Raw genomic sequence first — 57,671 nt, forward strand, 5'->3', positions numbered from 1 at the left:
CGCCGGCACAGCGTCGAGTAGTCCGGCACCGACCAGTCGAGCCCCATGAGCTTCAACAGGCTCGCCACGAAGCCCGTTGTCTGGCGAAGCGGCAGGCCGAACAGCACCTTGATGGTCAGGCACGCTTGGATCGCCGCGTCCGAGAAGGTTTGCTGCCGCCCCTGCTTGCCCGAAGGCGCCGCGTGCCAAGCCATGCCCGGGTCGAACCAGACCGTCAGAGACCCGCGCTCACGCAGCGACGCGTTGTAACTCGACCAGTTCAGGGTGCGGCAACGGGTGGGCGCAGGCTTGGACATGCCGGACAGCTATGTCGCTGGACTCACGATGTGAATCCCACGCAGGCTTTCTGCAACAAGGCCGCCCGTCGGAACAACAAGAACAGTTTTTACAATCTCACCCGCACTTGGAGTAACCACAGGCCGAGCACGTCATGCACCCCTCGGCCATGTGAAGCTCGAAGCTACCGCAGGATGGACAGGCGCGGGCGGGCGTGCCGGCGAGGGCGACGATCCGGGCTTCGGGATCGGATTTCAGGCCCATTCCCTCGCTCGCGATGAAGCCCGTCGAGAGCAGGTGCCGCTCGATCACGCCGCCGATCGCGGCCAGGATCGAGGGAATGTACTTACCCTGCAGCCAGGCACCGCCGCGGGGGTCGAAGACGGCCTTCAGCTCCTCGACCACGAACGACACGTCGCCGCCGCGCCGGAACACCGCGGAGATCATCCGGGTGAGCGCCACGGTCCAAGCAAAATGCTCCATGTTCTTCGAATTGACGAAGATCTCGAACGGCCGGCGATGGCCGTTCTGCACGAGGTCGTTGATCGTGATGTAGAGCGCATGCTCGCTGTCGGGCCATTTCAGCTTGTAGGTCTGTCCCTCGAGCGATTGCGGGCGTTCGAGGGGTTCGGACATGTAGATCACGTCCGCCTCGGCTGCGATTGGCGGGGCCGCGGACGATGGGTCTTTCGAGGGGGTGGGACCGTCGCCCGTCAGGAGCCAGTCCGCCGTGACATCCAGGCCGCCTGCAAGCCGCGCAGCCAAGTCCTCGGTGACAGGGGCCTCCTCCGCGACGAGCGCGCGCAGGAGGCTGCGTTCCAGTCCCAGTGCCGCCGCCGCGTCGTCCGGCGTGGCGTGGCCCTTCCGCGATATCGCTGCCCCAAGTCGCTCGCCCCACCCTTTCGCGGCGACGGCGGCATCGGTTGCCGTGACGGCGAGGACGCTTCCCGTGACGGCGTTCGGGCGGTAGGTCGTGCACCCCTTGCAGCCACTTTCGTAGGCCGCCTCGTAGACGTCGCGAAACGCCTCGAACGAGATGTCCTCGGGGCAGTTGATCGTCTTCGAGATGGAGGAATCGACCCATTTCTGCGCCGCCGCCTGCATCCGGACGTGATCGAGCGGGGCGAGCGACTGCGCGGTGACGAAATGATCCGGCAGGTCCGCGTCGCCGTTGCGCTCCCGCCAGAGGGCGACGGCATAATCGACGACCTCCTCCTCGCGCCTCGATCCATCCTTCTGCAGCACCTTGCGGGTATAGGCATGGGCAAAGACCGGCTCGATCCCCGATGAGACGTTGCCCGCATAAAGGCTGATCGTACCCGTAGGCGCGATGGAGGTGAGGAGCGCATTGCGGATCCCGTCCCGCGCGATGGCGTCCCGGACATCGGCATCCATCCCGGCAAGGGTTCCGGAGGCCAAGTATTTTTCCGCGTCGAAGAGCGGGAAAGCCCCCTTCTCCGCTGCCAACCGCGATGACGCGAGGTACGCGGCGCGGGCGATCCGGTGCAACCAGCCCTCCGTCAGACGCGCCGCCTCCTCGGAGCCGTAGCGCTGGTTCGTCATGGCGAGCGCATCGGCGAGCCCCGTCACGCCGAGGCCGATACGGCGCTTCGCGGCCGCCTCCCGCGCCTGCGCCTCGAGCGGAAAGCGGCTCGCGTCGACCACGTTGTCCATCATCCGCACCGCGGTGGCGACGAGATCGTCAAGCGCCTCCTCATCGAGCCGGGCCTCGCCGGTGAACGGCGAGAGTACCAATCTTGCGAGATTGACGGAGCCGAGGAGGCACGCGCCATAGGGCGGCAGCGGCTGCTCTCCGCACGGGTTGGTCGCCGCAATCGTTTCGCAATAAGCGAGATTGTTCATCTCGTTGATGCGGTCGATGAAGATCACGCCCGGCTCCGCGTAATCATAAGTCGACCGCATGATCCGGTTCCAGAGATCGCGCGCCGAGATCGTGGAGAAAACCCGCCCGTCGAAGACGAGATCCCAGGATGCGTCGGCCTTTACGGCCTCCATGAAGGCGTCGGTGACGAGCACGCTCACGTTGAAGTTCCTGAGCCGGGCCGGATCGGACTTCGCGGTGACGAACTCCTCGATGTCGGGATGATCGCAGCGCATCGTCGCCATCATCGCGCCGCGCCGTGCACCCGCCGACATGATCGTGCGGCACATCGCGTCCCAAACATCCATGAACGAAAGCGGCCCCGACGCATCCGCCGCCACTCCTTTCACGTCCGCGCCCTTCGGCCGGATCGTGGAGAAGTCGTAGCCGATCCCGCCCCCCTGCTGCATCGTCAGCGCCGCCTCGCGCAGATGCTCGAAGATGCCGCCCATCGAATCCGGCACGGTGCCCATGACGAAGCAATTGAAGAGCGTGACAGAGCGATCCGTCCCCGCGCCCGCGGTGATCCGTCCGGCAGGCAGGAACTTGAAGCCATCGAGCGCGGCGTAGAACCGATCCTCCCAGAGATCGGGATCCGCCTCCACCGCCGCCGTGGCACGCGCGATCCGCCGCCAGGTCTCCTCGACGCTCCGGTCGATCGGCGATCCGTCCGCCGCCTTCAGGCGGTACTTCATGTCCCAGATCTGTTCGGATATGGGAGCGGCAAAGCTGCTCATGGCGTGGCACTTTCCTGCGGGTGGGAGCGTTCACGCTAGGGATCCGGTGGGGCCGGGTCAACGCCGGGCGCATGATCCGGGGGATCATGGTGTCGCGACGGCCACGGAGTGTAGGAGATCGGGGGAAAGTGATGTCGGGTGCTCTGAACATGCTGAAGCTCAGCGTGGGGACGGAGAGTGTCGCGGGGCTCGAGCGGTTCCAGAGCCAGCGCGCGGCGGAGCGTGGCGGGCGTCGCTTCCACGTGACCCGGATGTGGCCGAAACGGGCGGAGGAGATCCTCGATGGCGGATCGATCTACTGGGTGATCCAGCGCGTGATCCTCGCACGTCAGGCGATCACGGGCTTCGAGGAGATCACAAGCGAGGACGGCATCCGGCGCTGCGCCATCCAGCTCGATGCGAGGATCGTCCGGACCGAAGCGGTTCCGAAACGTCCGTTCCAGGGCTGGCGCTATCTCCCGCAGGCGGACGCGCCGGCCGATCTGGGCGAAACGCGCGAGGGCGAGACGGATCTGCCGCCGCGCCTGATGGCCGCCCTCGCGGAAATCGGCGTCCGCTAAGAAGAGAGCTTCGTTTCGAGAAGCTCGCTCCGGGCGTGGCGCCCGATATCGGAGAGGAGGCGCGAGAGCCGGTCGCGGCTCGGCCCGTCCCATTCCGCGTTCCGCGCGCGGAAGAGCGTGGCCTGGCTCGCATGAATCGGACCGTCGGTGAGGATCTTGAGGTGGTTGGCGCGCAGCGTCTCGCCTGTCGAGGTGATGTCCGCAATGGCCTCCGCAGTCTCGTTGCGGACCGTCCCTTCGGTCGCCCCCTGGCTGTCGACGAGCTGGTAATCGGCGACGCCATGCGCGCGCAGGTATTCCCGCACGAGGCGGTGATACTTCGTGGCGATCCTGAGCCGGAAGCCGTGGCGGCGGCGGAAGGCGGCGGCGGCGGCGTCGAGATCCTCGAGCGTGTCGACATCGACCCAGAAACGCGGGACGGCGAGAACGAGGTCGGCATGGCCGAAACCCATCGGCGCCAGCACCTCCACCTTGTCGTCCCAACCGGCGAGCGTGTCGCGCACGAGATCCGATCCGGTCACGCCGAGATGGATGCGGCCCGCGGCGAGTTCGCGCGGAATTTCGCCCGCGCTCAGCATGACGAGTTCCACATCGTCATGCTCCACCAGCCCCGCATATTCGCGCTCCGAGCCCCCGCGCCCCATCGCGAGGCCGCGTTCGCCGAACCAGTCGAAGGTCTTTTCCATCAGACGGCCCTTGGACGGCACACCGAGCTTCAGCATGGAGATGTCCCCGCAAGGCAGATTGCCGGCCGGATCACCCCGCCCACCGCCGGGACGGACCGCCCCGCCCCGATGACGCGGGTGAGCGCGTCGTAGCGTCCGCCGGTGGCGATGGGGGCGAGGTCCGGCCGACCGCGAAGGGTGAAGGCGAAGACGAACCCGTCGTAATATTCCATCGAGCTGCGGCCGAGGCTCGCCTCGAAGGGGATACGGTCCGCCGGTATCCCCCGATCCCCGAGGGCCGCGAGGCGACGTTCGAAGCGGTGAACGGCAGCGCGGATCGCGGGCAGGTCCACCTCGATATCGCGCAGGCGTTCGAGGGCGTCGGCGGAGTTGGAGGCGATCGCGAGGATGTCGTCGATGGAAGCCACGGCGGAAGCGGCGATCGGCGGCTCCTCCGCATCGGCCCGGAGCGCCTCGATCCGCTCCAGCACCTCCGCCCGCCCGCGCAGCCCGATCTCGGGTCCCGCCTCGGCCATCGGATCGGCGGCGGCGAGCAGGGCCGTCCGCGTTGCGGGCGGCTTCGTGCGCCCGGCGAAACGGTCGAGAAGCGCGCGGAACCGCTTCGGGCGCCAGATATGACGCAGGAGCGCCGCCCGTCGCCGCTCCGAACAGGGAAGGCCGCGTACGGCAGCCGTGATGAGGCCGATATCGCCGATGGCGATCGAGGGCCGGAGCGGCGCGAGGGCGTCGTGGAAAAGCGCGAAAACCTCCGCATCCGCCGCCGCGGGATCGTCGCCGCCGAAAAGCTCGAAGCCCACCTGCATGTATTCGGCGGGACGCTCCGGCGCGTGTTCCTGCCGCCGGAAAACCTCGCCCGCATAGGCGTAGCGCGCGGGATCGCCCCCCTCCTCCATGTGCCGACGCACGAGGGGCACGGTGAAGTCGGGACGCAGCATCAGCTCCCCCCCGTCGGGTCCCGCCGTCGTGAAGGCGCGCGCCCGGATGTCTTCCCCGTAGAGGTCGAGGAGCCCGCCCGCGGGTTGCAGGATGTCGGTCTCGGTCCGCACGCCGCCCGCGTCCTCGAAGACCGAGAGAAGCCGCATGGCCTCCGCCCGCTCCGCGGCCCTGTCCGCAGGAGAGGTCATCGCAGCCGCGCTTCGATCTCTTCGACGAGGCGGTCGCGCGGGCACTCGACCTGGGCGGGCTGCGCCCGCCATTCCTCGTGGCTCACTTCTTCCGCGAGCCTGGCGCCGAGCACGAGGTCCTTGATCTGCACGACGCCCCGCGCGCGTTCGTCCTCGCCCTGGATGATGGCGAGAGGCGCGCGTCGCTTGTCGGCATATTTGAGCTGGTTGCCGAAATTCTTCGGATTGCCGAGATAGACCTCCGCACGGATACCGGCCCGGCGCAGATCGGACGCGATCTTCTGGTACTCGTCCATGGCCGAGCGATCCATGACGGTCACGATCACCGGCCCGTCCGCCTCGGCCACGTCCGCGTTCCGCGCGGCGAGCGCCGCAAGGAGCCGGTCGACACCGACCGACACGCCCGTCGCGGGCACTTCCTGCCCGGTGAACCGCTTCACGAGATCGTCGTAGCGCCCGCCCCCCGCGACGGAGCCGAATTGCCGCGGCTGCCCCTTCTCGTCCGTGACCTCGAAGGTCAACTCCGCCTCGTAGACGGGACCGGTGTAGTAGCCGAGGCCCCGCACGACGGAGGGGTCGATGACGATGCGGTCGGCACCGTAGCCTTGAGCATCGACCAGATCGGCGATCTCGCGGAGTTCCGCGACCCCCGCGCACCCGGTCGCACTGTCAGCGACGAGGTCGCCGAGCCGATCCAGTGTCGATGCGTTCGTTTCGCACCGCGCGCCGACGAAGCTCAGCACGGCATCGGACGAGGACGCCGAGAGCCCAGCCCCCTTCGTGAAGTCCCCGCTTTCGTCGCGGCGGCCTTCCCCCAGGAGGGCACGGACGCCGTCCTCGCCCAACCGGTCGAGCTTGTCGATGGCGCGCAGCACGATGCCGCGTTCCGCCTCGTGCTCCGGGCCACCGATCCCCGCGACGTCCATCACGCCGTTCAGGACCTTGCGATTGTTGATCCGCACGACGTAATCGCCCCGCGCGATCCCGACCGCCTCCAGCACGTCGCAGAGCATCGCGCAAATCTCCGCATCGGCAGCCATCGAAGCGGAGCCGACCGTGTCCGCGTCGCATTGATAGAATTGCCGGAACCGTCCGGGCCCCGGCTTCTCGTTGCGCCAGACGGGACCGACCTGAAAGCGGCGGTAGGGCTGCGGCAGCTCCTGGCGGTACTGCGCGGCGACCCGCGCGAGGGGCGCGGTCAAGTCGTAGCGTAGCGCGAGCCAGCCCTCGTCCTCCTCCCAGGCGAAGACGCCCTCGTTCGGACGGTCGACGTCTGGCAGGAACTTGCCCAGCGCCTCCACCGTCTCCACGGCCGAGGTCTCGAGCGCGTCGAAGCCGTAGAGGTGATAGATCCGCTTGATCGACGCGAGCATCTCGTCGCGGCGCGTGACCTCCGCCCCGCGATAGTCGCGGAACCCCTTCGGCGTCTGTGCCTTGGGGCGGGGTTGCTTCTTCTGCTTCGCCATGAATGGTCCCCGCTTGCGGATCGCCGGTCGTCTAGCCCAGAGGGGAACTCATCGCAAGCAAGCCCGGCGGGGCCTTGATAGGAGAACGGAATGGAACGGGATGCGATCGAGGAACGGCTGGCCCATCTCATCCGTACGACGGACGAGCTGTCCGACGTGGTCGCGGCCCAGGCCGACCGCATCGACCTTCTCGAGCGGCGGGTGGAAATGCTGATGGCGCGGGAGGCCGAGCGCGAGGCCGCCGGGGGCGGCGGCGTGGTCCTGGGCGACGAGCGCCCGCCGCACTGGTAGCTCAGCCGGACCCCGTCGCCACGATCCGCCCCCCGTCGATCAGCAGGATGACGAGCCCCGTCGTCGCACCGAAGGTCGGGTAGATCGTGACGAATGTCGTCCGCCGTTCGAGCGCGTCGATCCGGCCCGCCGGACAGGGAACGCCCGCACCGACGCCGCAGACCCGCCCCTTCACCTGCTCATAGGCCCTGTCGAGATCGGAGTAGGGCACCCGGTTCGACGGGTCGTAGCGCAGGGTCTCGTGCACGAGCGGGCTGCCGAAGAGGAGGAGGGCGGCGGTCACCTGTCGCGCGCAATTGTCGGTGAACCCCGTCACGTACTGCGTGCGCGGCGCCGTCGATCCCGGCGCGGTATCGTGGATCCGCCAGCGGGTGCGGCCGGTCTCTGGCGCCGCCGCAACCTCGACGCCCCGCGCGGTACGCGACAGCCCGCAAGCCGTCCCGACCTCGCCCGGAGCGAGCGGACCGGAGGAGGTGACCATCGGGCCCGATCCCGGCGGCACGCAGGCCGCGAGGAGCAGACAGAGTGCTGTCGCGCGGATGCCGCTCATACGTCCTCGACCGCCAGCACCCCGCCGAGCGACTTGAGCGCGCCCTTGATCTGCGGCGTGACGGGGAAATCGGCGCCCAGCGCCACCTCCACCTCGCCCGGCAGGTCCGGATCCATGAGACAAAGGCTCACCGGCCCGCTTCCGCGGATGCGGCCCTCATTGCGCGCCCGGTCGAGGACGGAGGCCACGAGCGCCACCGCATCCGCCTCCTCGACATAGATCCGCAATCCAGACCCGCCCGCATTCGCCACGGCGACGTCGATCGGGGCGACGGAACGGGCGAGGAGCTTCAACTGCTCCGCCTCCATGGTCGCCTCGACCTGAACGACGACGTTCGACCCGGTCTCCAGATGCTCGCGGGCGGCCTCGAGCGTATCGGAGAAGATCGTAACCTCGTAGAGCCCGGTCGGATCGGACAGCTGGACGAAGGCGAAACGGTTGCCGCGCGCGGATTTGCGCTCCTGCCGCGCGGACACGGCGCCCGCGAGTTTCGCGACGCAGGGCCCCTGCAGGGCCCGTTCCGTCAGCGCCTCGAGCGTCAAGATGCCCTTGCGCTTCAGCGGCGCCATGTAATCGTCGAGCGGGTGGCCCGAGAGGTAGAAGCCGATCGCCGCATGTTCCTCCGTCAGCCGCTCCGTCGGCAGCCAGTCGTCGACGGGAGAGAGCCGCGGCTCCGGCAGATCGTCTCCGGCTTCCCCGAAGAGGGAGACCTGGGAGGAGGTCTTCTGCTCGAAGATGGCGGCGGAATAGGCCACGAGCGCGTCGAGGCTCTGCAGGACCCGCCGCCGGTTGCCGTCGAGCGCGTCGAACGCGCCGGCGCGGGCCAGCATCTCGAGTGGGCGCTTGCCCACCCGCTTCAGATCCACCCTCCGGGCAAGGTCGTAGAGCGTGGCGAAGGGCCGGTCGCGCCCCACGCACTGCTGCGCTGTCATCGCCGCTAGCGAGGGTTCCGCAACTCCCATCGCGCCATGGGCTTGACCCGGGGCTTCACCCCCTGGGACCGCGAGATCCCGGCTCGAGCCCGCGACGCCATCGGCCTGATCGCGACGGCCCGCCACGATGAGACCCATCGCCTCGAGCCCCACCCCCTTGAGCGCGCCGAGACCATAGACGATCTTTCCGTCATCGACGGAGAAGGCGGCTTCGGAGCGGTTCACGCAAGGCGGAACGATCTCGATCCCGAGCCCGCGACGCACCTCCTCGGCATAAATGGCGAGCTTGTCGGTCAGGTGGATGTCGCAGTTCATGACGCCCGCCATGAACTCGACCGGGTGGTTCGCCTTCAGCCAGGCGGTCTGATAGCTCACCACCGCATAGGCCGCGGCGTGGGACTTGTTGAAGCCGTAATTGGCGAACTTGTCGAGGAGGTTCCAGACCTCCAGCGCCTTCTTCTCCGGCACGCCCTTCGCCTTCGCGCCCGCCAGGAACTTCGGCCGCTCGGCATCCATCGCGGCCTGGATCTTCTTGCCCATCGCGCGGCGCAGCATGTCGGCGCCACCGAGCGAGTAGCCGGCCATTTCCTGCGCGATCTGCATCACCTGTTCTTGGTAGACGATGATGCCCTGCGTCTCGTCGAGGATATGGTCGACGAGCGGATGCAGCGTGTCGCGGGCGGAAAGCCCGTTCTTGACCTCGCAATATTTCGGGATGTTCTCCATCGGGCCGGGCCGGTAGAGCGCGACGAGCGCCACAATGTCCTCGATGCACGTTGGCTTCATGCGCCGCAGCGCATCCATCATGCCCGAGCTTTCCACCTGGAACACCGCGACCGTCTTGGCTCCGGCATAGAGGCGGTAGGATTTCTCGTCGTCGAGCGGGATGAGGGCGATCTGGTTCTCCGTGCCTTCGGGGGGATCGTAGAGCGTGACGCCATCCGGCGCGACATGAAGCGAACGCGTCGCGGTGATGAGGTCGACCGCGTTCTGGATCACCGTCAGCGTCTTCAGGCCCAGGAAGTCGAACTTCACGAGCCCGGCCTGCTCCACCCATTTCATGTTGAACTGCGTAGCCGGCATGTCGGAGCGCGGATCGCGGTAGAGCGGCACGAGCTCGTCGAGCGGCCGGTCCCCGATCACCACGCCCGCCGCGTGGGTGGAGGCGTTGCGCAGGAGGCCCTCGACCTGCTGGCCATAGGTGAGAAGCCGGTTCACCACCTCCTCGTTCTTCGCCTCCTCCCTGAGACGCGGCTCGTCGGCGAGCGCCTTCTCGATGGAGACGGGTTTCACCCCCTCGACGGGGATCATCTTCGAAAGCCGGTCCACCTGCCCGTAGGGCATCTGCAGCACCCGGCCCACATCGCGCACGGCGGCCTTCGACAGGAGCGCGCCGAAGGTGATGATCTGCCCGACCCGGTCGCGCCCGTAGCGCTCCTGCACGTAGCGGATCACCTCGTCGCGGCGATCCATACAGAAGTCGATGTCGAAGTCGGGCATCGACACCCGTTCGGGGTTGAGGAACCGCTCGAAGAGAAGCGAGTAGCGCAGCGGATCGAGGTCGGTGATCGTCAGCGCGTAGGCCACGAGCGAACCCGCGCCCGATCCGCGGCCGGGGCCCACCGGGATCTCCCGATCTTTCGACCACTTGATGAAGTCGGCGACGATGAGGAAATAGCCGGGGAACCCCATCCCCTCGATGATGCCAAGCTCGAATTCGAGCCGCGCCTCGTATTCCGCGACCTCCGCCGCATGGGGGATGACGGCGAGGCGCTCGGCGAGCCCGGCCTTCGCCTGGCGCCTCAGTTCCTCGACCTCGTCGTCGGCGAAGCGCGGCAGGATCGGGTCGCGGCGGGAGACGGCGAAGGCGCAGCGGCGCGCGATCTCCACCGTGTTCTCCAGCGCCTCCGGCAGATCCGCGAAGAGCGTCGCCATCTCCGCGGGCGACTTGAGGTAATGCTGCGCGGTCAGTCTGCGGCGTGGCTCGTTCTGGTCGACATAGGCGCCTTCGGCGATACAGATCAGCGCGTCGTGCGCCTCGTACATCTCCGCCTTCGGGAAATAGACGTCGTTCGTCGCGACGAGCGGCAGGTCCATCGCATAGGCCATCTCGACATGGCCGCGTTCGGTAAGCCGCTCGATCTCCGCGAGCGCCCCGCCCTCGCCCGGATGGCGTTGCAGCTCGACGTAGAGACGGTTCGGAAAGATCGCGGCGAGCCGTGCGAGAAGCGCCTCCGCCTTCGGCCTCTGGTTCTGCGACAGGAGCCGTCCCACGGGGCCATCCGGCCCGCCCGACAGACAGATGATCCCCTCGCCATGCGCGGCGAGATCGTCGGGCGTGACATGGGGATCGGACGCCTCCCCGCGCAGATAGAGGGCGGAATTGAGCTTCATGAGGTTCGCGTAGCCCTGCGCGTTCTGCGCGAGGAGAACGAGCGGCGCGGGCGGCGCGGCCTGCCGGCCCTGCGCCACCTCGCCGTATCCCGACACGCCGATCTGGCATCCGACGATGGGCTGCACGCCCGCATCCATCGCGCCCACGGAGAATTCGAGGGCGGCGAACATGTTGTTCGTGTCGGTGACGGCGACGGCCGGCATCCCCATTCCGGCGACGAGCCCCGGCAGCTTCTTCAGCCGCACCGCCCCCTCGAGGAGCGAATATTCGGTATGGAGACGGAGGTGGATGAAACGCGGTTCTTTTCCCATGTCCGGAGGGTATCGTGCGGCCGCGGGGCAAGCCAGATCGGAATCGGCCGTAGATCGGCGATCTTGGCTTCGCCGGCCCGACCTCCTAGATTGCCGCCGACAGGAAAGGGGATCGGACCATGCGCAACATTCTGGGGCTCGCCCTCGTCATCATCGTGGTCATCGCGATCCTCGTCTATGCGGGAGTGCTGAACCTCACGCCGGATGGCGAGCGGGCGCTAGAGGACGCGCAGCGCAATGTCGGCGAGGCCGTCGAGGATGCCGGACGCGCGATCCAGGGGTCCGGGAACTGACGAAAGGCCTTCGCGACACTGTCGCGTCACGCTCGGGCACAGCTTCACGACGCCCGGGCAATCGTGGCTCTTGCAATACGGCGGCTCGCTTGCTTTGATCCTCGACGAATGACGCGCCGTCTACGCCGCATCGGCGGCGCGTTCCGAGTATCGGCCAACCGGTAACGCGGCGGAACCATTCATGCATGTCTCGTTCCTCCTCAACGGCGAGAGGATCTCTGTTGAGGCCGCGCCCACGACAACGCTTCTCGACTGGCTGCGGGAGGAGCGCGGGCTCACCGGCACCAAGGAGGGCTGCAACGAGGGCGATTGCGGCGCCTGCACCGTGATGGTGACCGATGCCGAAGGCGCGCGTGCGCTCAACGCATGCATCCTCTTCATGGGGCAGATCGACGGGCGCGCGATCCGGACCGTCGAAGGGATCGCCGGGCCGGACGGGACGCTCCATCCGGTGCAGCAGGCGATGATCGACCATCACGGCTCGCAATGCGGCTTCTGCACGCCGGGCTTCGTCGTGGCGATGGCCGCCGCGCATCTCAGCGGCGCGCGCGACCATGACAATCAGATCGCCGGCAATCTCTGCCGCTGCACCGGCTACGCCCCCATCATCCGCGCGGCGGAGGCGGCGGCGGAAGCGCCCGTCCCGGACTGGATGCGCGACACCCCGCCAAAGCCATCGGCGGGACCGGCTCCGGCCGCAGCTGGTCGCGATCCGAACCCTGCGGAGATCGGCGCCGATTGGGGACAGACCGATCCGCTCGCCGGAACCGGCGCTTCTGCCGCCGGCGATCCGGGCCGAACGGGCGAGGCCGTGCGGCCCGCCACGGTGGACGCGCTCGCCCGCTGGTATCTCGACCATCCCGACGCCACCCTCGTCGGCGGGGCCACCGATGTCGGGCTTTGGGTCACGAAGGGCCTGCGCGACCTCGGGACCGTCGCGTTCCTGAATGGCATTGAGGAGATGCGCCGGATCGAGGTCGGCGCGGACCGGATCCGGATCGGCGCGGGCGTGACGCTCTCCGCGCTCGGAGCCTTCATGTCCGACCGCCATCCGACCTTCGCGGAACTCATCCGCCGCTACGGATCGGTGCAGGTCCGCAACGCCGCGACTATCGGCGGCAACATCGCCAACGGCTCGCCCATCGGCGACGGGCCGCCTGCGCTGATCGCGCTCGACGCAACACTGCATCTGCGAAAGGGAGACGCGGAGCGCTCCCTGCCACTCGAGGATTACTTCATCGACTACGGCAGGCAGGACCGGCAGCCCGGCGAATTCGTGGAGGCGATCTCGATCCCCGTCCAGCCCGACCGCCTCCGCTGTGCGAAGATCTCGAAGCGCTTCGACCAGGACATCTCCGCACTCTGCGCCTGCGCCGCGATCGAGATGCAGGAGGGCGTCATCGTCTCTGCCCGCGTGGCCTTCGGCGGCATGGCGGGGATCCCCAAACGCGCCCGCTCCGTGGAAGGGGCGCTCGTCGGACGCTCTCCCGCCGAAGCCCTCGCCCCGGCCCGCGACGCGCTTTCCGAGGATTTCACGCCGCTTTCGGACATGCGCGCCTCCGCCGCCTACCGGATGGCGGCGGCGCGGGGCGTACTCGCGCGGTTCCTCGGGCAGGACACGGCCCACGTGCTCGACGTCGTCGCATGAGTGTCGCGCGCCCCCTGCCCCATGACAGCGCCGCGCTCCACGTCACCGGGACCGCGCGTTACGTCGACGACATCCCCGTGCCGCGCGACTGCCTGCACCTCGCCTTCGGATTGTCGGATGTGGCAGCAGGCACGATCGACGCGATGGATTTGTCGGCAGTACGCGCCGCGCCCGGTGTCGTGGCCGTTCTGACGGCCGAAGATCTGCCCTTTGCAAACGACGTCGCCCCCGCCGCACATGACGAGCCGCTCCTGGCCGAGGGCCGCGTGCACTACATGGGCCAGCCCCTCTTCGTCGTTGCCGCAACCTCGCATCTCGCGGCGCGAAAGACCGTCCGGCAGGCGCGGGTGGAGATCGCGGAAGCGGCCGCCCTCCTGACCATCGACGACGCGCTCGCGGCCGGAAGCCGGTTCGAGGAGGGCCCCCGCACCTATGGCAAGGGTGATCCGCGCGCCGCACTCGATGCGGCGCCTCGCCGGCTCGCGGGACGGATCGAGATCGGCGGGCAGGAGCATTTCTACCTCGAGGGACAGGCGGCCCTCGCCTTGCCTCAGGAGGGGGGCGAGATGATCGTCCATTCCTCTTCCCAACATCCGACGGAGATCCAGCACAAGGTCGCGGAGGCGTTGGGCCTGCCGATGAACGCCGTCCGGATCGAGGTGCGCCGCATGGGCGGCGGGTTCGGGGGCAAGGAAAGCCAGGGCAATGCGCTGGCAGTCGCCTGCGCGGTCGTCGCCGCGCGGACCGGGCGACCCACAAAGATGCGCTACGACCGCGACGACGACATGGTCATCACCGGCAAGCGCCATGATTTCCGCATCGAGTACGAGGTGGGCTTCGACGAGGCGGGCCGGATCCGGGGGCTTCTCTTCACGCACTACGCCCGGTGCGGCTGGAGCCAGGACCTGTCGCTGCCCGTGGCCGACCGCGCGATGCTCCATGCCGACAATGCCTATCACCTGAACGACGTGGAAATCGTCTCCCACCGGCTCAGGACGAACACGCAATCCGCCACCGCCTTTCGCGGTTTCGGCGGGCCGCAGGGCATGGTCGGGATCGAGCGGGTGATGGACGAGATCGCCCATGCGACGGGTCGCGACCCGCTCGAGGTCCGGCGCGCGAACTACTATGCCGAGGCCACCGACGCCGCGCCCCCGCCCTCGTCTGAGGCGCGGGCCGCCGACGACACCGCGACGCGGGTGAAGGGCGAGCGCATCGCGCCCGGCGACGGCGACGTGGCAAGCCGCGGCGCGCTGCGCGAGCTGGCCGAGCCGGTGGCACCGATACCCGCCAATCCCCGCGGCGCGCAGACGACGCCCTACCACATGCCGGTCACCGACTTCATCCTCCACGCCATCACCGACCGCCTGGCGGAAACGTCGGACTATACCGCGCGGCGCGCCGCCGTGGCGGAGTGGAACGCGGCGCATGACCACCTGAAGCGCGGGATCGCGCTGACCCCGGTGAAGTTCGGCATCTCGTTCACGCTCACCCATCTCAACCAGGCGGGCGCCCTCGTGCACGTCTACCAGGACGGATCCGTGCACATGAACCACGGCGGCACGGAGATGGGACAGGGCCTGCACCGCAAGGTCGCGCAGGTCGCGGCCGAACGGTTCGGGATCGACGCGGGCGCGGTCCGGATCACCGCCACCGATACCGGAAAGGTGCCGAACACCTCGGCCACCGCCGCCTCCTCCGGGGCCGACCTGAACGGGATGGCGGTCGCGGCCGCCTGCGACACGATCCGCGACCGTATCGCGGCCTTTCTCGCCGAGGAGCATCAGGCCAGACCAGAGGCCGTGACCTTCGAAGGCGGCGAGGTTCGGGTGGGCGGGGAGAGCTATACGTTTGTCGAAGCCGTGCAGCGCGCCTATCAGGGCCGCGTGAGCCTGTCCGCCACGGGGTTCTACAAGACACCCGACATCGCCTGGGACCGGATCCGGGGACGCGGCCGGCCGTTCTTCTACTTCGCCTACGGCGCCGCGGTGACGGAGGTGGTGGTCGACACGCGCACCGGCGAGAACCGCATCCTGCGCTGCGACATCCTCCACGACGCCGGGCGCTCGCTCAATCCCGCCATCGACCTGGGCCAGATCGAAGGCGGCTACGTTCAGGGCGCGGGCTGGCTCACGACGGAAGAGCTGGTCTGGAACGATAAGGGCCAGATGACGACGCATGCGCCCTCGACCTACAAGATCCCGGCCGCCTCCGACCGGCCCGACATCTTCAACGTGGCGCTTTGGGACGGGGAGAACCGGGCGGAGACGATCTACCGATCGAAGGCCGTGGGCGAGCCACCCCTGATGCTCGGCATCTCCGCGCTGATGGCGCTTTCGGATGCCTGCGCGGCCTGCGGGCCGAACTACCCGGCGCTCGACGCGCCCGCCACCGCCGAACGGGTGCTCGCGGCCTGCGACCGGGCGCGTGGATGAGCTTCGACCGGGACGATATCGAGGCGCGCGTCACGGCCCATGGTAGAGCCACGCGGATCCTCGTCGTCGAGGCCCGGGGATCGGCGCCGCGCGAACCCGGCACCTCCATGCTGGTTTGGCCGGACCGGCTACACGGAACGATCGGCGGGGGTGCCTTGGAACACGACGCCATCGCCCGGGCCCGCTCCGGAAGAACGGGGATCACGCGGCATGCGCTCGGCCCGGATCTGGGGCAGTGCTGCGGTGGGTCGGTCACGCTCCACGCCGCGGCATGGGACGCCGAAGCGATCGCCGCGACGCGCGCCGAGGCCGGATTGATCGTTTACGGGCGCGGACCTCGGCCCGCCGCCATCGCCAAACTGATCGCCCGGGCCGAAGCGGGGCGGCCGGTTCCACTCCAGATCTTCGGCGACTGGGTGGTCGAGCCCCTGGCCCCCGACCCTGCACCGGTCTGGATCTGGGGCGCGGGGCATGTGGGTCAGGCGCTCGCGAGCGTCCTTGCCCCCCTCCCGAACGTCGCGCCGGTCGTCATAGACACCGCTCCGGATCGGTTCCCCGACGCGCTGCCACAAGGTGCCGCCCGCCTCGTCGCAGCAGAACCTGCGCGTCTCGCCACGCACGCGCCGGAGGAGGCGCACCATCTGATCGCGACCTATTCGCACGAGATCGACCTGGCACTTTGCGACGCCCTCCTCCGCCGGCCGGTCGGTTCCATCGGATTGATCGGATCGGCGACGAAATGGGCGCGGTTCCGGTCCCGCCTGCGGGCACTCGGCCATACGGATGCCCAAATTTCGAGCATACGCTGCCCGATCGGCGATCCGTCTCTCGGCAAGCATCCACAGGCGATTGCGGTGGGCGTCGCGGCCGACCTATTGCGATCCGGCGCGCGGGTGGACGAGAGGAGAGCCGGATGACCGACGCCCTTCTCAGCGTCGAGGGCCTGACCAAGGCCTATCCCGGCGTCGTCGCGAACGACGACGTCTCCTTCGCGGTCGCGTCCGGCGAGGTCCATGCCCTCCTGGGAGAGAACGGCGCGGGAAAGTCCACACTCGTCAAGATGATCTACGGCCTCGTCCGTCCCGACGCCGGACAGATGCACCTCTCGGGCAAACCGCACGCGCCGGCCTCGCCCAAGGAGGCGCGCGCCGCTGGCGTGGCAATGGTATTCCAGCACTTCTCCCTCTTCGACGCGCTCGACGTGGCCGAGAACGTCGCACTGGGGATGGAGACGCCCCCGCCCCGGCGCACCCTCGCACGCCGGATCCGCGAGATGAGCGAAGCCTACGGCCTGCCGCTCGATCCCGGTCGGATCGTCGGCGATCTGAGCGCGGGGGAGCGGCAAAGGGTGGAGATCATCCGCTGCCTGCTGCAATCGCCGCGCCTGCTCATCATGGACGAGCCGACATCCGTGCTCACCCCGCAGGAAGTGCGGATCCTGTTCGCCACGCTGGAGAAACTGTCCTCGGAGGGGACAGCGATCCTCTACATCTCCCACAAGCTCGAAGAGATCCGCACCCTCTGCGACGGGGCCACGATCCTGCGGCAGGGGCGGGTCGTCGGGTCGTGCACGCCTGCGGAGAAATCGGCTGCCGAACTGGCCGAAATGATGGTAGGCAGCACGCTTTCGGCCCCGAAACGGGCCCGCCATGAGGCGGGAGAGGTCGCGCTCGAGATCAGGGGGCTGTCACTGCCGCCCGCACATGCGTTCGGAACGCCGCTTCGCGACATCAGCCTCACGCTTCGCAAGGGCGAGGTTCTCGGGATCGGTGGCGTGGCGGGGAACGGGCAAGACGAGCTTCTGGCCGCGCTTTCGGGCGAGATGCGCTCCCCTGCGGGCCGGATCGAGCTGGCGGGTCGCGATATCGGGGGCCTCGATCCGACCGGGCGGCGGGACCTGGGCCTTCTGACCGCGCCGGAGGAACGGCTGGGCCATGCCGCGGCGCCCGACATGAGCCTGACCGAGAACGCGCTTCTGACCGCGCACGGGAGGGAGCGGCTGGCACGGCACGGTTTCATCGACTGGAGCAAGGCGCGTGGTTTTGCCGAGAGGGTGATCACCGCCTTCGATGTCCGCACGCCCGGCCCCGAGAACGCGGCACGATCGCTGTCGGGCGGCAACCTGCAGAAGTTCGTCATCGGGCGCGAAGTGCTGCAGCGTCCGGCCGTCCTCGTCGTCAACCAGCCCACATGGGGCGTGGATGCGAGCGCCGCGGCCGCGATCCGGCAGGCGCTCCTCGATCTCGCGGCGGAGGGTGCGGCCGTCATCGTCATCTCCCAGGATCTCGACGAGCTCATGGAGATCTCCGACCGGTTCGCCGCGCTCAACGAAGGCCGCCTCTCCGATCCGCGGCCCGCCGAAGGGCTTTCCGTGGAGGAGATCGGGCTGATGCTCGGCGGCGCGCACGATCTGGAACGCCCCGGGGGCGACCGGCCCGCAGCAAGACCCGCCTCCGACGCGGGCGCCGCGGAGGCGCATCCGTCGTGATAAGGCTCGAAAAGCGCCCCCAGCCCTCCGCGATCTGGAAGACGGTCACGCCGCTTCTCGCCGTGATCCTCACGATCGTCGCGGGCGGGCTCATGTTTGCAGCGCTCGGGACCGATCCGGTGGCCGCGATCCGCACGATCTTCTGGGACCCCCTCTTCCACCCCCAGTACGCTTCCTATTCGCGACCGCAGCTCCTCGTGAAGGCCGGGCCGCTGATCCTCATCGCAATCGGCCTCTCGATCGGGTTCCGGGCGGGGATCTGGAACATCGGGGCGGAGGGGCAATACATCATCGGCGCGATCACGGGCGCGGGGGCGGGCCTCGCTCTCTATCCGTCCGAGGCGTGGTGGATCTTTCCGATGATGGTGGCGGCGGGCGCGCTCGGCGGTTGGCTCTGGGCGATGATCCCCGCGATCCTGAAGACGCACTTCAACACGAACGAGATCCTCGTCTCGCTCCTCCTCGTCTACGTGGCAGAGAACCTCATGGCCTCGATGGCCGTGGGCGCGCTGCGCAATCCCGAAGGCGGCGGCTTTCCCGGGTCCCGCAACCTGAGCCAATGGCCGGCCGCGTCGAACCCGGAACTCATTGCGGGCACGGGAATGCATTGGGGCGTCATGGCGGCTTTCGTCGCCGTCATCCTCGCCTACGTGCTGATGAGCCGGCACCTCACGGGCTTCCACATCCAGCTCGCGGGGCAGGCGCCGCGAGCGGCGGCCTTCGCGGGCGTACGTCCCGAACGCCTCGTCGTCTTTTGCCTCGGCCTCTCTGGCGCGCTCGCGGGACTTGCCGGGATCTTCGAGGTGACGGGCCCGGCGGGGCAGCTCTCGATCGATTTCAACGTGGGATACGGCTTCACGGCGATCATCGTGGCCTTCCTCGGCCGCCTGCATCCGGCAGGCATCCTGCTCGCGGGGCTTCTGATGGCGCTCACGTACATCGGGGGCGAACTCGCCTCGTTCACGCTCGGCATTCCAGCCGCGGCGATCCAGTCCTTCCAGGGAATGCTGCTCTTTTTCCTCCTCGCCGTCGACGTGCTCACGAATTATCGCATCCGGCTCGGCCGAACGGAGGCCGCGACGTGAGCCGACAGGGAGTGCCGCGATGGGTTTGAGCACGATTTCCCCGACGCTTCTCGTGGCCTCGCTGATGATCGCGGCGACGCCGATCTTGCTCGCCGCCCTGGGCGAACTCGTCGTCGAGCGGGCGGGCGTGCTGAACCTCGGGGTGGAGGGGATGATGATCACCGGGGCGATCTGCGGGTTCGCCGCCGCGGTAGGTACCGGATCGCCCGCTCTGGGCTTCGTCGCGGCGGCCGCGAGCGGCGCGGCGCTGGCGCTCGTCTTCGGTTTCCTCACGCAGATCCTCCTGTCGAACCAGGTGGCCACCGGGCTCGCGCTGACGCTCTTCGGGCTCGGCCTCTCCTCGCTTCTCGGCCAGGGGTATTCGGGTATCCGGCCGCCGCCGACCGCACGGTTCGATTTCGGCCCCCTGAGCGATCTGCCCTTCGTCGGGCGCGTGGTCTTCGGACATGACTGGATCGTCTACCTGAGCCTCGCGCTCACCGCGCTGATTTGGTGGTTCCTCACGCGATCGCGCGCTGGGCTGACGCTGCGCGCGGTGGGGGAGAACCACGAGGCGGCCCATGCGCTGGGAATGAAGGTCGTCGCGATCCGCCTCTGCGCCATCGCCTTCGGCGGTGCCTGCGCGGGTCTCGGCGGCGCCTATCTGAGCCTCGTGCGGGTTCCGCAATGGACCGAGGGCATGACCGCGGGAGCGGGCTGGATCGCGCTCGCCATTGTCGTCTTTGCGAGCTGGCGCGCCTGGGGAGTTCTTGTGGGCGCCTATCTCTTCGGCGGCGTCACCGTCCTGCAACTCAACCTGCAAGCGGCCGGCGTAGCCTTCCCGGTCGAATACTTGTCGATGAGCCCGTATCTGGTAACGATCGCCGTGCTCGTCCTGATGTCGGCCCGCAGCGGAAGGCGGGCCCTCGGTGCGCCTGCCTGTCTCGGCAAGCCGTTCCACGCGTCCCAGTAAAATCCAGATCCCAGAGAGGTCAGAATGTATCGCAGAGTTCTTCTTTCCGCCACCGCCGCGCTCGCGCTCACCGGCGGCTTCGCGGCCGCGCAGGACGAGCCGACCAAGGTGGGTTTCGTCTTCGTCGGCCCCATCGGCGACGGTGGCTGGACCTACGAGCACAACCAGGCTCGCCTCGCCGTGGAGGAGGAATACGGCGACGCAGTCGAGACCGTCTTCCAGGAAAGCGTTCCCGAGGGCGCGGATGCGGAGCGGGTTCTGACGCAGATGGCGCTCTCGGGCGCCGATCTCATCTTCACCACGTCCTTCGGATACATGGATCCGACGATCAACGTCGCCCAGCGCTTCCCGGACGTGAAGTTCGAGCATGCGACGGGTTACAAGACCGCGCCCAACGTCTCGACCTATTCCGCCCGTTTCTACGAGGGTCGCGCCGTCCAGGGCCTGATCGCGGGGCGGATGACGGAGTCGAACCGGATCGGCTACATCGCGTCCTTCCCGATCCCGGAGGTCGTGCGCGGGATCAACGCCTCCTATCTCGCGGCCAAGGCGGTGAACCCGGACGTGCAGTTCAACGTCGTCTGGGCCTTCACCTGGTTCGACCCCGCGAAGGAAGCGGACGCGGCGCAGGCGCTCATCGACCAGGGCGCGGACGTGATCCTGCAGCACACCGACTCGACCGCGCCGCAGGCCGCGGCGGCGGAGGCGGGCGACGTCATCACCTTCGGCCAGGCTTCCGACATGGCGGAATACGCGCCGATGCCCCGGGTAAGCTCGATCATCGACAATTGGGCCCCCTATTACATCGAACGCGTGGGCGACGTGATGGACGGCAGCTGGGAAAGCCAGCAGGTCTGGTACGGGATCGACGAGGGCATGGTGAAGATCGGGGAGATCTCCGACGCGGTCCCGGACGACGTGCGGGAAGAAGCGATGGCGCTGCGCGATGCCATTTCGGCCGGAGAGACCCATCCCTTCACCGGGCCGATCAATCGCCAGGACGGCACCGAGTGGCTTGCGGAAGGCGAGACGGCCGACGATGAAACGCTCCTCGGCATGGATTTCTACGTCGAGGGCCTGAGCGGCGAGATCCCGAACTGAGGCCGTAGGCGGCGAATGGGTGGCGCGGCCGCGTGCCGCCCATTCGCTGTTCCGCTCAACCTCAGATCGTGCAATCGTCGGAGTATGACCAAGATCACCAGCCCCGACGGCACCCCGCTCTCCCGCCTCTGCTTCGGCGCCATGCAGTTCGGCGGCAAGGCCGACGACGACGACAGCCTCGCGATGTACGAGGCCTGCCGCGACGCGGGGCTCAACTTCTTCGACACGGCTCATGTCTATACCGATGGGGCGTCCGAAACGATGCTCGGGCGCTTTGCCGCGACGGAGCGTGACCGGCTGGTGATCGCGACGAAGGTTTCCTTTCCGGGCGGCTCCGGGCGTGCCTCGATCCTCTCGTCGGTGGAGGAAAGCCGCGGGCGGCTCGGCCTCGACGTGATCGACGTGCTTTACCTCCACCGCTGGGACGCCGAAACGCCGCTCGAGGAAACGTTCGAGACGCTGGCGGGGCTGCAGCGCGACGGAACCGTCCGCCATCTCGCCGTGTCGAATTTTGCCGCGTGGCAGGTGATGAAAGCGCAGGGCGTGGCCGCGACATTCGACACGCGGATCGACATGATCCAGCCCATGTACAACCTCGTGAAGCGCCAGGCGGAAGTCGAAATCCTGCCGATGGCACGGGACCAGGGGATCGCCGTCGTGCCCTATTCCCCGCTCGGCGGCGGCCTTCTGACGGGGAAGTATCGCGACGGGACGGAAGGCCGGCTCACGAGCGACGCGCGGTACGCCAAGCGCTACGGTCTCGATTGGATGCATCGCTGTGCCGCCGATCTCGCGGTGCTGGCAGAGGAGGCCGGGACGGCACCTGCCACGCTCGCCGTGGCCTGGGTCCTGCGGAATCCGGACATCGCGGCGCCGATCGTCAGCGCGCGGAACGCGGAACAGCTCGCGCCGTCGCTGGCGGCCCTGTCCTTCGATCTCGACGATGCGCTCCACGCCCGGATCACGGCGCTGTCGCAGACGCCGCCGCCCGCGACCGACCGCCTGGAGGAAGCGTGAGCGGCAGGCGCTTCGCCCTCCGGCGTGTCGTGGCGGGCATCGGTCTGGGTCTCATCCTGGCGTCCTGCGGCGGCCCACCGCCCGATCCGCGCGACGCGCGCGTCCTTCCGCCGCGCTTTGCCGATGCCGATCCCCACCCGTTCGACGCGCCGGCCCCCCTGGCCTATCCCGTCCACGGCATCGACGTCTCGCGCTTCCAGTCGCGCATCGACTGGTCGGAGGCGAAGCGGGCGGGCGTCAATTTCGTGTTCATGAAGGCGACGGAGGGCGGCGACAGGATCGATCCGATCTTCGCCGGCAACTGGGATGCCGCGGCGGAGGCGGGCGTGGCGCGGGGCGCCTACCATTTCTACTACTTCTGCACGCCGCCGGAGGTACAGGCGCGCTGGTTCATCGAGAACGTGCCGCGCACGCCGGGCGCGCTGCCGCCCGTCCTCGATCTCGAATGGAACCCGTTCTCTCCCACCTGCACCTACCGTCCGCCGCCGGAGATCGTCAGGGCGCAGGCGCGCATCTTCCTCGACATCGTGGCGCGGCATTACGGGCAGCGACCGATCATCTACACCACGCCCGATTTTTGGGAGACGAACGATATCGCGCAGATGGGCGAGGAATTTTGGCTGCGCTCCACCGCGGCGACGCCGGGCGAACTCTATCCCGGGATACCGTGGCGGTTCTGGCAGTACAGTGCCACCGGCCGCGTGCCGGGCCTCGACGGCGATACCGATCTCAACGCCTTCTCGGGCAGTACGGGGGAATGGCGCGCCTGGCTGTCGCGGCGCGCCATCAGGTAGGGATCGGGCCTATCCGTCCATGCGGATCGTGGCGTTCGAGGGGTCGTAGGGGCTATCCTCCACGATCTCCGCGTCCCACATCTCCTTGAACATCCGGACCTTCAGCGTCTTGCCCGTCACCGCGAGGTCGGGCCGCACGTAGCCCATCCCGATCGACTTTCCGAAGGCCACGGAATAGCCGCCGGAGGTAAGGCGCCCAACCTTCACCCCGTCCTCGTAGAGCGCCTCGCGCCCCCAGGGATCGGCATCCGCGGGACCGTCGATGAGGAGCGTGACGCAGCGCGTGCGGACCCCCTTCGCCTGCATCGCGGCCTTGCCGTGGAACTCCTTCGACAGATCGACGAACCGGTCGAGCCCCGACTCGAGCGGCGTGGCGTCGCGGCCGAGCTCCGTTCCAAAGGCGCGGTAGCTCTTCTCCTGCCTGAGCCAGTTCTGCGCCCGCGCGCCCACGAGCTTCAGCCCGTGCGGCTCGCCCGCTTCCATCAGCCGGTCGAAGAGATAGTTCTGCATCTCCATAGGGTGGTGCAGTTCCCAACCGAGCTCCCCGGTATAGGCGACGCGGATCGCGTTGACCGGGCACATCATGAGCTCGATCTGCCGCGCCGAGAGCCAGGGGAAGCGCTTGTTCGACAGAGCGGTGGCGGGATCGGCGTCGCGAATGAGCGTGCCAAGGATGTCGCGCGACCGCGGCCCGGCGAGGGCGAAGACGCCGTGCTTCGCCGTCACGTCCTCGAGCACCATGGGGCCGAACTCGGACGCCTTGTCGACCATCGCCTTGGCGAGGAAATCCTCGTCGTAGGCCTGCCAGCCGCCGGCGCTCACGAGGTAGTACTGGTCCTCGGCCAGACGGACGATCGTGTATTCCGTCCGCGTCGTCCCGGCTTCGGTAAGCGCATAGGTGAGGTTGATCCGGCCCACCTTGGGCAGGCGGTTGCAGGTGAACCAGTCGAGGAACGCGGTCGCGCCCGGGCCTTTCAGGATATGCTTGGCGAAGGCGGTCGCGTCGATCAGCCCGGCGGTCTCGCGGATCGCGCGCGCCTCGGCCTCGGCATATTGCCACCATTCGCCGCGGCGGAAGGACCGCGCCTCGTGGTCGAAATCCTCCGGCGCATCCACGGGCCCGTAATAGTTTGGCCGTTCCCAGCCGTTGACGCAGCCGAACTGCGCGCCGCGGGCTTTCACCCGGTCGTAGCAGGGCGCGGTCTTGAGCGGACGGCAGGCGGGACGTTCCTCGTCGGGATGGTGCAGGATGAAGACGTGCTCGTAGGCCTCCTCGTCCTTCCGCGCGGCGTATTCGGTGGTCATCCACGGTCCGAACCGTTTCGGGTCGACGGAGGCCATGTCGATCTCCGCCTCGCCCTCCACCATCATCTGCGCGAGGTAGTGCCCGGTACCGCCCGCCGCCGTGATGCCGAAGGAGAAACCCTCGGCCAGCCACATGTTCCTGAGACCGGGTGCGGGGCCGATCAGCGGATTGCCGTCCGGCGTGTAGACGATCGGGCCGTTGAAATCGTCCTTCAGACCAACCTCCTCGGAGGACGGGATGCGGTGGATGAAGGACATGTACTCCTCCTCGATCCGCTCGAGATCGAGCGGGAAGAGGTCGGCGCGGAAGCTGTCGGGCACGCCGTATTCGAACCGCGCGGGGGCATTGCGCTCGTAGGGGCCGAGGATCCAGCCGCCACGCTCCTCGCGCACGTACCACTTGGCGTCGGCGTCGCGCAGCACGGGATGCTGATCGTTCGACTTGCGCCACTCGACGAGCGCGGGGTCGGGCTCCGTCACAATGTACTGGTGCTCCACCGGGATCGCCGGAAGCCTGAGGCCCAGGAGCTTGGCGGTCTTCTGGACATGGTTGCCGGTGGCGGTGACCACGTGCTCCGCCTCGATCACCACCCGCTCTTCGGATGGCAGGAGATTGCCGCCCCGCTCCGTCATCTTCGTGAGCGTCACCTTCCAGTGGTCGCCCGCCCATTCGTAACCGTCGACCTGCCACTTCCGCTCGATCGTCACGCCCCGCTGCCGCGCGCCCTTGGCCATCGCCATCGTCACGTCGGCGGGATTGATGTAGCCGTCCGTCGGGTGGAAGATCGCGCCTTCCAGATCCTCGGTGCGGACGAGCGGGAAGCGGTCGCGGATCTGCGCGGGCGTCATCCATTCGAAAGGCACGTCCACCGTCTCCGCCGTCGCGGCGTAGAGCATGTATTCGTCCATCCGCGCCTTCGACTGCGCCATGCGCAGGTTGCCGACGACGTAGAAGCCCGCGTTGAGCCCCGTCTCCTCCTCCAGCGTCTTGTAGAACTTGATGGAGTAGTCGTGGATCCACGTGGTCGCGTAGGACATGTTGAAATACGGAAGCAGCCCCGCGGCGTGCCAGGTGGAGCCGGAGGTCAGCTCGTCGCGCTCGATCAGCATGACGTCGGACCAGCCCGCCCGCGCGAGGTGATAGGCGACGGACACGCCCACCGCGCCACCGCCCACCACCAATGCCTTCACCTGGGTCTTCATCGCAGAACTCCTTGCCGATCCGTCCTCCGTGTAGTGGCGAGGCCGCGTCTCCTGCGGCGTCGTGGCGACGCGATGGCGACCGAAACCGACCTGCCGCGCCGACCAAGCGCGGCAAACCCGGCGCAATCCGAGACTAAGGGCAATATTTCAGCAGGTCGGATGCCGATGCGACGGCCCGCGCGGGTATTGGCCGTACGCCTCTGGTGCACCGGTCGTTTCTGTATCATGCTCCGGGGCGAGCGGTCCCGCCCGCGTGGCCCGGGCCTTCATCCTTTCAGAACCGCCGAGGTGCGCCATGAACACCGCTTTCCAGATCAACGATCCCCGTGCCGTGATCGAGGCCGACCGCGCCCATGTCTGGCACCATCTCGTGCAGCACGCGCCCTACGCCTCACAGGAGATCGATCCGCGCATCATCGTGGAGGGCAAGGGGCTCAAGCTCTGGGACATCACCGGCAAGGAGCATCTCGATGCGGTCTCGGGCGGCGTCTGGACCGTCAACGTGGGCTACGGACGGGAGCGGATCGCCAATGCGGTGCGCGATCAGATCCTCAAGATGAACTTCTTCGGCGGCTCGCTCGGCTCGATCCCGGGCGCACTCTTTGCCGAGCGGCTGATCGAGAAGATGCCGGGCCTCAGCCGCGTCTTCTACGCCAATTCCGGGTCGGAGGCGAACGAGAAGGGCTTCAAGATCGTGCGCCAGATCGCCCACAAGCGGCATGGCGGGCGCAAGCACAAGATCCTCTACCGCGACCGCGATTATCACGGCACCACGATCGGCTGCCTCTCCGCCGGCGGCCAGCTCGAGCGGAACGCGCAATACGGCCCCTTCGCACCGGGTTTCGTCGAGGTGCCGCACTGCCTCGAATATCGCAAGGACGAGCTGGGCCTCGGCCATCTCTCCGGCGCGGAGTTCGGCCGCGCGGCGGCGGACCTGATCGAGGAGGTGATCCTGCGCGAGGGGCCCGACACGGTCGGTGCGCTCTGCCTCGAACCGGTGACCGCCGGCGGTGGCGTGATCCCGCCCCCCGAAGGGTACTGGGAGCGAGTGCAGGAGATCTGCCGCCGTCACGACGTGCTTCTCCATATCGACGAGGTGGTCTGCGGGCTTGGCCGTACCGGGACCTGGTTCGGCTACCAGCAATACGGGGTGCAGCCCGACATCGTGACGATGGCCAAGGGCGTGGCGTCCGGCTACGCCGCGATCTCGTGCTGCGTGACCACGGATGCGGTCTTCGAAATGTTCCGCGACGATTCCGACGATCCGCTCAACTACTTCCGCGACATCTCCACTTTCGGAGGCTGCACGGCGGGCCCGGCCGCGGCGCTCGAGAACATGTCGATCATCGAGGACGAGAACCTGCTCGGCAATTGCGACGCAATGTCGGAGCGGCTGCTCGCCAACCTCCACAAGCTCGCGGAGAAGCACCCGGCGATCGGCGACGTGCGCGGCAAGGGTCTCTTCTGCGGCGCCGAACTCGTCGTGGACCGCGAGACGAAAGAGCCCCTTCCGGAAGGCCTCGTCGGCGCCATAACCAAGGATTGCATGGCGCAAGGCGTGATCGTCGGCGCGACGAACCGCTCGGTTCCGGGGCGCAACAACACGCTCACCTTCTCCCCCGCGCTGATCGCGACGGCGGACGAGATCGACCACATCACCGACAGCGTGGACCAGGCGATGACCCGCGTCCTGTCTGCGTGAGCACGAGCGTCTTCCTCGCCGTCCTTCTGGCCGCGGCGCTCCACGCGACGTGGAACGCCGTGGTCAAGGGCGGCGCGGACAAACACTTCTCGATGGCCGCGGTGATGCTGGGCCACCTGCCCTTCGCCTTCGTCATCGCGCCGCTGGCGCCGCTGCCCGATCCGGCCTGCCTGCCGTGGCTCTTCGCGGGCATGGTGTTGCACCTGGGCTACCAGTTCTTCCTGCTCGCGGCCTACCGCGTCGGCGATCTCACGCAGGTCTATCCGATCGCGCGCGGCGTGGCGCCGCTGCTCGTCGCCGGGATCTCGGTGATGTTCCTGGGGCTGCACCTCGCGGGATTGCAGGCCGTGGCGATCCTCACCATCGCCTGCGGGATCATGTCGCTCGCCCTCGTGCGCCGCGGCGACGGGCAGGCCAACCCGAAAGGCGCGGCGCTGGCCCTCGCCACGGGCTGCTTCATCGCGGGATACTCGCTCGTTGACGGGATCGGCGCGCGCGCAGCCGGCACGGGCATCGGCTTCTACGCGTGGCTCGCCATCGGCAACGGGATCGTCTTCGCCCTCGTCACGGCCGTCCTGCGACCCGACGTGATCCCCGCGCTCCTGCGCCGGGGCAAGCGGCAGGCGCTGCTCTCGGGCGGAGCCTCCTACGCGGCCTATGCGCTCGTCGTCTGGGCGTTCACGCAGGCGCCGATCGCGCTCGTCACCGCGGTCCGGGAGACCTCCATCGTTTTCGCCCTCCTCATCGGCGTCTTTGTTCTCGGCGAACGGCTGAACCTCGCGAAGCTCGTCTCGACGATGACGACGCTCCTCGGTGTCATCCTCCTGCGGAGCGCACGCCCCTGATCGCGGACGGCCCCGCGCGGCGAATTACCGTTCCGTCCCACTGGCCAAGCCCCGATTGATCTGCCACGAAAGGGCGAGATGAAAGACGGCCATGACATCGACTACGATCCCGCGCCCGGCGATCGCGTCGCAAAGACGACCTGCTACATGTGCGCCTGCCGCTGCGGGATCGACGTCCACCTCAAGGACGGCGAGGTCGCTTATATCGAGGGCAACCGTGACCACCCGGTCAATCGCGGCGTCCTCTGCGCCAAGGGCAGCGCGGGGATCATGCAGCACCTCTCCCCCGCGCGTCTCCGTGCGCCCCTGCGCCGCACGGGGCCGCGCGGCTCCGGCCAGTTCGAGGAGATCTCCTGGGAGGAGGCGCTCTCGGAGGTGACGGAGCGGCTTGCCGCGATCCGGAAGTTCGGCCCCGAGAAGCTGGCCTTCTTCACAGGCCGCGACCAGAGCCAGAGTTTTACCGGCTTCTGGGCGCAGGCCTTCGGCACGCCGAATTACGCCGCGCATGGCGGCTTTTGCTCCGTCAACATGGCGGCGGCCGGCATCACCACGATGGGCGGGGCGTTCTGGGAGTTCGGCCAACCCGACTGGGAGCGGACCGAACTCTTCATGCTCTTCGGCGTGGCCGAGGACCACGACAGCAATCCGATCAAGATGGGCCTCGGGCGGCTCAAGGAACGCGGCGTGAAGGTGATCGGCGTGAACCCGATCCGTACCGGCTACAACGCGATCGCCGACGAATGGGTGGGGATCACGCCCGGGACCGACGGACTTTTCATCCTGTCGCTCGTCCATTGCCTCCTGCGCGCGGGAAAGATCGATCTCGACTATCTCGCGCGGTTCACCGACGCGCCCGTCCTCGTCAACGAGGACGCGGCCTCCGACGATCTGGGTCTGCTCCTCAGGACCGAAGACGACCGCCACATGGTCATAGACCGCAGGACCGGCAAACCCGCGCCCTTCGACGCGGAGGGCATCCTCCCCGATCTCGGCGGCAAGCTTCGCCGCCGCGGCACCACCCATCGCAGCGTCTTCCAGATGATCGCGGGGCGCTATCTCGCTAAGGAATACGCGCCGGAGATCGTCGGCCCGCAGGTCGGGATCGAGCCCGAACGTATCCATGCGATCGCGGCGGAACTCGCCCACGCGGCCTTCGACAAGAGCTTCGAGATCGCCCAGCCCTGGACCGATTTTCGCGGCGAGCGGCACGAGACGATGCGTGGCCGTCCGGTGAGCTTTCACGCGATGCGCGGCATCTCTGCCCATTCGAACGGATTCCAGACCTGCCGGGCGCTGCATCTTCTGCAGATCCTTCTTGGATCCGTCGAAGTGCCGGGCGGCTTCCGTTTCAAGCCGCCCTATCCCAAGCCCGCCCGCGCCCATCCGAAGCCGCATGCGAAATGCGAGCCGGGCGAGCCTCTCGACGGGCCGCATCTGGGCTTCGTCCACGGCCCCGACGATCTTTGCCTGCGCGAGGACGGGAGCCCCGCGCGCATCGACAAGGCGTTCACCTGGGAGAACCCGCTGTCGGCTCACGGGCTCATGCACATGCTGATCTCGAACGCCCATGCGGGCGATCCGTACGAGATCGACACGCTGTTTCTCTACATGGCGAACATGGCGTGGAACTCGTCCATGAACACGTCGGGCGTCATGGCGATGCTGACGGACACGAACGAGCACGGCGACTACGTCATCCCGAACATCATCTATTCCGACGCCTACAGCTCGGAAATGGTGGCCTTCGCCGACATCGTCCTGCCCGACACGACGTATCTCGAGCGCTACGATTGCATCTCCCTCCTCGACCGACCGATCTGCGAGGCCGACGCGGTGGCGGACGCGATCCGTTGGCCGGTGGTCGAGCCCGACCGCGACGTGCGGGCCTTCCAGTCGGTGCTCGTCGATCTCGGGGCGCGGCTCGGCCTGCCGGGCTTCGTCGAGGAGGACGGCAGCCCGCGCTATGCCGATTACGCCGATTACATGATGAACCACGAGCGGCGCCCGGGCGTGGGGCCGCTTGCCGGTTGGCGTCTCGGGCCGAACGGGATCAGCCATGGACGTGGCCTCCCGAACGGCGCGCAACTCGACGAGTACATCCGGCATGGCGGCTTCTGGCACGCCCCCATCCCGGAGGAGGCGCGCTTCTACAAGCCCTGGAACCGCGCCTACCAGGATTGGGCGGTGGAGACGGGCCTTTTCGACGCGCCCTGCCCCTATCTTTTCTCGCTCTGGTCCGAGCCGCTTCGCCGCTTCCAGCTCGCCGCCGAGGGGATCGGGACGCGGCAGCCCCCCGACCATCTGCGGGCCCGCATCCGTGCCACGCACGATCCGCTGCCGATCTGGTATCCGCCGATGGAGGACGGGCATGCCGACCCGGTCGAGTTCCCCCTCCATGCGCTGACGCAGCGGCCGATGGCGATGTACCACTCCTGGGGCGGACAGAATGCCTGGCTGCGCCAGATCCACGGCATGAACCCGCTCTACGTACCGACCAAGTGGTGGGTCGGCTGCGGCTTCGCGGAGGGCGACTGGGCACGCCTCCGCTCTGTCCACGGGGAGATCACGGTGCCGGTCGCGCATATGGCTGCTCTCAACGAGGACACGGTCTGGACCTGGAACGCCATCGGCAAGCGTCGCGGCGCCTGGGCGCTCGGCGACGACGCGCCGGAGGGCAAGGAAGGGTTCCTGCTCAATCACCTGATCCACGAGCTTCTGCCGCCACGGGGCGACGGCCTGCGCTGGACGAACTCCGATCCGATCACGGGACAGGCCGCCTGGTTCGACCTGCGTGTGGCGATCGAGAAGGTCCCCGCCTCCGAAGCGAGCCATCCGAGGCTGCGTCCGCAGGAAAGTCCGGTGGGGTGCGGCCCCGCCGATGTGACGCAGAAGGTCGGCCGATGACCGATCTTCCCACCCATACGGATCGCAAGCTCGGCCTCGTCATCGATCTCGACACCTGCGTCGGCTGTCATGCCTGCGTCGTCGCCTGCAAGGGTTGGAACACGGAGAATTACGGCGCGCCGCTCGGCGATGCGGACGCCTATGGCGCCGATCCGGTCGGCGCCTTCCTCAACCGCGTCCACACGTTCGAGATCCAGCCCGACGACGCGCCCGCGCAGATCGTCCACTTCCCCAAATCCTGCCTTCATTGCGACGACGCGCCCTGCGTCACCGTCTGTCCCACCGGGGCCTCCTACAAGCGCTCGGAGGACGGGATCGTCCTCGTCAACGAGAGTACCTGCATCGGCTGCGGCCTTTGCGCCTGGGCCTGTCCCTACGGCGCGCGGGAACAGGATCCGGTGGAGAAGGTGATGAAGAAATGCACGCTCTGCGTCGACCGGATCTACAACGAGGCACTGCCGGAGATCGACCGCACGCCCGCCTGCGTCCGGACCTGCCCCGCGGGCGCGCGGCATTTCGGCGACCTCTCCGATCCCGAGAGCGATGTCTCGCAACTGGTCGAGGAACGCGGAGGGTTCGATCTGATGCCGGAGCAGGGCACGCGACCCGTCAACAAGTATCTCCCGCCACGACCGCGCGACGAGATCGATGTGCTCGCGCCCTTCCTCGCTCCCGTCGATGACGGGCCGAAGGGATTTCTGGGCTGGCTCGACCGCACGCTCGACAGGATCGGCTGACAGGGCAACATGCATCCGGCTGCGTCCCTCATCGCGTTCACTACGCTGTCCGGCCTGGGCCTCGGGCTTCTCGCGTTCCTGGGCGTCGGCCTTGCCCCGGACGAGGGCCGGACGGGGCTCGTCTTCTTCGCCCTTGCCTTCGCGCTGGCCGGAGGCGGGCTCGCGAGTTCCGCCCTGCATCTGGGCCATCCCGAACGCGCGCATCTGGCCTTCACCCAATGGCGCAGCTCCTGGCTCAGCCGGGAGGCCTGGCTCGCCTCCGGAGCACTCGCGACGATGGCTCTTCACGCGGCTCTGAGCCTCGCCGGTTGGCGGATCGCCCCGCTGGGATGGCTCGGCGCGGCGCTTTGCCTCGGGACGGTCGGCGCGACCGCGATGATCTATGCGCAACTTCGCACCGTCCCGCGCTGGCACCATCCGACGACGCCCGCGCTGTTCCTGGCTTATGCCATCACGGGCGGCACGCTTCTCTCGGGCCACGTGATCGCGGCGATCGTCCTTCTCGCCCTCACGGGTATCGGGCAGGTGATCGTCTGGCGGCTCGGCGACGGGCGCGTCGCCGCGTCACGAAGCGATGCCGGTACCGCGACGGGGCTGGGCACGCGAGGGCGCGTGCGCCTGTTCGAAGGCCCGCATACCGGCGAAAACTACCTGACGCGGGAAATGGTCTTCCGCGTCGCGCGCAAGCACGTGCTGCCGCTTCGCGCGATCGCCCTGATCCTGGCCGTGGGCCTGCCTATCGTGCTGCTGGCGTTGCCCTTCTCGCACCTTCTCGCGCTTCTCGCCATTCTGTCGCATCTGGCCGGACTGATCGTGCAGCGATGGCTGTTCTTCGCGGAGGCCGAGCATGTCGTGGGCCATTACTACGGACGGACCGGATAGCGTCCGACCTCGCTGCGCCTCTCAGGCCGGGTGAGGCACGGCGTCCTCTGCCTCGTGCCCGTCGGCGTCGCGCGAGGCCTCCACGTCCTGCGGCGTCACGCCGGGATCGAGAATGCAAGGTCCCGCCCTGCCGTCCCACGCGATCTCGATCGTCGAATGCTCGATCCCGTATTCCTCCGAGAGGGTCCGCTTTACCGCCCTCACGATATCCGCGGGCTCCTTCCCCTCCTCCATGCCGATCTCCATCGTCGCGACGGGCTGGCCGGAGGTGATCGACCAGACATGCACGTGATCGACCCGGACGAGACCGTCGATCCGGTCGCACAGCGTCCGGCGCAGCTCGTCCACCGCCACGTTTCCGGGGCTTCCCTCCATAAGAACATTCAGGGACGCCCGCAGAAGCGACCAGGCGGAGCGCAGGATGATCGCGGATAGGAGCACCGAGAGGATCGGATCGATCGGGGTCCAGCCCGTGAACCAGATGGTCACCGCGGCGACGATCGCCGCGACCGAGCCCAGCAGGTCTCCCAGAACGTGGAGCATCGCCCCGCGAATGTTGAGATGACCCCGATCCCCGTGCGAAAGCACCCAGTAGACGCCGCCGTTGACGAGAAGACCCAGCACCGCGATCGCCAGCATCGGCCCGGCCAGAACCGGCGCGGGGTCGAGAAGCCGCATCACCGCCTCCCACGCGATCCAGGCGACGAGCCCGATCAGGGTTAGCGCGTTGACGAAGCCCGCGAGGATCTCGAAGCGCATGTAGCCGAAGGTCCGCCGCGCGTCGCGTCCGCGCCGACCGAACCGGAATCCCGCCCAGGCGAGCGCGAGCGCCGCGGAATCGGTCAACATGTGCGCCGCGTCCGCGACCAGCGCAAGCGATCCGGCGACGAGCCCGCCAACCAGCTCGACCACCATGAAGCCGAACGTGATGGCGAAGGCGCCGAGGACGAGGCGCTCGTTCTCCCGGCCTACCGTGGGTGCGTGATGGTGATGCCCGCTGTGGTCGTGGCTGTGGTGATCGTGCGTCATCCGCCAAATCCTTCTGCCGCGCCGCGCCCGGTCGGGGCCGGTGCGGCAGCGGAAGTATGACAGCGATGGCGGCCGGATGCGAGGGGCCGTCGGGCCCGCCCGATCAACGCGCGTGATCGAGCCGCAGATGCTTCATCGCGAAACCGAGCTTCTCGCGCACTCCGCCCGTCAGCACGAAGGGATAGAGATCGGGCAGGTCCATGGCGCGATTGACGTGATTGGTCGCGATCGCGATCTCGACCGCGCGCGTGATCAGCCGCTCCGGATCCGCTTCACGATAGGCGTCGTAGCCCGGGGGCGGTCCGGAGGGCAGCGCAAGGCCCGCGGCCGCGGCACTGTCCAGAAGATCGACGAGGTGGAGGAGATGCGCGATGCTTTCTGCCCAATCCTCGTGGGGGTGCGCGGTCGCGTAGCTGGTGATGAACCGCTCGCCGGGCTCGCCGGGCGAGGCGTAGTGCTTCTTCAACGCTTCGCCGTAATCGGCGCGCTCGTCGCCGAAAAGGGCTCGGAACCCGTTCAGGAATTCCGGGTCCTCGGCAAGGCGGAGTTGCAGAAAATGCGCCATCTCGTGACGCATGTGCCCGATCATCGTGCGATAGAGTTCACCGAGGTTTTCCTGGCGCTGCATCCGAACGGTCTCGCTCGCCTCGACCACGTTGATGGTGATCAGCCCGTTCGCGTGCCCCATGATGACATTCGCATCCCCTGATGAGGTATGCTCCGACAGCATCTTGAAGACCGGCCGCGCGCCCGGATCGTCAGGCGTGAACCAACCCCACCGCGCGAGATTGGCGAGCATCCAGCGCTTGGCCGCCTCCGTCTTCGCCCAGAGTTCGGTATTCTCCGGGGCTCCGAGATCGGGGACCGTCTCCGTCATCGCGCAGGAGCGGCAGAAACCGTCCGTCTCCGCGATCCAGTTGCACGCGATCTTTTCGCGATTGGCGCAGAACACCCCATCGGTCCGCATCTCCTGTCGATCCGGATCGAAGGAGACATCCTGCCCGCACCGGCAGAACAGGTTGTGGAAATAAAGTTTTTCCGAGCAGTTCGGACATCTGAAGATCTGCATCACGTTCCTCGCGCCATCCCACATGGCGGCGGGTAACCCGGCAGGAGCGGCACGGTTCCGCACAATGGAACATAAAGGAATCCCACCCGGTCATCGTATTGCCCAAGACGGGCCCGGCGTCGCGTGGATACGAAAACAACGGAGACCCGCGACGCCGTAATACAGCCATGAGACCCTCGCTGCGCCGATCACAAACACGACGATCCGCGCGAACAGGAGCAGTAGGAACGCGAGGGCACCGTCCGCTGGCCTTTCGTATCCTTGATTGGACCCAGACCGGCACAATGGTCGTCGCCGCGGTGGCGCTCGCCGGCCCTGTTTTCGGCCACATACGCCGGCCGCCCGGTTTTTTCGCCGTTCTCACGCGGCTCTTCCTCACGTGCGTCGTGAACGCCTCTGACTGCAACGGCCTCCGCGTCAAATGCGCGCTACCATGACCGCATCCCCTGGCTTCTCCTTCCCCGCGCGATCCGCCTCGCGAGGCACCTACGGCTCGGTACACGGGTAGAGATCGCGGAAGCGACGCCATGACCGCGCCGAACTCGACGCGGGGCCGGATGTAGCTGGTCCTCTTAGGGATGACCACGCTAGACCGGCGGGATCGAGGCAGACGGATAGGAGCGTCATGACCGACACCGCGAGACCGGATCACCCCTGGTGGAAGAAGGCGACCGGCTACCAGATCTATCCCCGTTCCTTCGCCGATTCGAACGGCGACGGGATCGGCGACATCCCCGGCATCATCGGCAAGCTCGACCACCTCTCCGATCTCGGGATCGGGTTCGTGTGGCTCTCTCCGGTCTATCGCTCACCGATGGCCGACAATGGCTACGACATCTCGGATTACCGCGACGTGGCACCGGAATTCGGTACGCTCGACGATCTCGACCGCCTGATCTCGGAAGCGCGCGCGCGCGGGATCGGGATCGTCATGGATCTCGTCGTCAATCACAGCTCCGACCGACATGCCTGGTTCGAGGCCGCGCGGGCGAGCGCGGATGCGCCGGAGCACGACTTCTACGTCTGGCGCGACGCCGCGCCCGACGGCGGCCCGCCGAGCGATCTGCGCGCGTGCTTCGGCGGCTCCGCCTGGACGTGGGTGGAGGAGGTGGGCAAGTACTATCTCGGCTATTTCAGCCCGCAGCAGCCCGATCTCAACTGGCAGAACCCCGACCTCCGCGCCGCGATCTGGGACATGATGAACTGGTGGCTCGACCGCGGCATCGCGGGCTTCCGGATGGACGTGATCAGCCTCATCGGCAAGGACGTGGATGCGGGGGTCTTCGAGGAGGGCCCCGATCTCCACGCCTTCCTGCAGGAGATGCGGCGGGAGACGCTCGCCGGACGCGACATCGTCTCGATCGGCGAGAGCTGGTCGGTGAGCCCCGAGACGGCGCTCCTCTATTGCGGGCGGGACCGCGGCGAGCTCGACATGGTCTTCCAGTTCAACCACGTCACCCAGGGCTGGGACGAGACCTTCGGCAAGTTCCGTCCGAAGCCCTTCGACCTGCCGCGGCTGAAGCGGGTGCTCGCCGAATGGCAGGAGACGCTGGGGGAGGACGGCTGGAACTCTCTCTTCTTCACGAACCACGACCTGCCGCGGCAGGTGTCCGTCTACGGCGAGGATGGGGTTCACCGGGTCGCGTCGGCCAAGATGCTCGCGATCGCGCTCCACATGCTGAAGGGTACGCCCTTCATCTATCAGGGCGAGGAGATCGGGATGACGAATGCCCGCTTCACCCGGATCGAGCAATACCGCGATTTCGAGACGCTGAACCATTACGAGGATCAACGACGCGCGGGCGTCTCCACGGAGGATTTCGTAGCGGGGGCGAGCGTCACCGCGCGCGACAATTCCCGCACGCCGATGCAATGGGAGGCCGGACCCGGCGCGGGCTTCACCACCGGCACCCCCTGGATCGAGATCAACGCGAACGCCGACGCGATCAACGTCGCAGCCGACCGCGCCGATCCGGACGGCATCTTCGAGACGTATCGGCGTCTCGTCGCCCTGCGCCGCGAGAAACCGGTTGTGGCCTTCGGTCGGTTCGCGCTTCACGCGGCTGACTATCCATCGGTCTTCGCCTATACCCGCATGCTCGACGGGACGCGGCTGGCTGTGATCGCGAGCTTCAGCGCAGAGCCGGTCGAGTTCGACGTGCCCGAGGAGATGTCGGGCGCCGGGACATCCCTTGTCACGAACGCGGCGGCGCGGCGCGCGATCTCCGGACGGATCACGCTCGCGCCCTTCGAGGCCTTCGCCATCGAAATGGACTGATCCGTGCGTTGATCGTAGGCTGTCATCATCGCGTGACCTTTCAGGGCAATTGTCCGGTTCGCGATCAGGTAGGAGACCACTGGATGAGACTTACGATCTACGCCGCGCTCGCCGCGGCGATGCCCGCGATAGCCGGCGCGCAATCCGGGGAGGAGGCGCTCGATTACGGAGTCCGCCCCGCCTTTCTCGTGGAAAAGCTCCAGGAGGGGGCGCTGAAGGACAAGCTTCTCTCCTGTGCGGGTCAGACGCCGGAACGCACCGCCTTCTCCATCGGCCATCGCGGCGCGCCCTTGATGTTTCCCGAGCATACGGTGGAATCGAACCGCGCCGCGGCGAAGATGGGTGCGGGCATCCTCGAATGCGACGTGACGTTCACGGCCGACAAGGAGCTCGTCTGCCGGCACGCGCAGAACGACCTGCACACGACGACGAACATCCTGCTGACCGATCTCGCGCAGAAATGCACCTCCGGCTTCACCCCCGCGGAAGGAGACACCGAGGCGAGCGCCGAGTGCCGCACGAGCGACATCACCCTCGCGGAGTTCCGGACGCTCGAGCCGAAGATGGACAGCTACGATCCGACGGCCGCGGATGCGGAGGCGTTCCAGGGCGGCGTCGCTCCCTGGCGCACCACGCTCTTCGCAGACGGGGCGCAGACGATGACCCATGCCGAATCGATCGCCCTCTTCGACACGCTCGGCGCCGACTTCACGCCGGAACTGAAGGCGCCTTCGGTCGAGATGCCCTTCGACGGGTTCAGCCAGGAGGATTACGCTCAGAAGCTCATCGACGAGTACAAGGATGCCGGGATCGACCCCGCCCGCGTCTGGCCGCAATCCTTCCAGTTCGAGGATGTCCTCTACTGGATCGAGAATGAACCCGATTTCGGCGCACAGGCCGTCTACCTCATCGATGACAGCTCGATCGAGGGGCTCGACGGAATGGACCCGGAAAGCTGGGGGTTCACGCCCGCCGAATTGAAGGAGCAGGGCGTCAATTACGTCGCGCCCGCGATCCCGTTCCTTCTGACGCTCGACGAGTCGGGAGAGATCGTCCCGTCCGAACTCGCGACGCAGCTCGCCGCGGCGGATATCGACATCATCGCATGGTCGCTGGAACGGTCCGGTCCGCTGGCGAATGGCGGCGGTTGGTACTACCACACGATCACCGACGCGATCGATGGCGACGAGGATTACCTCAACGTCGTCCATGCGCTCGCGCAGGATGTGGGCGTGGTCGGCATCTTCTCCGACTGGCCGGCGACGGTGAGCTACTACGCGAATTGCTACGGATTGTAAGATCGCCGCGTCGCGGGGCGTTTCTACCCATATTCCGGCCGGGTACCTCAGGTATCCGGCCGTTGCATTTCCGGGAACGACGCCTGTCACGAGTGGCGCCGGCCGACCTTTCCAAGCTGAGGATAGGGGCGATTGACTAACCTGATCGTTTTGGTAAGACTTGAGAGTGAGCCCAGCCACCCGATCGGGAAGCCCGGACTTGGTGAACAGGAGGTGCCCCGTGGCCAACCAAGACGCAGAGCGCAATCCCGCACCCCGCGAGGAACCGTGGCAGGCAGCTTCGTCCCGCGACGAATTCCTGATGGGATTGACCGAAGGCGGATCACCCGATGCGGCTTACCCGCGTGACTTTCACGCTCCGAGGGAGGACGAGTCGTGGATGTCGTGACACCTGCCCGGAGCGAGGCCCAGGCCACCGAGATCCCCACCCATTCGGCTCGGGATCTCACGGGAGCGGACCGCCTGGCGCGCCTCGTTCTTGACGACAAGGTCTATGTCCTGCGCATCACGCGGGCCGGCAAGCTGATCCTCACGAAATGACGGTCCACACCCCCCTCCCGCGTCCCGACCGTGGCGCGTTGCCTGTCGGCCTGATCGACGAAGCGGACGCGATCACGCGATCGGCGATCATCCTACTGCGCTGCTGGTGCACGGGCGGCGAATCCCGCAAACACATCGCGGCGCAGTTCCGCGACGTCCTGCCGGCCGAGGCGGCGCGCGATGCCGTACGGGATTTCGACGCGTTGATGGAGCTGACGCTCGCGGCCGCGCGCCGCCCGCTCATGCGCCACGAGTTGGACTGCCGCTGCATGGGCGGCGACGAGAATGCCTTCGCCCAGATGATCGTGGCCGGCGCCGCGGGCGATCACGACGACGCTCTGCTCTTCGCCTGCGTCCTGATGACGGGCCCCGCCGCCTTCGAGGCCGGGCGGCTCTCGATCGCGCTCGGTCAACCGTTCCTCCGCCTCGCGACGGCGCATGGCCGAGACCCTCATCCCACCCATTCGACGCCCGCTTCGCGCGTCCACTAGAAGGAATTTCCCATGTCCCGTCTCCTGCTTGTTTCCTGCGCCAGTACGGCACTCTGCGCCCTGCCCGCCCTGGCAACCGAGAAGGGAGACATCCTCGGGACATATGCCGATATCGCCGAGGCCGCCTACGGCGACAGCCTCGTCGCGGCAGAGGCGCTCGGGGACGCCGTCGCGGAACTGCTCGACGCGCCCTCGGCCGATACGCTCGCGACCGCGCGGCAGGCCTGGCTCCGCGCGCGCATCCCCTATCAGCAGACGGAGGCCTTCCGGTTCGGCAACCCCATCGTCGACGATTGGGAGGGCAAGGTGAATGCCTGGCCGCTCGACGAGGGGCTCATGGATTATGTCGACCCGAGCTATGGCGGTGCGACCGACGAAAACGCCTATGCGGCGCTCGACGTCATTGCCAACCCGACCTTCACGCTCTCCGGGGAAGAGATCGACGCGACGGAGATCACGCCCGCGTTGCTGCGTGACACGTTGCACGAGGCCGACGCGGTGGAGGCGAACGTGGCGACGGGCTACCACGCGATCGAGTTCCTGCTCTGGGGGCAGGATCTGAACGGGACGGAGGCCGGCGCAGGCGCCCGTCCCTGGACGGATTACGCGACTGGCGCGGACTGCACCCACGGCAATTGCGACCGCCGCGGGGAATACCTGCGCTCGGCGACGACATTGCTCGTCGACGATCTCGCCTGGATGGCCGATCAATGGACGGCGGGCGGGGCCGCGCGGGAGGCGGTGCTCGCTAACGAGGATGCGGGGATCGACGCGATCCTCACCGGCATGGGCTCGCTCTCCTACGGCGAACAGGCCGGGGAGCGGATGAAGCTCGGCATCCTGCTCAACGACCCCGAGGAGGAGCACGATTGCTTCTCCGACAACACCCACAACAGCCATTACTACGACGCGATGGGCATCCGGAACGTCTACGTGGGGAGCTACGCCCGGATCGACGGCACGGTCGTGTCGGGACCGTCGCTTTCCGAACTCGTCGCCGAGAGCGATCCGGATGTCGACGCGGCGCTCCGGGCCGATCTCGATCACACCATGGCGGAGATGGGCCGGATCAAGGCGGTCGCGGAAGCGGGCTTCTCCTACGACCGGATGCTTGCACGCGGCAATTCGGACGGAGAGGCCCTGATCACGAACGCGATCGACGCGCTGATCGCGCAGACCCGCAGCATCGAGCGCGCGGTGGTGGCGCTCGGGCTCGACCAGATCGCCTTCCAGGGGTCGGAGAGCCTCGACGATCCGAACGCCGTCTTTCAATAGGCCGCCGGACCGTCGTATGAGTACGGGGGCGCTGCCGCCGGGCATTGCCCCCATTCCGCTTCAGGACCCCCCATGGCGAAATCTGCGAAACTTCCTTCCCCGTGTATCGGCGTATGCAAGTTCCGCCGCGGGGACCATTGCATCGGCTGCTCCATGACGAAGCCGCAGAAACGGATGTTCAAGTCGCTCCGGAAGGCGGAGCTGCGCCGGGCCTTCGTCACGATGCTGGTCCACCAGCAGAACGATCTCGGCCGTTACACGCACTGGACCCGGGCGTATCTGAAGAAGCTTCGGAAGAAAGGCGCGACCCCGCCCCCGCCGCTCGATGCCTCCCTGAAACCGTGACGTCGACCCGGATCGCCCTCCTCGCCGCGATCACCGGCATGGCGATCGGCGGCGCGGCGCTTTCCGGTGAGCCGCAGGATGCGCTGACGCGCGCGCATCTCGACGTCGTGGCGCGCACGGATGCGGAAGCGGCGCGGATCGCCGACATCGTCGCGCCCGCCACGAGCTTCGATGCCGCCGAACCGTTCGAGGCCAATCCTGGCGGCGGCGCGACGGTTCGGGCGCGCAGCGATGCGGACGCGTTCTCGCAGGCCTCGGGCAACATCTCCTTCGCCCGCGAGCTGGACTTCAAGATCGGCAACGGGCTGTTCCGCAAGGTCTGGGTGTCTTCGCCCGCCTCCACCCAGGCCTCCGATGGGCTCGGACCGCTCTACAATGCCCGCTCCTGCCAGCGCTGCCACCTGAAGGACGGGCGCGGCCACCCGCCGGAGGGACCAGAAGACCCGGCCGTGTCCATGTTCCTGCGCCTCTCCGTTCCGGCGGCGCCTGACGAGGCGACGAGCGAGATCGAGGCGTTCCTCCTCTCGCTCGGGGAGGAGACGCGACGTGCCCGCCCCGATCCCGTCCTGGGCGGGCAGCTCCAGAACTTCGCCGTCCAGGGTCAGGCGGCGGAGGGCCGGATGACGATCACCACGCGGGAGATGCCCGTCGAGCTCGCCGGAGGCGAGACGGTCACGCTTCTCGCGCCCGAATACGGCATCGCGGATCCGGGTTATGGGCCACTCCGCGACGATCTGATGCTTTCGCCGCGGGTCGCGCCACAGATGATCGGGCTGGGGCTTCTGGAGGCGATCCCGCCCGCCGACATCCTCGCCCTCGCCGACCCCGAGGACGCGGATGGCGACGGCATCTCCGGCCGCGCGCAGGCCGTCTGGTCCTTCGAGGAAGAGCGCCCGATGCTCGGCCGGTTCGGGTTGAAGGCGGGCGCACCCACGATCCGGGAGCAGGCGGCGAGCGCGTTCGCGGGCGATATCGGGATCTCCACGCCGATCTTCGAGGCGCCCTGGGGCGATTGCACGCCGGAGCAGGACGCTTGCCGCGCGGGCCCGCATGGCGATGGCGACGCGCGCGGCACGGAGGTCGACGCGGAGGCGCTCGACCTCGTGACCTTCTATTCGCGCAACCTCGCCGTGCCCGCCCGTCGCGACGTGGACGCCTCGGAGGTCCTGCGCGGCAAGGAAATCTTCTACGACGCGGGCTGCCCCGCCTGCCATCAGCCGAAATTCGTGACCGACCGGCTCGCCGATCAGCCCGAACAGAGCTTCCAGCTTATCTGGCCATATACCGATCTCCTCCTCCACGACATGGGCGAGGGCCTCGCGGACCATCGCCCCGAGGGGCGTGCATCGGGTCGCGAGTGGCGCACCGCGCCGCTCTGGGGGATCGGGCTCACCGAACAGGTGAACGGCCATTCCCGGTTCCTGCACGACGGTCGCGCGCGATCGCTTCTCGAGGCCGTGATCTGGCACGGCGGCGAGGCGCAGGCCGCGCGCGACCGCGTCGTGGAGATGCCGAAACCCGACCGCGACGCCCTCATCCATTTTCTGGAGAGCCTGTGAAACGTTCCCTCTTCCCCCTCCTCATCGCTTTCCTCGCAGGCCCGGCCACCGCCGGTGTCGAGGACGCGATCGAGACCTATATCCTGCCCGGCTATGCCCGTCTGTCCGAAGCCACGGAGACGCTGGCCAATGACGCGGCCACCGATTGCACCGCCGAGGGGCTACGGCCTGCCTATCGCGACGCCTTCGATGCCTGGGCGCGGATCGGCCATCTGCGCATCGGCCCCGTCGAGGAGCAGGGCCGGGTGCTCGCGATCGAGTTCTGGCCCGACGTGCGGGGCATGGCGGACCGTACCATCGCCGGGCTGATCGCGGATGCCGATCCGGCCGTCGAAAGCGAGGCGGGTTTCGCGGAGGTTTCCGTGGCCGGGCGCGGCCTGATGGCGCTCGACCGGCTGCTCAACGACGAAGCCTACGAGGGCTACGGGAAGGAGAGCTACACCTGCGATTACGTCGTCGCGGTCGCGCGGGATCTCGCCCGCATGGCCTTCGAGATCGAGGCGGAGTGGCGGGACGGCTACGCCGAGACGCTCGCGAGCGCGGGGGATGCGGGCAACACCACGTACCTGAGCGAGCGTGAAGTGCGCCAGGCGCTCTTCACCGCACTTTCCTCGGGGCTCGAATTCGACGCGGCGCAACGCCTGGGACGGCCTCTGGGCACATTCGAACGTCCCCGGCCCGAACGGGCGGAGGCGCGGCGGTCGGGGTTGTCGCTCGCTCTCCTCGTAGCCTCGCTCGAGGGCCTGCGGGACTTCGCGACTGCGCTGGCCTTGGACACACCCACGGAAACGCGGGCCGCGTTCGATCGCGCCATCGCCGCCGCCCGGGATCTCGACGATCCGGTCTTTGCGCTGGTCGACGATCCGCAGGGTCGGTTCGAGGTCGAGATCGTCCAGCAGCGGATCGAGGCCGCGCGGCAGGTGGCCGCCAGCGAGATCGGGACGGCTCTCGGTGTCTCGGCGGGCTTCAATGCAGGGGATGGAGACTGACATGGGTACACGGCGCAGCTTCCTGGCCGGTCTCGCCGCCGGTACGGCACTTCCCGCCCTCTCCTGGGCGGAGGCGGGCGGTCCCGCCTATCTCGGAGCCGCGCGCGACGCCGATGGCGGCTACGCGATCTACGGCCTTTCGGCCGTGGGTGACCCAATCTTCCGCGTCCCCCTGCTTGGTCGCGGACATGCCGCCACGGCCCATCCCGACCGGCCCGAAACCGTCGCCTTCGCCCGACGCCCGGGCACGTTCGCCCTCGTGATCGATTGCGCGACCGGCACGCTGCGCCATCGGCTCGATGCGCCTGCGGGGCGGCATTTCTACGGTCACGGCACCTTCATCGCGGGGGGCGACATCCTCTGCACCACCGAGAACGAGATCGAGAGCGGCGCGGGGCGGATCGGTTTGTGGGACCGCCGCGCGGGCTACCGCCGGATGGGGGAGGTCGCCACGGGCGGGATCGGACCGCATGACATCCGCACCCTGTCGGACGGCCGGACGCTCGTCGTCGCCAACGGCGGTATCCGCACCGATCCCGGTCACGGGCGCGAAAAGCTGAACCTCGACACGATGCGTCCCAGCCTTGCCTTCGTCGACCCCGAGACCGGCCCGGTCGAGCTCATCGAGCTCGATCCCGACCTCCAGTGGAACTCCATCCGCCATCTCGCGGTCGGACCCGACGATGACGTGGCCTTCGCAATGCAATGGCAGGGCGACCCGATGGAGGCGCCACCGCTCCTCGGCCTCGTGCGGCGCGGCGGGACACCGATCCTGGCCGCGGCGGATCTGGGCGAGCAGATGTCCATGCAGGGCTATGCCGGTTCCGTGGCGATCGACGGGGCAGGAGCGCGTATCGGCATCACCTCCCCGCGGGGCGGACGGATGCACATCTTCGACCGCGAGGGGCAGTTCCACGGCGCGGTTCTGCGTGCCGATATCTGCGGGCTCGCCACGGCGCCGGGCGGGTTCACGGCGTCCGATGGAACGGGGGGCGTGCTGCGCATCGAGCAAGGCGAGGTCCGCGCGGCGGTGACGCTACCGGGTCTCAGCTGGGACAATCACCTCGTCGCCATCGGCTGATCCTCCCGCGAGGTCCGGGTTCACCGTGGTATCCGGCGTATTTCGAGGAAGGTGGGATCGAAGCCGCTGAACTCGGCGAGGCCACCGGGGTCGGGAAGGGTCACGAGGCCGCGCGACCATTCCAGAAGTCCGCGGCCGCGCAATTCCTGAACCGCCCGATTGATGTGGGTCTTCGAGAAGCCGAGGATGCGGACGAGGTCCTGCTGTTCGAGCGGCACCTCGAACGCATCGTTCTCCACCGCCCCGATCACGGCGTAGCGCGCATGCAGCTCGCACATGAGATGTCCGATGCGTTCCGCGGCGCGCAGCGCGGCGCCCGCCGCGACCCAAGTGCGATTGATTTTGGCATCGATCAACGTGATGAGCCAGAGAAGGCGCGTGAGATGTGGCCTGGTTTCGGTGATCTCCAACAATTCCGCGCGATCGACGAACTGCACCTGGCAGCGGCCCTGCGCAATGACGGAATGCTCAAGCGAATCGAGCAGGAACCCGTGCAGGTCCACGAAATCACCGGGAATGTGAATCGCGGAGGTAACTCCTTGCCGCGGCCCAAGCGTCTGGATGCGCAGCGCCATGCCACCAACGATGAGACAGCTCTCGTGTGGCGACGGACCCGCGGGAAGGATCACCTCGAGATGATTGAAGGTCTGGCTGCGAACATTGAGCGACGCGAGCGCCGTATGATCGTGTTCCGTGAGCGTGTCACGCGCGGCCAACGCGGCGGGAAGCAATCTCGAGATTGTCATGACATCGATGCCCGCCGCCTACGATACGGACGTGATGTCTAGAGGTAAGCCCTCGAACCCGCAAGCTGCGGGGAGATCCCAGAGAGGTGGATCGGATTGTACAATCGATACCGGACGGAACAACTCAAACCTCGGTGAGTTGGCCGGAAGATTAACAGTTAACCAAAGGTGGCACAATGTCTGACGATCCCAACAGGACGGCGGGAGGCGACGTTCGCGATGACGTGAACCGCGCCGGGTCCCGTCTGGCCGAGGATGCACGTTCGACGGCACAATCCGCCATGTCGCAGGCCTCGCATTATGCACAGGACCGCGCTCACGATGCGCGAGACGGCGTGGCCGGAGAAGTTTCCGATATCGCGTCGGCCCTGCGCAAGGCTGCGGATTCGACCCGTGGCGGTTCCTTCCAGGAGCAGGCGTTCCAAGCATTGGCTGGAACCTTGGCCGACACGGCGGATTCGATCAAGTCCAAAGAGCCGGGAGATATGCTGGCCGAGGTCGGTCGTTTCGCGCGCGCCAACCCCTTGGCCTTCCTCGGCGTCGCGACGCTGGTTGGCTTTGCGGCCAGCCGCGTGGCAGGTGCGACGCAACGGCCGCGCGGTACGGGTTCCGACTACGAGTACGGAACCACCCGCGGTACGCCGGACACTTATGGCGAGACGACGCGTCCGTATAGCAGCACGCCGGGCAGCACGTCGCGCCCCTATGGCAGCACCCCGGGAGAGTACGGCGCCCGCACGCCCGCGAGCCCCGAACAGACGCCGGGTCTGCGCAACGATCCGATGAAGGGAGGCCTCTGATGAGCGATACCGGAATGTCATCGCGCACTTCGGAGAGCGCGGAACGCGACAGCGCCCTGCGGTCACGGACGGCCTTCGATCTCGTGGGTGAACTGGTCGACCGCGTGACGATGCTCGTGCGCAACGAAGTCAATCTCGCGCGCGCGGAGATGAGCGAGAACGTGAACCGCGCCATGGCGGCGGTCGGCATGCTCGTCGCCGCGATCGTGTTCTTCCTCGTCGCGCTCAACGTGCTTGCCGCCGCGGCCGTCGCCGCGATCGCGCAAACGGGGATCGGCGCCGGTTGGGCCTCCCTTATCGTCGGCGGCGTCATCCTTCTCATCGCCATCATCCTCATGTCGAAAGGCAAGAGCGATCTGAGCGCCACATCTCTCGCACCGACGCGGACGACGAAGAACGTCCGTCGCGATGTGCGAACCGTCAAGGAGCATACCAACAATGGCTGATACGCGTTCCGCCAGGGAAATCGAATCGGAAATCGAACAGGATCGCGCAGCGCTCGATCAGACGATCGCCGAACTCAGGGGCCGGCTCACCTTCGACAACGTGGGACGGCAGATCACCGATCAGGTCCGGACGAACGGTGGCGAGATCGCTACCGCCGTATCGCGCTCGGTGAAGGAAAACCCGATCGCCCTCGGCCTGGCCGGGGTCGGCCTCGCTTGGATGATCTTCGGCTCAGGTCCCTCCTCGACCCAAATCTCGCGCGGTGCGAGCCGCTCGCGCCGGGCCGTTGCCGATCGGTTCGACCGCTCCGGTGGCGACGAGGACGAGTCGGAATTCTACGCATCGACCTCCGCCTACGATCCGCCGTCGCGCTACGAGACGCCCGGTTCCAACGCATCGGCCGCCGCGGGCATTCGCGGACCCCGGCCGGCCGCGCCTCCCCCTGTCTGGGCTCGGGGGCGTCCGCATGACACCTACTCCGACGCGGACAGCCATCTCGACGATCCCTATGTCGGTCTGCCCGCTCCGGTGCAGCCCGTGGGGTCCGCTGAAGGAAGCGCGACTTCGGGCTCTGATGGACCCGGCATCGGGGAACGGATGAGCGCCTCCGCGTCGAGCGCGTATTCGAGCGCGTCCGACGGCTATGCCCGCGCCGGGGCCTCCGCGCGCCATGCGGTAGAAGGCGTGCGATCGAGCGCCGATCGCGCCCGGCTTCGCATCGCCGCGGGAACCGAAAAACTCTCGGAGGACGCAAGGGAACGTGTGATCGCGGCCCGCCTCAGGGCGCTCGAGATCCGTGACGAAGCCGATGCCGCCATGCGGCGCGGCGGAGCGGTAGCGGCCGATTACTACGACCGCCAGCCGCTGGTCTTCGGTGCTCTTGCCGTGGCGCTCGGGGCCGCAATCGGTGCGGGCCTGCCCCACACCCGTCAGGAGGACGAGTGGCTGGGCGCCACCCGTGATCGCCTGGTCGACGATGCGGAGCAGATGTTCCAGTCCGAGCTCTCGAAGGCCCAGCGCGTCGCAGGTGCCGTGACCGACGAAGCGCAGAAGATGGCCGAGGAAGCCAAGGGCGAGGCCGATCGCCGGACGCCCGGCGACAAGGACGCGGCGAATTCGATGGCGGACGCCGCGGAGGGTGCCGCCAACCGCCTGCGCGATCGTGCCGTCGACGAGGCCGAGAAGCAGGATCTCGGCAATCCCGACACGACCCGGACCTGACCTCCGGCGACCATGAAACGACGGGGGGGGCTTCGATGGCCCCCCCTTTTTTTGTGCCTGGCGTCAGGGAATGCGGCCTGTCGTGTCCGCCTTGACCGCGCCGCGTTCGCCCATCGGTTCGTTCGGTCCGGTGGTCGTGTCGCGCTCCGTCTGATGCTCCATCTCCGAATTGAGCTCCGCCCCCAGAAGCACGATGAAGCTCGAGAGCCAGAGCCAGGTGAGAAGGATGATCACGCCGCCCAGCGCGCCGTAGCTCTCGTTATAGCTGCCGAAATTCTGCACGTAGATCGAGAAGGCGATAGAGCCGAGGATCCAGATCACGGTCGCGACCACCGCCCCCGTGCTGACCCAGCGCCATTCCGGATTGGACCGAGACGGTCCGAAACGGTAGAGCACCGCCAATCCACCGAATGTGAAAAGGGCGAGGAGCAGCCAGCGTCCGTAGGTCACGAGCGTCACCACGCTCTCAGGCAATCCCAGACGCCCCGCGAGCGCGGGGATGACGACCGTGCCCACGAGCGCGAGGATCAGCCCGATGATGAGCAGCACGGTCAGGAGAAGCGCCGTGACGTACTGCATCACAAAGCCGCGCTTTTCCTCCTCGTCGTAGGCAATGTTCATTCCCTCCATCAGCGTCGTCATCCCCTTCGACGCGCTGTAGAGCGTGAGGACGAGGCCGAAGGCGGCGGTCAGACCGATCGACGTGTCGGAGCTCGACGCCACGTCGCTCGCTTGGCTCTCGAGGATGCTGGCCGCGTTTTCCGGCAGGATCGACAGGACGGACGCCAGTTGCTCCTGGACCTGCGACGGATCGAGGAACAGGCCCGCGATCGACATCATCGCGGCGATCGCCGGGAAGATGGCGAGAAGCCCGAAGAAGGCCACGCCCGCCGCGACCACGGAGACGTGGTCCCTGGTGATCTCGTCCTTCACGCGGAGCGCGATGTCGCGCCATCCGGCCTTCGGGATTTCCTGTGGTCGCGCCGCGTCGCGGCCTCGGTCTCGACCTTTCGCCATGGGATAGCTCCTTTCTGCTTCGATACGCGTCTTGCCACCGCGTCGTGGGCAGGCGACCGGCCTTTGCACCGGGAACCCGGTTCCGTCTTACTCTGCCCCGGCCATCCGACCGCACGAGGACCCTGCGGGCAGCATGATGGACGAATATGCGATCTCCGGCCAGCGATCGTCTCGCGCGGCCATCGCGGCCCGGTAGAGGTGTTCGTAGCCGTCGAGCATGACGTCCCGTCCGAATTTCGCCTCCACCCGCTGCCGGACCTGCTCCCGAGGGATCCGTACGGCGTCGCGCAGGGCTTGGGCAAGGGCGCCCGGGCTTTCTTCCTGCGCGGCGATGCCCGCGGAACCAACGACCTCGCGGGCCGCACCGCGATCGAGATACGCGACCGGCACGCCACAGGCCATTGCCTCGACCGCCGCAAGTCCGAACGGCTCGTCCCAGAGCGGAGTGAAGAGGAACGCCTGCGCCCGGCCGATCTCCGCGGCGAGATCGGGCTGCGCGAGATGCCCGCCATAGACGATATCGGCGCCGAGTTCGGGGCGGATCGCTTCCTCGAAATACTCCCGGTCCTCGATCGCCCCGAAGATCCGCAGCGACATCCCCGCCCGGCGTACCGCACCGATCGCCAGATGCAGCCCCTTGAGGGGCATGATGCGGCCGGACCAGACCGCGCTGCCGTCCCCCGCGGCCGCGAACGGCCATTCCGCCAGATCGATCCCGTTCGGGACGACGCGGCTCAGCGGCGGCGGCGCATCCGGCCACCAGGCGCGACGCTGCGCCTCCGATGTCGTGGTGAAAGCGTGCCACGGCGCCGCGCTGTCGTGGATCGCGCGATGCAGCACGTCGAAGGGCGGCACGTGCAGCGAGGTGACCGTCGCCACCCGATCCCGACGCGCGAAGCGGGGCGGGAAGCGGTGTAGGGAGTTGTTGTGCACCACGTCGAAGGCGCCCGATTCCAGGGCGTCGAGCGCCGCGCCATAGCCCGCGTCGAGGATCGCGTTCAACTCATCCGTCCCGCGATAGCGGCTCCACGGATGGCTCCGGTCGTAGTGCTCCGCAAGGATGGGGTGGAGAGCGACATCGACCTTAGAATCGGCACTCGCGAAGAGGGTCACGTCGTGCCCCCGCGCCTTCAGGGCATGAACGAGATGCCAGGAATGGGCCTCCATCCCGCCCATGAACGGCGGCGCGATGGGATGGCGGACATGGGCCACGACGGCGACGGAAAGCGGCGAGGTCATCCCCCGGCGCGGGCCGTCAGGAGCGCCGATTGCGCCGCCTCCACCATCTCGCGGCGCTGTGCCTCCGGCGGCAGGGCGCCATTCTTGCCGTCGAGGAGGTCGAGGACGCGCCGCGTCGTGGCATAGGGCATGTCCGCCTGCTGCGTGCAGAGCGCCATTACCTCCGCATCGGGCGCGCGAAGGATCCGCAGCCCGCGTTCGGTATCCTCGACAAGACCCAGCCGCCGGAAGGCGTAAAGCCAGTGCTCCATCGTCCGGTGCCCCCATTTCGTGGCGAAGAGCTCCGCGTTCCGCACGACGGAGGCGACGTGATGGACGGGCGGCATGCAATGGGGGTGATGCTGGTGAAAGACCTTCGCTCCGGTGATCCAGTACATCGGGATGCCGCAGGCATCGAGCGTCCGGCCGAAATCGGTATCCTCCCCGCCATAGCCCTCGTACCGCTCGTCGAAGCCGCCCGCCCGATGAAAATCCGCGGCCCTCATGGCGAAGGTGAGCGACCAGAAGCAGCGGTAATCGTTGCACAGGACGGACCTGCCGCGGGCGGGCGGGCCGCGTCGGTCGGGGTGACGCTCCGCCACGGCCTCGAACCGGTCGAAATCGATCTCCGCCGCCGCCCCGGCGGGCAGGTAGCCCACTTCGCCCATGAGAAGGCCATCGGTCTCCGCCATGATCGAGGCGTAATCCGCAACGAAATCCGGGCCGGGGATACAATCAACGTCAACGAAAGCGAGAATTTCGCTTTGCGCGGCACGCGCAGCCGCGTTGCGCGCGGCCGCGAGCGGCAGGTTCGGGCGCGGCGGAACGAGGACCTGCCGCACGGGAAAGGGTGCCTGCGGCAAATCCCCGAAGGTGGCGCCCTGCATGACGGCGATGATCAGTTCCGCCGGCGGACGGGTCTGCGCTGCGAGGCCGCGTACGACATTGGCGAGATGATCCGCGCGGCCGGCCGCGATGGTCAGAACCGAGACCGCTTCGTTCATCGTGTTTCCTCCACTATTTCCGTTTGATCGGTCCGGCCGCGGGACCAAAGACGGGCCGCCAGCGCCTCGAGCCAAGCCGACGCCTTCGTGCCCGCCGCCGCATCGACGAGGGCGCGCTGTCGTTCCGGTACGTGGCTCGCCTCCACATCCGCGATGGCCTGCCGCCAGGCCTGTGCGGAGGACGGCAGGTGCGGCAGGTGATGAGCCGCGCCCGCCCGGGCAAGGGCGCGGGCCTTCTCGACCTGCTCGTCGAAATAGCGCCATTCGGGGATCACGATCCAAGGCGTGCCGGAAGCGAGGATGCGCTGGCAGGTCGTGTTGCCTGAGGATGCCACGATGACATCGGCCGCGGCGATATAGTCGCCGGGATTGTCGACCCAGCCGCGATGATCGAGATTGCCGGGCTCGGTGGCGTGCCAATCGGCCTCGACCTGTCCGACGCTGAGCCAGAGCGTGTCGGGCCAGGTCCGCGCGCCGATCCCGAGGGGGGCGCGCGTGAAGCCGCTGCCTCCGCCGCCCGACATCACGACGATCACGCGGCGGCCCGGGTCGATCCCCAGTCGCGCGCGCGCCGCGGGACGGTCGGGCAGCGCGATCTCTACGCCGAGACCGCCCGCGAAACAGGTCTTGGCCAGCATCTCTTCCGACCAGTCCGGCTGCGCGAGCGCCGCGTGGAAAGGCGCGAGCAGGCCCGCCGCACCGTCATAGGCCGCCCGGTGCCCGGGATCGCCGCGCTCGCCATGTTGGAGCACCTTGACATGCGGGACGGAACAAATACGGCAGAGTTGCGCGAGTTCGGCGGAGACGTCGCAGATCATCAGTGCCGGATCGGCCGTGGCGAACCACGTGGTCATCGTCCCCATCGCCTCGCGGATACCCGACCATCCGAGCGGCGCGCAGTGCAGCGTGTCGGGCGTGCCGACCTGATCCATCGCGGGCGGCTCGTCGCCACGCGGCTCGAAGAGCGAGGGGATCTCCGTGATCCGCGCGTTGTCGGGCAGCGTCCCGAGCAGGTCGGGGCGCGCGCAGAAGATCCGTATCGGCCGTTCGGGGGGCAGAGCCTGGGCGATCGCGCGGCAGCGCTCGGCATGTCCCCTGCCCTGGTGATGAACGAAATAACCGAACGGGCGCGCCGTGCCGCCGCCTACGAAGTCACGCATCCTTCAGCATCCGGGCAGGCCTTTCGCGGTGCCGCACGAGCCCCATCCGGACGAGCCCTTCGAGGACCCCGTCGGCATGGGCACGGCGGGTTCGGACGAGACGGCCCGCGGCCTCGAGATGCGCGATCTCGGGCAAACCGTTCGCCGGCACGATCGCGTTGCCGCATCTAGACAGCATGTCGAGATCGTTGCCGCTGTCGCCCGCGGCGATGCAGGCCGAAAGCGTCAGGCCCGCGCGCTCCGCCTCGAAGGCAATCGCCGCGGCCTTGCCGGCACCGCGCGGGAGCACGTCGATGAAGCGCCCGTGGGACGCGATGACCCGCGCCGGCAGCGATGCGGCGACGAGTGCGGCCTCGATCCGTCGCGCCTCCTCCGCATCGCCGAAATAGCTGAGTTTCCAGTTTCGTTGCTCGTGTGCGGCTTGCGGCTTGGCGCCGATCGAGGCGAGGCGGAAGGCGATCTCGTGCCGCGCCCAGTTCCGGTCGAGCCGCCGGGCATAGTCGCGGCAGAGCGTCGCCGCGCCGCCGGAGCGGGGCCGCCAGATCTCCGATCCGACGGAGGTGATGTAGAGATCGGGCTCCGGCAGCGCCCAGGCCGACAGGACGCGCCGCGCTTCTCCGATCGACCGGCCCGTCGCCACGGCATAGCGCAACCTCGATGGATCGCGCGCCCGCACCCAGTCCGCGAAACGGACGGCGCCCCGTTCCGATCCCGTCAGCGTCCCGTCGATGTCGCATGCGAGGATCCGGGTGCATTGCGGTAGGGATGGCGCAGGACGATGGCGGGCACGATGCGCGACCTGCGCATAGATCTCCGCCGATCGCGCGGCCCAGGCAGACCAGGAATAGCGCCCCGAACGCGACCGGGCCGCGCTGCGCGCCTCCCGCGCGGCGTCGCGATCGCTGATGAGGTCGTGGCAGGCCGATCCGATCTCCATCGGGTCGCGCGGGTCGACGAGACGTCCGTGTCCGATCTCCGCCACGATCTCGGCGGGACCGCCATGGCGCGTGGCCACGACCGGCAGCCCGAAGGAGGCCGCTTCCACGAGCGTCAGTCCGAAGGGCTCGAAGAAGGCGGGATTGACGAAGACGCCGCCGCTCTCGGCCGCGAGGGCGTAGAGACCGGGCACGTCGCCCGGGCGGTGCCGCCGCGGCAACGCGACCCGGCCCCAGAGATCGTGCCTGTCGATCCCGTCGAGGAGCGCGCGGATCGTCTCGCGCTGCTCGGGATTACCGCTGCCCGGATCGTCGCGCTGACCCGCGAGGATCACGAGATTGGCCCTGGCGCGCAGCGCATCGTGCCGGGCGAACGCCTCGACGAGGCCGGGGAGGTTCTTCTTCGCGACGGGGCGCGCGACCGCGAGGACGATGGGACGGCGCAAGTCGCGTAGGAAGGGCCGGATCAGCGCACGGGCGCTTTCCGTCCCCGCAAGGGGCGGCAGGCTGATCCCCGGGGGGACGCAATGGGTGCGCCCGGCCGCGTCGAGCCCGTAGGCCACGACCTGCCGTTCCGTCTCGTCGCGAGATGAGCCGATGATGGCATCGGCCTCGGTGATTGCCAGACGCTCGGCCCCGATCCGGTCGTCGAGGGCGGCGCCGGGCTTCCCGGCGTCGCGCTTGTCGATGCCAAGCGAATGGGGCGTGTAGCAGAAGGGGATCCCGAAGCGCTCCTTGGCGGCGAGAGCGAGCCGCGCGGCATCGGAGAAATGCGCGTGGATCACATCCGGCCGCCGCGTCATCCCGCCGAGCAGATCGAGGAAGGCCGTTTCGAGCCGCGGCAGTTCGGCGGCCAGATCGCCCTTGTCGAGATAGGCGCGGTTCGCCGTGAAGAGCCGCAGGATCTCGGATTTGGCCGAGATCACCTCGCGCGGCATCGCGAATTCGGGTCCCAGGCGCGGATCGTCGAAGCCACGGGTCACGATATCGACCCGGCGCGTATCCGCCCGACGGCTCTGCGCCGCGGCCGCGCCCAGAACGTAGCCGATATGCCCGCCCGTATCCTCCGTCAGCCCGTAGGTGACGGGCGGCGCCTTCAGACAGCCCCCGAGCGCGAGGTGGAGGATGTGCATTGCGGGCTCCGTGGGGAAAGGCTGTGAAATTCCTTTGTCGCTATTAAAACTTGTCAACGCTTTCCAGTTCCAGTTCCGGGCATCCACATTTGTACTCCGCACGAGGCGACAACGCGTTGACACTGGACTTCGCCGCGCGATCTTTCTTGTGACCGTTCGACGCACCACGTTCCCGGAGGCCGCGATCACCCAGCGTTACGTCTTCGTCGGTGGCCTCCACCGCTCCGGCACCTCGCTCCTAGCGACGCTTCTGGCCACGCATCCCGATATCGCCTGCATCCATGGCGCGCCGGTGCCGGAGAACGAGGGCGTGTACCTGCAGGGCGCGATCCCGCACACGGCGCTTCACGGGCGGCCAATGCATTTCGCGACCGATCCCGCGCAGCATCACGTCGAGGGCGAAGCGCACGACCGGCTCGAGACGCGCGACAGGCTGCGTTCCGACTGGGATCCGTGGTTCACGCCGGGCGGGCTCTGGCGGGTGGAAAAGTCGCCGGTGAACCTGACCCGCATGCGGCTCTACCAGCAGCTCTTCCCGACGAGCCAGTTCGTGGTGATCCTGCGTCATCCGCAAGCGGTGGCGGGCGCGGTCCGCAAATGGAACCACGAGGACCTCGACGCGTCCATCGATCACTGGATCGCCGCCCACGAACAGGTGCGCGGCGACCTGGCCTACCTCCACGCCGTCCTCGTCCTGCGCTACGAGGATTTGCTTGCCCGGCCGGCGGCGACGATCCAAGCGCTCGAAGCGTTCCTGTCCTTGTCCCCCGGCATCGACGCGGCGCAGATCGATGGTCACCAAGCGTCTTATCTCGCTGAGAGGCCCCTTTCCGCCGCGCAGGCACGCGCTTCGGGCGGATGGGGGTATACCGACGGGCTCGGCGTCTCGGACTGGCCGGGGTATCTGAGCCATCCCCTCCGCGCCGTGCGCGATGCTGTGGAGACAGCGCTCCGTGGCGCGCCACCCGGAGCCTGATCCGATGTCAGGCTTGCGCTTCGACGCCCTCCTCCGCCCGCCAGGAGGCCTCCGCGAGTTCAAGCGCCGACGCGAGCGCGGAGCGGACGGGCGAGGTGAGCCGGGCCCGCTGCGCCGCGTCCAGATAGGGCTCATAGTAGCGTCCTATTCCGCCGGTGAGGCAGAGGCGGTCTCCGTCGGTGAAGCCGAGCGTACGGAGCGCGCGATCGATATACCCGCTTCCCTTGGCGAGGAGCGCGCGGGCCTGGACGTCGCCCGCCACCGCCGCGTCGATCACGGCCGGCGCCGCGCGCGCGTAATCGGCGGGCCCCGCCCCGACCGCGAAGCTTGCAAGCGCCCGGGCGGAGCCTCCGAACTCGGCAAGGCAGTGCCGCGTGAGGTCGGTATGCACCTCCAGCCCGTCCTCGCAGAGGATCGCGCGCCGCAGCACCGAACGACCGAGATCGGCGCCCGATCCCTGGTCGGAGAGCGTGAAGCCCCAGCCGCCGACGCCCGTGACCTCGCCACTCCGCGAGCGCGCGACGATCGTGCCGGTGCCGATCGCGACGACGTAGCCGTCCGCGCCGCCGAGGGCGCCTGTCACATGTATATGCCGGTCGTCGGTCACCGCCACACGCGCGATCCCGAGGCCCCGAGACAATCGCTCGCCATCCGCCACATCGAGCACGCCCGCGACCCCCAGATGCGCGGTCGCGCCCGCGATATCGGCCTTCCCCGCACCAAGCTTCTCCGCCGCCGCATCGATCGCCGCGCGGATGTTTTCGCGAGCGCGCACGGCATCCGTCGTGGCGTTGGCCGATCCCGCTTCGGCGGTCACGATCTCCGTTTTCCCGGCCCATCTGAGGGCGGCGCGACAGGCGGTGGCACCGCCATCGACGCCGATGAGAAGGGTATCAGGCGTCATCCTGCGGGCGGATTTCGGCTACGGAGGGGATCAGGCGATGCGGCGGGTGGGAACCGCGCGGCGCATCGTGTCCCAGTCGCGCACCGCGTCGCCAAACGCGCCGAAGAGCTTGCGGGAGACCGGATCCTCGTCGGCGCGGTATTCGGGATGCCACTGGACGGAGAGGGTGAAACCCGGAGCGCCCTCGATATAGGCGGCCTCCGCCGTGCCGTCCTCGGCATGACCATCGATGATGAAGCGGGGGCCAGGGGTGTCGACGCCCTGACCATGCAAGGTGTTCGTCATCACCTCGGGCGCATCCATCAGGCGGTGGAACGGCCCGCCTTCGGTGAAGCGGACGGAATGGCGGAGCGCGAACTTCTCCTCGATCGTGCCGTCGGGCGGCATCCGGTGGTTCATCCGCCCCGGCAGGTCGCGTATCTCGGGATGCAGCGTGCTGCCCATGGCGACCGCCACCTCCTGAAACCCGCGGCAGATGGCGAGGAAGGGATGGCCCGTCTCGACGCAGGCCCGGATGAGCGGCAGCGAGATGCGGTCGCGGGCCCTGTCGAACGTACCGTGCGCTTCGGTGGCTTCGTGGCCGTATTCCTCGGGATGCACGTTGGGGCGTCCACCCGTGAAGAGAAAGCCCGCGAAATTCTCCATCAGGTCCTCGATCGAGACGAGGTCCGGGTCGGTGGGCACGATGACCGGCACCGCTTCGGTGACCTTCGCGATGGCGGCGCTGTTCATCTCGCCGCCCGCGTGAACGACGTAGCTGTCGTTGATGATGTGCTGATTGCCGATGATGCCGACGACAGGACGTGCCATGGGGAACTCCTTCTCCCCCGACACATAAGGCATCGACCCCGTCGCGAAAAGCCCGCCATGCTGGCCCTGTGCCCGGATTTTTCGCAGACGCCCGCGCGGCGGGCGATCTGCACGCATTCCGGGCGGACCGGCGATCCGGCCCGCCCGGCGCGATCAGCTCGCCTTCAGCTCCTGACGGCGCGCGTGCAGGACCGGCTCGGTATAGCCCGACGGCTGCACACGCCCCTTGAACACAAGATCGCACGCCGCCTGGAACGCGATCGTGTCGTAGGAGGGCGCCATCGCGGTGTAATCGTCGTCATCCGCGTTCTGGCGGTCGACGACCTCCGCCATCTTCTTCATCGCGGTCATCACCCGATCCTCGCTCACCACGCCGTGGTGGAGCCAGTTCGCGAGCGCCTGGGAGGAGATGCGGCAGGTCGCCCGATCCTCCATCAGCGCCACGTCGTTGATGTCGGGCACCTTGGAACAGCCGACGCCGTGATCGACCCAGCGCACGACATAGCCGAGGATGCCCTGTGCGTTGTTCTCGATCTCTTCCGAGATCTCGTCGTCGGACCAGTTGGCGCCGCGCGCGAGCGGGATCGTCAGGAGCGGCTCGATGCCGGTGCGGCTACCCTTCGCGGCGATCTCGTCCTGGACGGCATGGACGTCGACCTCGTGGTAGTGCAGCGCGTGAAGCGTCGCCGCGGTGGGCGAAGGCACCCAGGCGCAGGTCGCGCCCGCCTTCGGATGGCCGATCTTC

At 67.9% G+C, this 57,671-nt stretch carries 49 protein-coding genes (1 of these 49 running past the window's edge); 30 read left to right on the top strand and 19 right to left on the bottom strand.

Features of this window, described 5'->3' with window-relative positions; all coding sequences use genetic code 11:
* Both LX81_RS10055 and LX81_RS10060 read right to left on the bottom strand, forming a co-directional pair.
* A partial coding sequence (locus LX81_RS10055; protein WP_211322746.1) for a transposase occupies positions 1-296 on the bottom strand: 296 nt, incomplete at its 3' end.
* A gap of 97 nt (positions 297-393) precedes the next feature.
* Positions 394-2,895 carry an adenosylcobalamin-dependent ribonucleoside-diphosphate reductase gene (locus LX81_RS10060; protein WP_111537196.1) on the bottom strand — a complete coding sequence of 834 codons (2,502 nt, stop codon included), beginning with the start codon at positions 2,893-2,895 and terminating at the stop codon, positions 394-396.
* A 131-nt stretch (positions 2,896-3,026) separates the two neighbouring features.
* Here LX81_RS10060 and LX81_RS10065 point away from each other — a divergent pair, with 131 nt between their 5' ends.
* A complete protein-coding gene (locus LX81_RS10065) occupies positions 3,027-3,455 on the top strand; it encodes a DUF1489 family protein (protein WP_111537197.1) in 429 nt (142 codons plus the stop codon).
* Here LX81_RS10065 and hisG read toward each other — a convergent pair.
* Genes hisG through hisS form a run of 3 tightly spaced genes read right to left on the bottom strand, consistent with a single transcriptional unit; the run spans position 3,452 to position 6,731 of the window.
* Entirely contained in the window at positions 3,452-4,177 is a 726-nt protein-coding gene (hisG, locus tag LX81_RS10070) for an ATP phosphoribosyltransferase (RefSeq protein WP_111537198.1), read from the bottom strand. The two genes, LX81_RS10065 and hisG, sit on opposite strands and share 4 nt — an antisense overlap.
* The gene (locus LX81_RS10075) at positions 4,171-5,265 is read right to left on the bottom strand and encodes an ATP phosphoribosyltransferase regulatory subunit (RefSeq protein ID WP_111537199.1); all 1,095 of its coding nucleotides are present in this window, start codon (positions 5,263-5,265) and stop codon (positions 4,171-4,173) included. The genes hisG and LX81_RS10075 overlap by 7 nt, the downstream gene beginning before the upstream one ends.
* Entirely contained in the window at positions 5,262-6,731 is a 1,470-nt protein-coding gene (gene hisS / locus LX81_RS10080; RefSeq protein WP_111537200.1) for a histidine--tRNA ligase, read from the bottom strand. The genes LX81_RS10075 and hisS overlap by 4 nt, the downstream gene beginning before the upstream one ends.
* A 90-nt stretch (positions 6,732-6,821) precedes the next feature.
* On the opposite strand from hisS, the gene LX81_RS10085 reads away from it, so the two are divergent.
* On the top strand, positions 6,822-7,022 hold the full coding sequence (locus LX81_RS10085) for a SlyX family protein (protein WP_111537201.1): 201 nt from the start codon (positions 6,822-6,824) through the stop codon (positions 7,020-7,022).
* A gap of 1 nt (position 7,023) precedes the next feature.
* Here LX81_RS10085 and LX81_RS10090 read toward each other — a convergent pair whose 3' ends face one another.
* Together LX81_RS10090 and dnaE are read right to left on the bottom strand one after the other, a co-directional pair.
* Positions 7,024-7,572 (bottom strand): hypothetical protein, encoded by a 549-nt coding sequence (locus tag LX81_RS10090; RefSeq protein ID WP_111537202.1) that lies wholly within the window; start codon positions 7,570-7,572, stop codon positions 7,024-7,026.
* Positions 7,569-11,210: a DNA polymerase III subunit alpha gene (gene dnaE / locus LX81_RS10095; protein WP_111537203.1), complete on the bottom strand. Its 3,642-nt coding sequence runs from the start codon at positions 11,208-11,210 to the stop codon at positions 7,569-7,571. Before dnaE ends, LX81_RS10090 begins: the two co-directional genes overlap by 4 nt.
* Before the next feature lie 119 nt (positions 11,211-11,329).
* Between dnaE and LX81_RS22175 the strand changes: the two genes are divergently transcribed.
* The 10 genes from LX81_RS22175 (at position 11,330) to LX81_RS10140 (ending at position 23,023) form a co-directional block, all read left to right on the top strand.
* On the top strand, positions 11,330-11,503 hold the full coding sequence (locus LX81_RS22175) for a hypothetical protein (RefSeq protein ID WP_170133909.1): 174 nt from the start codon (positions 11,330-11,332) through the stop codon (positions 11,501-11,503).
* A gap of 181 nt (positions 11,504-11,684) precedes the next feature.
* Positions 11,685-13,151, top strand: coding sequence for a xanthine dehydrogenase small subunit (gene xdhA / locus LX81_RS10100; protein WP_111537204.1), 1,467 nt, complete (start codon positions 11,685-11,687; stop codon positions 13,149-13,151).
* Positions 13,148-15,586 (top strand): xanthine dehydrogenase molybdopterin binding subunit, encoded by a 2,439-nt coding sequence (gene xdhB / locus LX81_RS10105; RefSeq protein WP_111537205.1) that lies wholly within the window; start codon positions 13,148-13,150, stop codon positions 15,584-15,586. The genes xdhA and xdhB overlap by 4 nt, the downstream gene beginning before the upstream one ends.
* A complete protein-coding gene (xdhC, locus tag LX81_RS10110) occupies positions 15,583-16,503 on the top strand; it encodes a xanthine dehydrogenase accessory protein XdhC (RefSeq protein ID WP_111537206.1) in 921 nt (306 codons plus the stop codon). The genes xdhB and xdhC overlap by 4 nt, the downstream gene beginning before the upstream one ends.
* Complete coding sequence (locus LX81_RS10115) at positions 16,500-18,074, top strand: ABC transporter ATP-binding protein (RefSeq protein WP_111537207.1); 1,575 nt, start codon at positions 16,500-16,502, stop codon at positions 18,072-18,074. The genes xdhC and LX81_RS10115 overlap by 4 nt, the downstream gene beginning before the upstream one ends.
* The gene (locus tag LX81_RS10120; RefSeq protein WP_111537208.1) at positions 18,071-19,159 is read left to right on the top strand and encodes an ABC transporter permease; all 1,089 of its coding nucleotides are present in this window, start codon (positions 18,071-18,073) and stop codon (positions 19,157-19,159) included. The genes LX81_RS10115 and LX81_RS10120 overlap by 4 nt, the downstream gene beginning before the upstream one ends.
* Before the next feature lie 19 nt (positions 19,160-19,178).
* Positions 19,179-20,111 carry an ABC transporter permease gene (locus LX81_RS10125; RefSeq protein WP_111537209.1) on the top strand — a complete coding sequence of 311 codons (933 nt, stop codon included), beginning with the start codon at positions 19,179-19,181 and terminating at the stop codon, positions 20,109-20,111.
* 24 nt (positions 20,112-20,135) lie between these two features.
* Positions 20,136-21,212: a BMP family ABC transporter substrate-binding protein gene (locus LX81_RS10130; RefSeq protein WP_111537210.1), complete on the top strand. Its 1,077-nt coding sequence runs from the start codon at positions 20,136-20,138 to the stop codon at positions 21,210-21,212.
* Between the two features lie 84 nt (positions 21,213-21,296).
* On the top strand, positions 21,297-22,229 hold the full coding sequence (locus LX81_RS10135) for an aldo/keto reductase (protein ID WP_111537211.1): 933 nt from the start codon (positions 21,297-21,299) through the stop codon (positions 22,227-22,229).
* Positions 22,226-23,023: a glycoside hydrolase family 25 protein gene (locus tag LX81_RS10140; protein ID WP_170133910.1), complete on the top strand. Its 798-nt coding sequence runs from the start codon at positions 22,226-22,228 to the stop codon at positions 23,021-23,023. The genes LX81_RS10135 and LX81_RS10140 overlap by 4 nt, the downstream gene beginning before the upstream one ends.
* Before the next feature lie 9 nt (positions 23,024-23,032).
* Here the strand turns inward: LX81_RS10140 and LX81_RS10145 are convergent, their stop codons facing one another.
* Positions 23,033-25,531: a GcvT family protein gene (locus LX81_RS10145; RefSeq protein ID WP_111537212.1), complete on the bottom strand. Its 2,499-nt coding sequence runs from the start codon at positions 25,529-25,531 to the stop codon at positions 23,033-23,035.
* Positions 25,532-25,826: 295 nt separating this feature from the next.
* Here LX81_RS10145 and LX81_RS10150 point away from each other — a divergent pair, with 295 nt between their 5' ends.
* The 5 genes from LX81_RS10150 (at position 25,827) to LX81_RS10170 (ending at position 32,601) form a co-directional block, all read left to right on the top strand.
* Positions 25,827-27,233, top strand: coding sequence for an aminotransferase family protein (locus LX81_RS10150; protein ID WP_111537213.1), 1,407 nt, complete (start codon positions 25,827-25,829; stop codon positions 27,231-27,233).
* Entirely contained in the window at positions 27,230-28,078 is an 849-nt protein-coding gene (locus tag LX81_RS10155) for an EamA family transporter (protein ID WP_111537214.1), read from the top strand. Before LX81_RS10150 ends, LX81_RS10155 begins: the two co-directional genes overlap by 4 nt.
* A gap of 78 nt (positions 28,079-28,156) precedes the next feature.
* Positions 28,157-30,982 carry a molybdopterin oxidoreductase family protein gene (locus LX81_RS10160; protein WP_111537215.1) on the top strand — a complete coding sequence of 942 codons (2,826 nt, stop codon included), beginning with the start codon at positions 28,157-28,159 and terminating at the stop codon, positions 30,980-30,982.
* Positions 30,979-31,719, top strand: a complete 741-nt coding sequence (locus LX81_RS10165; protein WP_111537216.1) for a 4Fe-4S dicluster domain-containing protein — start codon at positions 30,979-30,981, stop codon at positions 31,717-31,719. Before LX81_RS10160 ends, LX81_RS10165 begins: the two co-directional genes overlap by 4 nt.
* A 9-nt stretch (positions 31,720-31,728) precedes the next feature.
* Entirely contained in the window at positions 31,729-32,601 is an 873-nt protein-coding gene (locus LX81_RS10170) for a dimethyl sulfoxide reductase anchor subunit family protein (RefSeq protein ID WP_111537217.1), read from the top strand.
* 21 nt (positions 32,602-32,622) lie between these two features.
* Here the strand turns inward: LX81_RS10170 and LX81_RS10175 are convergent, their stop codons facing one another.
* The gene (locus LX81_RS10175; protein ID WP_111537218.1) at positions 32,623-33,630 is read right to left on the bottom strand and encodes a cation diffusion facilitator family transporter; all 1,008 of its coding nucleotides are present in this window, start codon (positions 33,628-33,630) and stop codon (positions 32,623-32,625) included.
* A gap of 103 nt (positions 33,631-33,733) precedes the next feature.
* Positions 33,734-34,699 (bottom strand): zinc-binding metallopeptidase family protein, encoded by a 966-nt coding sequence (locus LX81_RS10180; RefSeq protein WP_111537332.1) that lies wholly within the window; start codon positions 34,697-34,699, stop codon positions 33,734-33,736.
* Between the two features lie 625 nt (positions 34,700-35,324).
* Between LX81_RS10180 and LX81_RS10185 the strand changes: the two genes are divergently transcribed.
* The 9 genes from LX81_RS10185 to LX81_RS10225 all read left to right on the top strand — a co-directional run bounded on the left by LX81_RS10185 (position 35,325) and on the right by LX81_RS10225 (position 44,555).
* A complete protein-coding gene (locus LX81_RS10185; RefSeq protein WP_111537219.1) occupies positions 35,325-36,977 on the top strand; it encodes an alpha-glucosidase in 1,653 nt (550 codons plus the stop codon).
* An 83-nt stretch (positions 36,978-37,060) separates the two neighbouring features.
* Positions 37,061-38,275 (top strand): glycerophosphodiester phosphodiesterase family protein, encoded by a 1,215-nt coding sequence (locus LX81_RS10190; RefSeq protein WP_111537220.1) that lies wholly within the window; start codon positions 37,061-37,063, stop codon positions 38,273-38,275.
* 375 nt (positions 38,276-38,650) lie between these two features.
* Positions 38,651-38,815 carry a hemin uptake protein HemP gene (hemP, locus tag LX81_RS10195; RefSeq protein WP_111537221.1) on the top strand — a complete coding sequence of 55 codons (165 nt, stop codon included), beginning with the start codon at positions 38,651-38,653 and terminating at the stop codon, positions 38,813-38,815.
* Positions 38,812-39,306 (top strand): hypothetical protein, encoded by a 495-nt coding sequence (locus tag LX81_RS10200; protein WP_111537222.1) that lies wholly within the window; start codon positions 38,812-38,814, stop codon positions 39,304-39,306. Before hemP ends, LX81_RS10200 begins: the two co-directional genes overlap by 4 nt.
* 12 nt (positions 39,307-39,318) lie before the next feature.
* Positions 39,319-40,581, top strand: a complete 1,263-nt coding sequence (locus LX81_RS10205) for an imelysin family protein (RefSeq protein ID WP_111537223.1) — start codon at positions 39,319-39,321, stop codon at positions 40,579-40,581.
* Positions 40,582-40,653: 72 nt separating this feature from the next.
* Entirely contained in the window at positions 40,654-40,926 is a 273-nt protein-coding gene (locus LX81_RS10210; protein WP_111537224.1) for a DUF1289 domain-containing protein, read from the top strand.
* Positions 40,927-40,964: 38 nt separating this feature from the next.
* The gene (locus LX81_RS10215; RefSeq protein WP_111537333.1) at positions 40,965-42,485 is read left to right on the top strand and encodes a di-heme oxidoreductase family protein; all 1,521 of its coding nucleotides are present in this window, start codon (positions 40,965-40,967) and stop codon (positions 42,483-42,485) included.
* Complete coding sequence (locus tag LX81_RS10220) at positions 42,482-43,474, top strand: imelysin family protein (protein ID WP_111537225.1); 993 nt, start codon at positions 42,482-42,484, stop codon at positions 43,472-43,474. Before LX81_RS10215 ends, LX81_RS10220 begins: the two co-directional genes overlap by 4 nt.
* 1 nt (position 43,475) lies before the next feature.
* On the top strand, positions 43,476-44,555 hold the full coding sequence (locus tag LX81_RS10225) for a DUF1513 domain-containing protein (protein ID WP_111537226.1): 1,080 nt from the start codon (positions 43,476-43,478) through the stop codon (positions 44,553-44,555).
* 20 nt (positions 44,556-44,575) lie between these two features.
* On the opposite strand, the gene LX81_RS10230 is transcribed toward LX81_RS10225, so the two are convergent.
* Complete coding sequence (locus LX81_RS10230) at positions 44,576-45,301, bottom strand: Crp/Fnr family transcriptional regulator (RefSeq protein ID WP_111537227.1); 726 nt, start codon at positions 45,299-45,301, stop codon at positions 44,576-44,578.
* A 176-nt stretch (positions 45,302-45,477) separates the two neighbouring features.
* Here LX81_RS10230 and LX81_RS10235 point away from each other — a divergent pair, with 176 nt between their 5' ends.
* Genes LX81_RS10235 through LX81_RS10245 form a run of 3 tightly spaced genes read left to right on the top strand, consistent with a single transcriptional unit; the run spans position 45,478 to position 47,769 of the window.
* Positions 45,478-46,101, top strand: coding sequence for a hypothetical protein (locus LX81_RS10235; protein ID WP_111537228.1), 624 nt, complete (start codon positions 45,478-45,480; stop codon positions 46,099-46,101).
* On the top strand, positions 46,101-46,547 hold the full coding sequence (locus LX81_RS10240) for a phage holin family protein (protein WP_234822558.1): 447 nt from the start codon (positions 46,101-46,103) through the stop codon (positions 46,545-46,547). Before LX81_RS10235 ends, LX81_RS10240 begins: the two co-directional genes overlap by 1 nt.
* The gene (locus tag LX81_RS10245; RefSeq protein WP_170133911.1) at positions 46,540-47,769 is read left to right on the top strand and encodes a DUF3618 domain-containing protein; all 1,230 of its coding nucleotides are present in this window, start codon (positions 46,540-46,542) and stop codon (positions 47,767-47,769) included. Before LX81_RS10240 ends, LX81_RS10245 begins: the two co-directional genes overlap by 8 nt.
* 63 nt (positions 47,770-47,832) lie before the next feature.
* On the opposite strand, the gene LX81_RS10250 is transcribed toward LX81_RS10245, so the two are convergent.
* The 5 genes from LX81_RS10250 to LX81_RS10270 form a co-directional block, all read right to left on the bottom strand.
* Positions 47,833-48,786, bottom strand: coding sequence for a YihY/virulence factor BrkB family protein (locus LX81_RS10250; protein WP_111537230.1), 954 nt, complete (start codon positions 48,784-48,786; stop codon positions 47,833-47,835).
* Between the two features lie 87 nt (positions 48,787-48,873).
* The gene (locus tag LX81_RS10255; protein ID WP_111537231.1) at positions 48,874-50,025 is read right to left on the bottom strand and encodes a glycosyltransferase; all 1,152 of its coding nucleotides are present in this window, start codon (positions 50,023-50,025) and stop codon (positions 48,874-48,876) included.
* Entirely contained in the window at positions 50,022-51,008 is a 987-nt protein-coding gene (locus LX81_RS10260) for a glycosyltransferase family 2 protein (RefSeq protein ID WP_111537232.1), read from the bottom strand. The genes LX81_RS10255 and LX81_RS10260 overlap by 4 nt, the downstream gene beginning before the upstream one ends.
* Positions 51,005-52,168, bottom strand: coding sequence for a glycosyltransferase (locus tag LX81_RS10265; RefSeq protein WP_111537233.1), 1,164 nt, complete (start codon positions 52,166-52,168; stop codon positions 51,005-51,007). The genes LX81_RS10260 and LX81_RS10265 overlap by 4 nt, the downstream gene beginning before the upstream one ends.
* Positions 52,161-54,236, bottom strand: coding sequence for an HAD-IIB family hydrolase (locus LX81_RS10270; RefSeq protein ID WP_111537234.1), 2,076 nt, complete (start codon positions 54,234-54,236; stop codon positions 52,161-52,163). Before LX81_RS10270 ends, LX81_RS10265 begins: the two co-directional genes overlap by 8 nt.
* 148 nt (positions 54,237-54,384) lie before the next feature.
* On the opposite strand from LX81_RS10270, the gene LX81_RS10275 reads away from it, so the two are divergent.
* A complete protein-coding gene (locus LX81_RS10275) occupies positions 54,385-55,212 on the top strand; it encodes a sulfotransferase family protein (RefSeq protein WP_234822559.1) in 828 nt (275 codons plus the stop codon).
* A gap of 7 nt (positions 55,213-55,219) precedes the next feature.
* Here LX81_RS10275 and LX81_RS10280 read toward each other — a convergent pair whose 3' ends face one another.
* The 3 genes from LX81_RS10280 to LX81_RS10290 form a co-directional block, all read right to left on the bottom strand.
* Positions 55,220-56,116, bottom strand: a complete 897-nt coding sequence (locus tag LX81_RS10280) for a glucosamine kinase nucleotide-binding domain-containing protein (protein ID WP_111537236.1) — start codon at positions 56,114-56,116, stop codon at positions 55,220-55,222.
* 30 nt (positions 56,117-56,146) lie between these two features.
* Positions 56,147-56,926, bottom strand: coding sequence for a gamma-glutamyl-gamma-aminobutyrate hydrolase family protein (locus LX81_RS10285; protein WP_111537237.1), 780 nt, complete (start codon positions 56,924-56,926; stop codon positions 56,147-56,149).
* A gap of 153 nt (positions 56,927-57,079) precedes the next feature.
* Positions 57,080-57,671, bottom strand: partial view of a malate synthase G gene (locus LX81_RS10290; protein WP_111537238.1) — the 3' portion only. The gene runs 1,556 nt beyond the window's last position; only the last 592 of its 2,148 coding nucleotides appear in the window; the start codon falls outside the window, past its right edge — the gene reads right to left on this strand; its stop codon occupies positions 57,080-57,082.

It is taken from the genome of Palleronia aestuarii (assembly GCF_003253995.1).
Lineage (GTDB): Bacteria > Pseudomonadota > Alphaproteobacteria > Rhodobacterales > Rhodobacteraceae > Palleronia > Palleronia aestuarii.

Excerpts from the sequence above, each read along its gene's own strand:
- xdhA (WP_111537204.1), top strand. The coding sequence starts at position 11,685 with ATGCATGTCTCGTTCCTCCTCAACGGCGAGAGGATCTCTGTTGAGGCC.
- hisG (WP_111537198.1), bottom strand. The coding sequence starts at position 4,177 with ATGCTGAAGCTCGGTGTGCCGTCCAAGGGCCGTCTGATGGAAAAGACC.
- LX81_RS10255 (WP_111537231.1), bottom strand. The coding sequence starts at position 50,025 with ATGACCTCGCCGCTTTCCGTCGCCGTCGTGGCCCATGTCCGCCATCCC.
- LX81_RS10265 (WP_111537233.1), bottom strand. The coding sequence starts at position 52,168 with ATGCGTGACTTCGTAGGCGGCGGCACGGCGCGCCCGTTCGGTTATTTC.
- LX81_RS10185 (WP_111537219.1), top strand. The coding sequence starts at position 35,325 with ATGACCGACACCGCGAGACCGGATCACCCCTGGTGGAAGAAGGCGACC.
- LX81_RS10085 (WP_111537201.1), top strand. The coding sequence starts at position 6,822 with ATGGAACGGGATGCGATCGAGGAACGGCTGGCCCATCTCATCCGTACG.
- LX81_RS10125 (WP_111537209.1), top strand. The coding sequence starts at position 19,179 with ATGGGTTTGAGCACGATTTCCCCGACGCTTCTCGTGGCCTCGCTGATG.
- LX81_RS10260 (WP_111537232.1), bottom strand. The coding sequence starts at position 51,008 with ATGAACGAAGCGGTCTCGGTTCTGACCATCGCGGCCGGCCGCGCGGAT.
- LX81_RS10245 (WP_170133911.1), top strand. The coding sequence starts at position 46,540 with ATGGCTGATACGCGTTCCGCCAGGGAAATCGAATCGGAAATCGAACAG.
- LX81_RS10215 (WP_111537333.1), top strand. The coding sequence starts at position 40,965 with ATGGCGATCGGCGGCGCGGCGCTTTCCGGTGAGCCGCAGGATGCGCTG.
- LX81_RS10250 (WP_111537230.1), bottom strand. The coding sequence starts at position 48,786 with ATGGCGAAAGGTCGAGACCGAGGCCGCGACGCGGCGCGACCACAGGAA.
- LX81_RS22175 (WP_170133909.1), top strand. The coding sequence starts at position 11,330 with ATGCGCAACATTCTGGGGCTCGCCCTCGTCATCATCGTGGTCATCGCG.
- xdhB (WP_111537205.1), top strand. The coding sequence starts at position 13,148 with ATGAGTGTCGCGCGCCCCCTGCCCCATGACAGCGCCGCGCTCCACGTC.
- LX81_RS10205 (WP_111537223.1), top strand. The coding sequence starts at position 39,319 with ATGTCCCGTCTCCTGCTTGTTTCCTGCGCCAGTACGGCACTCTGCGCC.
- LX81_RS10065 (WP_111537197.1), top strand. The coding sequence starts at position 3,027 with ATGTCGGGTGCTCTGAACATGCTGAAGCTCAGCGTGGGGACGGAGAGT.
- LX81_RS10075 (WP_111537199.1), bottom strand. The coding sequence starts at position 5,265 with ATGACCTCTCCTGCGGACAGGGCCGCGGAGCGGGCGGAGGCCATGCGG.
- LX81_RS10285 (WP_111537237.1), bottom strand. The coding sequence starts at position 56,926 with ATGGCACGTCCTGTCGTCGGCATCATCGGCAATCAGCACATCATCAAC.
- LX81_RS10225 (WP_111537226.1), top strand. The coding sequence starts at position 43,476 with ATGGGTACACGGCGCAGCTTCCTGGCCGGTCTCGCCGCCGGTACGGCA.
- LX81_RS10230 (WP_111537227.1), bottom strand. The coding sequence starts at position 45,301 with ATGACAATCTCGAGATTGCTTCCCGCCGCGTTGGCCGCGCGTGACACG.
- hisS (WP_111537200.1), bottom strand. The coding sequence starts at position 6,731 with ATGGCGAAGCAGAAGAAGCAACCCCGCCCCAAGGCACAGACGCCGAAG.
- dnaE (WP_111537203.1), bottom strand. The coding sequence starts at position 11,210 with ATGGGAAAAGAACCGCGTTTCATCCACCTCCGTCTCCATACCGAATAT.
- LX81_RS10210 (WP_111537224.1), top strand. The coding sequence starts at position 40,654 with ATGGCGAAATCTGCGAAACTTCCTTCCCCGTGTATCGGCGTATGCAAG.
- LX81_RS10145 (WP_111537212.1), bottom strand. The coding sequence starts at position 25,531 with ATGAAGACCCAGGTGAAGGCATTGGTGGTGGGCGGTGGCGCGGTGGGC.
- LX81_RS10135 (WP_111537211.1), top strand. The coding sequence starts at position 21,297 with ATGACCAAGATCACCAGCCCCGACGGCACCCCGCTCTCCCGCCTCTGC.
- LX81_RS10170 (WP_111537217.1), top strand. The coding sequence starts at position 31,729 with ATGCATCCGGCTGCGTCCCTCATCGCGTTCACTACGCTGTCCGGCCTG.
- LX81_RS10175 (WP_111537218.1), bottom strand. The coding sequence starts at position 33,630 with ATGACGCACGATCACCACAGCCACGACCACAGCGGGCATCACCATCAC.
- xdhC (WP_111537206.1), top strand. The coding sequence starts at position 15,583 with ATGAGCTTCGACCGGGACGATATCGAGGCGCGCGTCACGGCCCATGGT.
- LX81_RS10270 (WP_111537234.1), bottom strand. The coding sequence starts at position 54,236 with ATGCACATCCTCCACCTCGCGCTCGGGGGCTGTCTGAAGGCGCCGCCC.
- LX81_RS10240 (WP_234822558.1), top strand. The coding sequence starts at position 46,101 with ATGAGCGATACCGGAATGTCATCGCGCACTTCGGAGAGCGCGGAACGC.
- LX81_RS10165 (WP_111537216.1), top strand. The coding sequence starts at position 30,979 with ATGACCGATCTTCCCACCCATACGGATCGCAAGCTCGGCCTCGTCATC.
- LX81_RS10180 (WP_111537332.1), bottom strand. The coding sequence starts at position 34,699 with ATGCAGATCTTCAGATGTCCGAACTGCTCGGAAAAACTTTATTTCCAC.
- LX81_RS10160 (WP_111537215.1), top strand. The coding sequence starts at position 28,157 with ATGAAAGACGGCCATGACATCGACTACGATCCCGCGCCCGGCGATCGC.
- LX81_RS10150 (WP_111537213.1), top strand. The coding sequence starts at position 25,827 with ATGAACACCGCTTTCCAGATCAACGATCCCCGTGCCGTGATCGAGGCC.
- LX81_RS10200 (WP_111537222.1), top strand. The coding sequence starts at position 38,812 with ATGACGGTCCACACCCCCCTCCCGCGTCCCGACCGTGGCGCGTTGCCT.
- LX81_RS10130 (WP_111537210.1), top strand. The coding sequence starts at position 20,136 with ATGTATCGCAGAGTTCTTCTTTCCGCCACCGCCGCGCTCGCGCTCACC.
- LX81_RS10115 (WP_111537207.1), top strand. The coding sequence starts at position 16,500 with ATGACCGACGCCCTTCTCAGCGTCGAGGGCCTGACCAAGGCCTATCCC.
- LX81_RS10090 (WP_111537202.1), bottom strand. The coding sequence starts at position 7,572 with ATGAGCGGCATCCGCGCGACAGCACTCTGTCTGCTCCTCGCGGCCTGC.
- LX81_RS10190 (WP_111537220.1), top strand. The coding sequence starts at position 37,061 with ATGAGACTTACGATCTACGCCGCGCTCGCCGCGGCGATGCCCGCGATA.
- LX81_RS10235 (WP_111537228.1), top strand. The coding sequence starts at position 45,478 with ATGTCTGACGATCCCAACAGGACGGCGGGAGGCGACGTTCGCGATGAC.
- LX81_RS10280 (WP_111537236.1), bottom strand. The coding sequence starts at position 56,116 with ATGACGCCTGATACCCTTCTCATCGGCGTCGATGGCGGTGCCACCGCC.
- LX81_RS10060 (WP_111537196.1), bottom strand. The coding sequence starts at position 2,895 with ATGAGCAGCTTTGCCGCTCCCATATCCGAACAGATCTGGGACATGAAG.